The sequence below is a fragment of the Glutamicibacter mishrai genome (genome assembly GCF_012221945.1).
Lineage (GTDB): Bacteria > Actinomycetota > Actinomycetes > Actinomycetales > Micrococcaceae > Glutamicibacter > Glutamicibacter mishrai.
Window position 1 is genome coordinate 1,545,603 of record NZ_CP032549.1, and the last position, 56,903, is coordinate 1,602,505.

At 61.3% G+C, this 56,903-nt stretch carries 54 protein-coding genes and 2 riboswitches (2 of these 56 cut by a window edge); of the genes, 28 read left to right on the plus strand and 26 right to left on the minus strand.

The features are described 5' to 3' along the window. The 7 genes from D3791_RS07325 to D3791_RS07355 all read left to right on the plus strand — a co-directional run. Window positions 1-507, plus strand: the 3' portion of a protein-coding gene (locus D3791_RS07325; protein ID WP_172511770.1) for a TetR/AcrR family transcriptional regulator. Its footprint begins 129 nt before the window's first position; the window shows 507 of its 636 coding nt (coding positions 130-636); the start codon falls outside the window, past its left edge; the stop codon is at window positions 505-507. 3 nt (window positions 508-510) lie between these two features. Next, window positions 511-2,115, plus strand: a complete 1,605-nt coding sequence (locus D3791_RS07330) for a carboxyl transferase domain-containing protein (RefSeq protein ID WP_172511771.1) — start codon at window positions 511-513, stop codon at window positions 2,113-2,115. A 15-nt stretch (window positions 2,116-2,130) separates the two neighbouring features. After that, a complete protein-coding gene (locus D3791_RS07335; RefSeq protein WP_172511772.1) occupies window positions 2,131-4,167 on the plus strand; it encodes an ATP-binding protein in 2,037 nt (678 codons plus the stop codon). Continuing rightward, complete coding sequence (locus D3791_RS07340) at window positions 4,164-4,670, plus strand: MaoC family dehydratase (protein ID WP_022874691.1); 507 nt, start codon at window positions 4,164-4,166, stop codon at window positions 4,668-4,670. Before D3791_RS07335 ends, D3791_RS07340 begins: the two co-directional genes overlap by 4 nt. Beyond that, a complete protein-coding gene (locus D3791_RS07345) occupies window positions 4,663-5,478 on the plus strand; it encodes an HpcH/HpaI aldolase/citrate lyase family protein (RefSeq protein WP_172511773.1) in 816 nt (271 codons plus the stop codon). The genes D3791_RS07340 and D3791_RS07345 overlap by 8 nt, the downstream gene beginning before the upstream one ends. Window positions 5,479-5,535: 57 nt before the next feature. Further along, complete coding sequence (locus D3791_RS07350; RefSeq protein WP_172511774.1) at window positions 5,536-6,855, plus strand: MFS transporter; 1,320 nt, start codon at window positions 5,536-5,538, stop codon at window positions 6,853-6,855. A 146-nt stretch (window positions 6,856-7,001) separates the two neighbouring features. Beyond that, window positions 7,002-7,169: a hypothetical protein gene (locus tag D3791_RS07355; protein ID WP_022874688.1), complete on the plus strand. Its 168-nt coding sequence runs from the start codon at window positions 7,002-7,004 to the stop codon at window positions 7,167-7,169. A gap of 31 nt (window positions 7,170-7,200) precedes the next feature. On the opposite strand, the gene D3791_RS07360 is transcribed toward D3791_RS07355, so the two are convergent. Both D3791_RS07360 and D3791_RS16745 read right to left on the minus strand, forming a co-directional pair. Continuing rightward, window positions 7,201-8,232, minus strand: coding sequence for an ROK family protein (locus tag D3791_RS07360; RefSeq protein WP_172511775.1), 1,032 nt, complete (start codon window positions 8,230-8,232; stop codon window positions 7,201-7,203). A 200-nt stretch (window positions 8,233-8,432) separates the two neighbouring features. After that, window positions 8,433-8,582 (minus strand): hypothetical protein, encoded by a 150-nt coding sequence (locus D3791_RS16745; RefSeq protein WP_246242420.1) that lies wholly within the window; start codon window positions 8,580-8,582, stop codon window positions 8,433-8,435. A 100-nt stretch (window positions 8,583-8,682) separates the two neighbouring features. Here D3791_RS16745 and D3791_RS07365 point away from each other — a divergent pair, with 100 nt between their 5' ends. From D3791_RS07365 to D3791_RS07380, 4 genes are read left to right on the plus strand one after another with little or no spacing between them, the layout of a single operon-like run. Then, window positions 8,683-9,756 carry an ABC transporter substrate-binding protein gene (locus D3791_RS07365; protein ID WP_246242433.1) on the plus strand — a complete coding sequence of 358 codons (1,074 nt, stop codon included), beginning with the start codon at window positions 8,683-8,685 and terminating at the stop codon, window positions 9,754-9,756. Between the two features lie 18 nt (window positions 9,757-9,774). Continuing rightward, a complete protein-coding gene (locus D3791_RS07370) occupies window positions 9,775-10,701 on the plus strand; it encodes a carbohydrate ABC transporter permease (RefSeq protein ID WP_172511776.1) in 927 nt (308 codons plus the stop codon). Then, on the plus strand, window positions 10,698-11,573 hold the full coding sequence (locus tag D3791_RS07375) for a carbohydrate ABC transporter permease (protein ID WP_022874683.1): 876 nt from the start codon (window positions 10,698-10,700) through the stop codon (window positions 11,571-11,573). Before D3791_RS07370 ends, D3791_RS07375 begins: the two co-directional genes overlap by 4 nt. A gap of 57 nt (window positions 11,574-11,630) precedes the next feature. Then, window positions 11,631-13,292: a glycoside hydrolase family 13 protein gene (locus D3791_RS07380; protein ID WP_172511777.1), complete on the plus strand. Its 1,662-nt coding sequence runs from the start codon at window positions 11,631-11,633 to the stop codon at window positions 13,290-13,292. Between the two features lie 78 nt (window positions 13,293-13,370). On the opposite strand, the gene D3791_RS07385 is transcribed toward D3791_RS07380, so the two are convergent. Further along, on the minus strand, window positions 13,371-13,808 hold the full coding sequence (locus D3791_RS07385) for a DUF6069 family protein (RefSeq protein WP_172511778.1): 438 nt from the start codon (window positions 13,806-13,808) through the stop codon (window positions 13,371-13,373). 611 nt (window positions 13,809-14,419) lie between these two features. Here D3791_RS07385 and D3791_RS07390 point away from each other — a divergent pair. Beyond that, window positions 14,420-14,698 carry a hypothetical protein gene (locus tag D3791_RS07390; protein ID WP_152485471.1) on the plus strand — a complete coding sequence of 93 codons (279 nt, stop codon included), beginning with the start codon at window positions 14,420-14,422 and terminating at the stop codon, window positions 14,696-14,698. A gap of 19 nt (window positions 14,699-14,717) precedes the next feature. Continuing rightward, the gene (locus tag D3791_RS07395) at window positions 14,718-15,182 is read left to right on the plus strand and encodes a hypothetical protein (protein ID WP_172511779.1); all 465 of its coding nucleotides are present in this window, start codon (window positions 14,718-14,720) and stop codon (window positions 15,180-15,182) included. Between the two features lie 55 nt (window positions 15,183-15,237). Here D3791_RS07395 and D3791_RS07400 read toward each other — a convergent pair whose 3' ends face one another. The 7 genes from D3791_RS07400 to D3791_RS07430 all read right to left on the minus strand — a co-directional run bounded on the left by D3791_RS07400 (window position 15,238) and on the right by D3791_RS07430 (window position 24,086). After that, entirely contained in the window at window positions 15,238-16,467 is a 1,230-nt protein-coding gene (locus tag D3791_RS07400; protein ID WP_022874678.1) for an acyl-CoA dehydrogenase family protein, read from the minus strand. A 26-nt stretch (window positions 16,468-16,493) separates the two neighbouring features. Continuing rightward, window positions 16,494-17,720 (minus strand): acyl-CoA dehydrogenase family protein, encoded by a 1,227-nt coding sequence (locus D3791_RS07405; RefSeq protein ID WP_172511780.1) that lies wholly within the window; start codon window positions 17,718-17,720, stop codon window positions 16,494-16,496. 51 nt (window positions 17,721-17,771) lie between these two features. Continuing rightward, a riboswitch (SAM riboswitch) is annotated at window positions 17,772-17,862 on the minus strand. 127 nt (window positions 17,863-17,989) lie between these two features. Next, window positions 17,990-19,426, minus strand: coding sequence for an LLM class flavin-dependent oxidoreductase (locus tag D3791_RS07410; RefSeq protein ID WP_172511781.1), 1,437 nt, complete (start codon window positions 19,424-19,426; stop codon window positions 17,990-17,992). Next, the gene (locus D3791_RS07415) at window positions 19,426-20,529 is read right to left on the minus strand and encodes an ABC transporter permease (protein ID WP_172511782.1); all 1,104 of its coding nucleotides are present in this window, start codon (window positions 20,527-20,529) and stop codon (window positions 19,426-19,428) included. The genes D3791_RS07410 and D3791_RS07415 overlap by 1 nt, the downstream gene beginning before the upstream one ends. Beyond that, window positions 20,526-21,527: an ABC transporter permease gene (locus D3791_RS07420; protein WP_022874674.1), complete on the minus strand. Its 1,002-nt coding sequence runs from the start codon at window positions 21,525-21,527 to the stop codon at window positions 20,526-20,528. Before D3791_RS07420 ends, D3791_RS07415 begins: the two co-directional genes overlap by 4 nt. Then, window positions 21,524-23,062: a sugar ABC transporter ATP-binding protein gene (locus tag D3791_RS07425; RefSeq protein WP_172511783.1), complete on the minus strand. Its 1,539-nt coding sequence runs from the start codon at window positions 23,060-23,062 to the stop codon at window positions 21,524-21,526. Before D3791_RS07425 ends, D3791_RS07420 begins: the two co-directional genes overlap by 4 nt. Then, complete coding sequence (locus D3791_RS07430; protein WP_172511784.1) at window positions 23,046-24,086, minus strand: substrate-binding domain-containing protein; 1,041 nt, start codon at window positions 24,084-24,086, stop codon at window positions 23,046-23,048. Before D3791_RS07430 ends, D3791_RS07425 begins: the two co-directional genes overlap by 17 nt. Before the next feature lie 68 nt (window positions 24,087-24,154). Further along, window positions 24,155-24,245, minus strand: a riboswitch (SAM riboswitch). A gap of 268 nt (window positions 24,246-24,513) precedes the next feature. On the opposite strand from D3791_RS07430, the gene D3791_RS07435 reads away from it, so the two are divergent. Next, a complete protein-coding gene (locus D3791_RS07435) occupies window positions 24,514-24,876 on the plus strand; it encodes an SdpI family protein (protein WP_172511785.1) in 363 nt (120 codons plus the stop codon). An 82-nt stretch (window positions 24,877-24,958) separates the two neighbouring features. Here the strand turns inward: D3791_RS07435 and D3791_RS07440 are convergent, their stop codons facing one another. Beyond that, entirely contained in the window at window positions 24,959-26,320 is a 1,362-nt protein-coding gene (locus D3791_RS07440; RefSeq protein WP_172511786.1) for a GntP family permease, read from the minus strand. Window positions 26,321-26,592: 272 nt separating this feature from the next. Here D3791_RS07440 and D3791_RS07445 point away from each other — a divergent pair, with 272 nt between their 5' ends. Continuing rightward, window positions 26,593-26,853, plus strand: coding sequence for a type II toxin-antitoxin system Phd/YefM family antitoxin (locus tag D3791_RS07445; protein WP_061955840.1), 261 nt, complete (start codon window positions 26,593-26,595; stop codon window positions 26,851-26,853). Next, window positions 26,853-27,107, plus strand: a complete 255-nt coding sequence (locus D3791_RS07450; RefSeq protein ID WP_172511787.1) for a Txe/YoeB family addiction module toxin — start codon at window positions 26,853-26,855, stop codon at window positions 27,105-27,107. The genes D3791_RS07445 and D3791_RS07450 overlap by 1 nt, the downstream gene beginning before the upstream one ends. A 23-nt stretch (window positions 27,108-27,130) precedes the next feature. On the opposite strand, the gene D3791_RS07455 is transcribed toward D3791_RS07450, so the two are convergent. Together D3791_RS07455 and D3791_RS07460 are read right to left on the minus strand one after the other, a co-directional pair. Further along, window positions 27,131-28,189 (minus strand): sugar diacid recognition domain-containing protein, encoded by a 1,059-nt coding sequence (locus D3791_RS07455; RefSeq protein WP_172511788.1) that lies wholly within the window; start codon window positions 28,187-28,189, stop codon window positions 27,131-27,133. A gap of 329 nt (window positions 28,190-28,518) precedes the next feature. Continuing rightward, window positions 28,519-29,055, minus strand: a complete 537-nt coding sequence (locus D3791_RS07460) for a hypothetical protein (protein ID WP_172511789.1) — start codon at window positions 29,053-29,055, stop codon at window positions 28,519-28,521. Window positions 29,056-29,213: 158 nt separating this feature from the next. Here D3791_RS07460 and D3791_RS07465 point away from each other — a divergent pair, with 158 nt between their 5' ends. After that, complete coding sequence (locus tag D3791_RS07465) at window positions 29,214-30,056, plus strand: SDR family oxidoreductase (protein ID WP_172511790.1); 843 nt, start codon at window positions 29,214-29,216, stop codon at window positions 30,054-30,056. Here the strand turns inward: D3791_RS07465 and D3791_RS07470 are convergent. Beyond that, on the minus strand, window positions 30,041-31,222 hold the full coding sequence (locus D3791_RS07470; RefSeq protein WP_172511791.1) for a glycerate kinase: 1,182 nt from the start codon (window positions 31,220-31,222) through the stop codon (window positions 30,041-30,043). The genes D3791_RS07465 and D3791_RS07470 overlap by 16 nt on opposite strands. 702 nt (window positions 31,223-31,924) lie before the next feature. Here D3791_RS07470 and D3791_RS07475 point away from each other — a divergent pair. Both D3791_RS07475 and D3791_RS07480 read left to right on the plus strand, forming a co-directional pair. Next, window positions 31,925-32,386 (plus strand): hypothetical protein, encoded by a 462-nt coding sequence (locus tag D3791_RS07475; RefSeq protein WP_172511792.1) that lies wholly within the window; start codon window positions 31,925-31,927, stop codon window positions 32,384-32,386. 172 nt (window positions 32,387-32,558) lie between these two features. Then, a complete protein-coding gene (locus D3791_RS07480) occupies window positions 32,559-34,019 on the plus strand; it encodes a SulP family inorganic anion transporter (RefSeq protein WP_172512930.1) in 1,461 nt (486 codons plus the stop codon). 7 nt (window positions 34,020-34,026) lie between these two features. Here the strand turns inward: D3791_RS07480 and D3791_RS07485 are convergent, their stop codons facing one another. Continuing rightward, on the minus strand, window positions 34,027-34,479 hold the full coding sequence (locus D3791_RS07485) for a GNAT family N-acetyltransferase (protein ID WP_172511793.1): 453 nt from the start codon (window positions 34,477-34,479) through the stop codon (window positions 34,027-34,029). A 59-nt stretch (window positions 34,480-34,538) separates the two neighbouring features. Continuing rightward, window positions 34,539-35,573, minus strand: coding sequence for a GGDEF domain-containing protein (locus D3791_RS07490; protein ID WP_022874660.1), 1,035 nt, complete (start codon window positions 35,571-35,573; stop codon window positions 34,539-34,541). A gap of 85 nt (window positions 35,574-35,658) precedes the next feature. Between D3791_RS07490 and D3791_RS07495 the strand changes: the two genes are divergently transcribed. Beyond that, a complete protein-coding gene (locus tag D3791_RS07495) occupies window positions 35,659-36,354 on the plus strand; it encodes an EAL domain-containing protein (RefSeq protein ID WP_172511794.1) in 696 nt (231 codons plus the stop codon). Here the strand turns inward: D3791_RS07495 and D3791_RS07500 are convergent. The 4 genes from D3791_RS07500 to D3791_RS07515 all read right to left on the minus strand — a co-directional run bounded on the left by D3791_RS07500 (window position 36,316) and on the right by D3791_RS07515 (window position 40,231). Beyond that, window positions 36,316-36,537, minus strand: a complete 222-nt coding sequence (locus D3791_RS07500; RefSeq protein WP_242632511.1) for a hypothetical protein — start codon at window positions 36,535-36,537, stop codon at window positions 36,316-36,318. The two genes, D3791_RS07495 and D3791_RS07500, sit on opposite strands and share 39 nt — an antisense overlap. Continuing rightward, the gene (locus D3791_RS07505) at window positions 36,537-37,973 is read right to left on the minus strand and encodes a glycosyltransferase family 2 protein (RefSeq protein ID WP_246242436.1); all 1,437 of its coding nucleotides are present in this window, start codon (window positions 37,971-37,973) and stop codon (window positions 36,537-36,539) included. Before D3791_RS07505 ends, D3791_RS07500 begins: the two co-directional genes overlap by 1 nt. 202 nt (window positions 37,974-38,175) lie before the next feature. Beyond that, window positions 38,176-39,789 (minus strand): AMP-binding protein, encoded by a 1,614-nt coding sequence (locus D3791_RS07510; RefSeq protein WP_172511795.1) that lies wholly within the window; start codon window positions 39,787-39,789, stop codon window positions 38,176-38,178. A 100-nt stretch (window positions 39,790-39,889) separates the two neighbouring features. After that, complete coding sequence (locus D3791_RS07515) at window positions 39,890-40,231, minus strand: DUF1801 domain-containing protein (RefSeq protein ID WP_022874655.1); 342 nt, start codon at window positions 40,229-40,231, stop codon at window positions 39,890-39,892. Between the two features lie 149 nt (window positions 40,232-40,380). On the opposite strand from D3791_RS07515, the gene D3791_RS07520 reads away from it, so the two are divergent. From D3791_RS07520 to D3791_RS07530, 3 genes are all read left to right on the plus strand, one after another. Then, window positions 40,381-41,964, plus strand: coding sequence for an HNH endonuclease (locus D3791_RS07520; protein WP_172511796.1), 1,584 nt, complete (start codon window positions 40,381-40,383; stop codon window positions 41,962-41,964). Between the two features lie 381 nt (window positions 41,965-42,345). Continuing rightward, entirely contained in the window at window positions 42,346-43,731 is a 1,386-nt protein-coding gene (locus D3791_RS07525; RefSeq protein WP_022874653.1) for an MFS transporter, read from the plus strand. Between the two features lies 1 nt (window position 43,732). Next, window positions 43,733-44,158, plus strand: coding sequence for a DUF1801 domain-containing protein (locus D3791_RS07530; RefSeq protein ID WP_172511797.1), 426 nt, complete (start codon window positions 43,733-43,735; stop codon window positions 44,156-44,158). Between the two features lie 22 nt (window positions 44,159-44,180). Here the strand turns inward: D3791_RS07530 and D3791_RS07535 are convergent, their stop codons facing one another. After that, a complete protein-coding gene (locus D3791_RS07535) occupies window positions 44,181-45,290 on the minus strand; it encodes a hypothetical protein (protein WP_172511798.1) in 1,110 nt (369 codons plus the stop codon). A 147-nt stretch (window positions 45,291-45,437) separates the two neighbouring features. Here D3791_RS07535 and D3791_RS07540 point away from each other — a divergent pair, with 147 nt between their 5' ends. The 4 genes from D3791_RS07540 (at window position 45,438) to D3791_RS07555 (ending at window position 49,630) form a co-directional block, all read left to right on the plus strand. Further along, complete coding sequence (locus D3791_RS07540; RefSeq protein ID WP_172511799.1) at window positions 45,438-46,214, plus strand: electron transfer flavoprotein subunit beta/FixA family protein; 777 nt, start codon at window positions 45,438-45,440, stop codon at window positions 46,212-46,214. Window positions 46,215-46,228: 14 nt separating this feature from the next. After that, complete coding sequence (locus D3791_RS07545) at window positions 46,229-47,212, plus strand: electron transfer flavoprotein subunit alpha/FixB family protein (RefSeq protein ID WP_172511800.1); 984 nt, start codon at window positions 46,229-46,231, stop codon at window positions 47,210-47,212. Further along, on the plus strand, window positions 47,212-48,876 hold the full coding sequence (locus D3791_RS07550; protein WP_172511801.1) for a cytochrome b/b6 domain-containing protein: 1,665 nt from the start codon (window positions 47,212-47,214) through the stop codon (window positions 48,874-48,876). The genes D3791_RS07545 and D3791_RS07550 overlap by 1 nt, the downstream gene beginning before the upstream one ends. A gap of 103 nt (window positions 48,877-48,979) precedes the next feature. Further along, window positions 48,980-49,630 carry a class I SAM-dependent methyltransferase gene (locus tag D3791_RS07555; RefSeq protein WP_172511802.1) on the plus strand — a complete coding sequence of 217 codons (651 nt, stop codon included), beginning with the start codon at window positions 48,980-48,982 and terminating at the stop codon, window positions 49,628-49,630. 64 nt (window positions 49,631-49,694) lie between these two features. Here D3791_RS07555 and D3791_RS07560 read toward each other — a convergent pair whose 3' ends face one another. The 5 genes from D3791_RS07560 to D3791_RS07580 are packed head-to-tail and all read right to left on the minus strand — an operon-like array spanning window position 49,695 to window position 56,132. Next, entirely contained in the window at window positions 49,695-51,179 is a 1,485-nt protein-coding gene (locus D3791_RS07560; protein WP_172511803.1) for a rhamnulokinase, read from the minus strand. Further along, complete coding sequence (locus D3791_RS07565) at window positions 51,176-53,233, minus strand: bifunctional aldolase/short-chain dehydrogenase (RefSeq protein WP_172511804.1); 2,058 nt, start codon at window positions 53,231-53,233, stop codon at window positions 51,176-51,178. The genes D3791_RS07560 and D3791_RS07565 overlap by 4 nt, the downstream gene beginning before the upstream one ends. Window positions 53,234-53,273: 40 nt before the next feature. Then, window positions 53,274-54,581: an MFS transporter gene (locus D3791_RS07570; protein ID WP_216847367.1), complete on the minus strand. Its 1,308-nt coding sequence runs from the start codon at window positions 54,579-54,581 to the stop codon at window positions 53,274-53,276. Beyond that, entirely contained in the window at window positions 54,582-55,754 is a 1,173-nt protein-coding gene (gene rhaI, locus D3791_RS07575; protein WP_022874643.1) for an L-rhamnose isomerase, read from the minus strand. 30 nt (window positions 55,755-55,784) lie between these two features. Next, window positions 55,785-56,132 (minus strand): L-rhamnose mutarotase, encoded by a 348-nt coding sequence (locus D3791_RS07580; RefSeq protein ID WP_022874642.1) that lies wholly within the window; start codon window positions 56,130-56,132, stop codon window positions 55,785-55,787. A 250-nt stretch (window positions 56,133-56,382) separates the two neighbouring features. Between D3791_RS07580 and D3791_RS07585 the strand changes: the two genes are divergently transcribed. Then, window positions 56,383-56,903 carry the 5' portion of a LacI family DNA-binding transcriptional regulator gene (locus tag D3791_RS07585; protein ID WP_172511805.1) on the plus strand. It continues 502 nt past the right edge of the window, so 521 of the gene's 1,023 nt are visible here — the first part of the coding sequence; it begins with the start codon at window positions 56,383-56,385; its stop codon lies off the right edge, out of view.

The following is a 56,903-nucleotide window of genomic DNA, read 5'->3' on the forward strand; positions in this document are numbered from 1 at the left end:
GGCAAGGAAGAACTACTGGTAGGCATCATCAAGAATTGCCTGGACTCCATGATCACCGGCGCCCGCCAGGTCCTGGCCACCAGCACCGACCCCACTAGGCAGCTGGCCCTATTGGTCGCTTTCCACGTCGGGTTCACCGCCACCAACACCAAGACCTCCCGCGTGGCCGAACATGAAATGCGCGCCCTGTCGCCGGCGAACGCGCAACAGATGCAGGTGCTGCGCGATGACTATGAACAGCTCTTCGCCAAGGTGCTGCATGACGGAGCCGAACAAGGCATCTTCAACACCGTGGACCTGGGCATCGCCCGGCTGGCCATCATGGAAATGGGCACCGGCGCCAACCACTGGTACCGCCGCGACGGACGGCTGTCCCTGGCCGAAGTGCAGCTGAATTTTGTCTCCCTGACCATGCGGATGCTCGCCGTCGCCACCGAATCGCCACTGGCCAGCAGCGACCTCCCTACACCAGTGATCGTCGCCAGTGAACCCGAACCGAAGGACTGAAAAGTGAAGACGCTTTCTTCCCGCACGGATCCCGCAGAATTCGAGATCAATGCCAAAGCCAACGCCCCGCTGCTGGCCGAACTGCACCAGCGCCTGGAACGCACGGCCAAGGGCGGGTCGGAGAAATCCCGTGCCCGCCATGTGGAACGAGGCAAGCTGCTGCCTCGCGAACGCGTCGATGCGCTCCTCGATGACGGATCCCCCTTCTTGGAGATCGCGCCATTGGCCGCCGAGGACATGTACGACGGCGCCAGCCCCGGCGCCGGAGTGATCGCCGGCATCGGGTTGGTGCACGGCCGACACGTCCTAGTCATCGCCAATGACGCCACCGTCAAAGGTGGCACCTACTTCCCCATGACGGTCAAAAAGCATCTACGCGCCCAAGAAATCGCCCTCGAAAACCACCTGCCCTGCATCTACCTGGTGGACTCGGGCGGCGCCTTCCTGCCCATGCAAGACGAGGTCTTCCCAGACCGCGATCACTTTGGTCGCATCTTCTACAACCAGGCGCAGCTTTCGGCCCGCAAGATCCCGCAACTGGCAGCGGTGCTCGGCTCCTGCACTGCCGGCGGCGCCTACGTGCCGGCGATGAGCGACGAGACGGTGATTGTGCGCAACCAGGGCACCATCTTCCTCGGCGGCCCGCCGCTGGTGAAGGCCGCCATCGGCGAAATCGTCACGGCCGAAGAACTCGGCGGCGGCGACCTGCACGCCAAGACCTCCGGGGTCGCGGACCACCTGGCCGAGAATGACGAACACGCGCTGATGATCATCCGCGACATCGTCTCCACCCTGCCACCCAATCCCGCCCCCGCTTGGCAGATCGAACAGCAGGTGGCCGAGCCGCTGTATCCGGCCAGCGATCTGGCCGGCATCGTGCCGGTGGATGTGAACGCCCCCTACGATGTGCACGAGGTCATCGCCCGGCTTGTAGATGGCAGCGCCTTCCACGAGTTCAAAGCCGAGTACGGCACCACCTTGGTCACCGGCTTCGCCCATATCCATGGACACCAGGTAGGCATCATCTCCAACAACGGAGTGCTCTTCTCCGAGTCCGCGATGAAGGGCGCCCACTTCATCGAACTCTGCGACCAGCGCGGCATCCCGCTGCTCTTCTTGCAGAACCTTGCCGGATTCATGGTGGGCCGCGACTACGAGGCCGACGGCATCGCCAAACACGGAGCAAAAATGGTCACCGCGGTGGCCACCGCCCGGGTCCCCAAGCTGACCGTGATCATCGGCGGCTCCTTCGGGGCCGGCAACTACTCCATGTGCGGGCGCGCCTACAGCCCGCGCTTCTTGTGGATGTGGCCGAATGCGCGCATTTCGGTCATGGGCGGCAATCAGGCATCCTCCGTGCTGGCCACGGTCAAGCGCGATGGCCTCGAAGCCTCCGGCGAGACCTGGAGCGCCGAGGACGAGGAACGCTTCAAAGCCCCCATTCGCGAACAGTACGAAAGCCAGGGCAACCCGTACTATTCCACCGCCCGCTTGTGGGATGACGGGGTCATCGACCCTGCCGACACCCGCCGGATCCTGGGCCTGGCCCTAGAGGTCTGCGCCCGCACCGAATTGCCAGAGACCAGCTTTGGTCTCTTCCGGATGTAGCCCGAGGAGATCACCATGAACAGCAGACTTTTCGACACCGTCCTTGTCGCCAACCGCGGCGAAATCGCGGTGCGCATCATCCGCACCCTGCGCACGCTGGGCATCACATCGGTGGCGGTCTATTCCGATGCCGATGCAGCGGCTCTGCATGTGTCGCTGGCTGACACCGCGGTGCGCCTTGGCGGCGCGCCAGCTGCCGAAAGCTACCTGGATATCGAAGCGGTGATCAAGGCCTGCAAGGCCAGCGGCGCCCAAGCAGTCCACCCCGGCTACGGATTCCTCTCGGAGAACGTCGACTTCGCCCGCGCTTTGGAGGATGCCGGCATCGTCTTCATCGGCCCGCCGGTGCACTCCATCAATCTCATGGGCGACAAGATCCGCTCCAAGAACCACGTCCAGTCCCACCAGGTGCCTGTGGTTCCCGGCATCGCCGAGCCTGAACTCAGCGATGAACAGCTGCTGGCCGCATCCGCCAGAGTGGGTTTCCCGCTGCTGATCAAGCCTTCGGCAGGTGGCGGCGGCAAGGGCATGTTCGCCGTGGACTCAGCGCAGCAACTGCCCGAAGCGCTGGCCAGTGCCCGGCGCACCGCGCTCAAGGCCTTCGGCGATGACACGCTCTTCCTCGAACGCCTGGTGCGCAACCCGCGGCATATCGAGGTGCAGATCCTGGCCGACGCGCACGGGAACACCGTGCATCTAGGCGAACGCGAATGCTCCCTGCAGCGCCGCCACCAGAAGGTCATCGAAGAGGCCCCGGCCCCGCTCTTCGAGAACCTGGAGCACGGAGCGCAGATCCGTGAGCGGATGGGCGCCGCTGCGGTCGCCGCCGCGCAATCGGTGGGCTACGTCGGCGCGGGCACCGTCGAGTTCCTGGTCAGCGACCAGACCCCCGACGAGTTCTTCTTCATGGAAATGAATACCCGCCTGCAGGTGGAGCACCCCGTCACCGAAGAAGTGGTGCGGGTGCGAGGGCAGAAGCTGGATCTGGTGGATTGGCAGGTGCGCATCGCCGCCGGGCAGCCGCTGGACTTCACCCAGGGTGAGGTGGCCCTGCACGGGCATGCGGTCGAGGCCCGACTGTATGCCGAAGACCCTTCGGCGAACTTCCTGCCTTCCATCGGCACGATCCTTGCGGTGCGGGAACCAGATGGCGTGCGAGTGGATAGCTCGCTGCGCGACGGGCTGGAAATCAGCGCCCACTATGACCCGATGCTGTCCAAGCTCATCGCTTGGGCCCAGGATCGTTCCGCCGCCCTCGCGCGCTTGGACCGGGCCCTGGAGCAGAATGTGGTGCTCGGGGTGCTGACCAATGGCGAGTACCTGCGCCTGTTGCTGGCCGATGAGGATGTAGCCGCCGGAAGGCTGGATACCAACCTCATCGAACGCAAAATGGGCGAGTTCTCCTTCCGCGCCGTTGGCCCGCGTGAACTGGCCCTGGCCGCGCATCTGGAATATCAGAGCCTCCCGGCCAGCATCACTCCCTGGGGCGCGCGAGATGGGTGGCGGGCCGGGCAGCATCGCCCGATCACCCAGCATTTTGATGACGGCCACCAGATCGTTGAGACCACGCTGCTGCCTACCGCCGAGGGCAGCCTCATCACGGTGGCAGGTGAGCAGTTCATCGTGAAAACCGTAGATGCCGGCCTTGAAATCAATGAGGAACGCAGCACCGCGAAGCATGCGCTGGCGGCCGATGGCAGCTGGTGGTTCAGCGATCACGGCTGGAGCGCGGCGGTGCGCAAACTGAGCCGCGAAAATGTCCTGGAGCAAAAGCTCGCTTCCCGGGCCAGCCAGTCAGGGGTCCATTCTCCCGATGTACTCTCCCCGATGCCGGGCACCGTGATTTCGGTGCAGGTCAGCGACGGGCAACAGGTGGTTGCCGGGCAATTATTGGCCATCGTGGAAGCAATGAAAATGGAGCATCAGCTACTGGCACCGGCCGATGGCATCGTGCGCCTGGCAGCGCTGAACCCGGGAGACACCGTCAAGGCCAAGCAGGTCATCGCCACCGTAGAACCATTAGATGTCGAAGCAGAGGAGCAACCGGCATGAGCGGGCAGCGGATTGAACAGCGCGGACTGTATTTTGACGAACTGGTACTCGGTGCCACCTACGCCCACAAGCCCGGGCGCACGCTGAGCGAAGCGGATAATATCGCCTTCACCACCATGACCATGAACAACCAGGGACTGCACCTTGATGCCGCGTGGGCTGCCACCCAGCCCTTCGGCAAGCCGCTGATTAATTCATTGCTGACCCTGAGCACGATGATCGGCCAGTCGGTGGCGCAGCTGACCGAAGGCACCATCATCGGCCAGCTGGGCATCAACGACGTGCGCTTCCCTCATCCGATGTTCCACGGGGACACCCTGTACACCGAAACCGAAATCACCGAGCTGCGCCCCTCCAAGTCACGCCCTGGCCAGGGGCTGGCCTCGATGACGCACACCGGACGGAACCAGCATGGCCAGATCGTTGCCACGGCCACCCGAACCTGCCTGATGTGGACCCAGCAAGCCCATGAGGCATCCAAGAAGGCGGCCGGCGATGAGTGAATTCATGATGGGCCCTGCCATCCTCTTCTGCCCGGGCGACCGGCCCGAGCGCTACGCCAAGGCAGCCAGCCGCGCCGACGCGGTGATCATCGATCTGGAAGATGCCGTTGCCCAAGACAACAAGGACGCCGCTCGACGCGCCCTGCGCGAGAGCGATCTGGACCCGGACCGCACCATCGTGCGCGTCAACCCGGTTGATACCGAGCACTTCGCCCATGATCTCGACGCGCTGAAGAGCACCAGGTACACCACCGTGATGCTGCCCAAGGCGCAATCAGCGGCCGAGCCGGCCCAGCTGGCGGACTATGCAGTGGTGGCCCTGTGCGAAACGGCGGCCGGAGTTGCCAACGCGGCGCAGATTGCGGCCGCCCCCAATGTGCTGGCCTTGATGTGGGGCGCCGAGGATCTGATTGCCTCGCTGGGCGGAACCTCATCGCGCCATGATGATGGCGGTTATCGCCAGGTGGCAAGCTTTGCGCGTTCCCAGGTGCTGATCCATGCGTCCGCGCAGGGCAAGGCCGCCATTGATTCGGTCTACCTGGACATCCCGGACACCCAAGGACTGTTCCTCGAAGCCCAGGATGCCAAAGCCTCCGGATTCGCGGCCAAGGCGTCGATCCATCCCAGCCAGATGCAGATTATTCGCCAGGCCTACGCGCCAACGCCGGCCGAAGTAGCATTGGCCGAACGGATTCTCACCGAGGCCAAAACCCATCCGGGCGTTTTCTCTCTGGACGGGAAAATGGTGGATGAGCCCCTGCTCCGCCAAGCTCGGGCGACCCTTGCCAGCGCCGCGAGGCTGGGCTGAGCGTCGCAGGCTGTCATCAACTAGGCTCCTGACCTGCACCCGGGTGATGCTTAGTTCATGAGCGACCTGCCACCCTCCACAGCATCTGAAGAGTCGAGCCGTCCACCTCGACTGCATCGCGCGTGGCTTGTCGCGCTCGTCACCACCCTGGCATTGGTGGCTGCCGCTGCGTTCCGTTCCACCACCGGCGCGTTTTTCGAGCCCCTGGAGTCGGAATTCGGCTGGCAACGTTCACAGCTATCCACCGCGGTGACCATCAATCTGGTGGTCTACGGATTAGCGGCCCCATTTGCAGCAACTCTGCTTGAACGGTATTCGATGCGCAAGGTCGCCATGGCCGCGCTGGCCCTGGTAGCCGCCGGCGCCGGGCTCTCGGTATTCATTAACCACTACTGGCAATTGTGGCTGCTCTGGGGACTGCTGGTCGGATTAGGCACCGGAGCCATGGCCTTGGTTTTCGGCTCCGTGGTGGCCAACCGCTGGTTCAGCCAACGCCGAGGACTGGTGATGGGGTTGTTCTCCGGAGCCAACGCGGCCGGCCAGCTGATTTTCCTGCCGTCCATCGTGGCCATTATCGAGAATGCTTCATGGCGTATTGCTGCCCTGGTAGTCACTGCCTTCGCACTCTTGATCATTCCGCTGTTGCGGTGGCCCTTCGCCAATACGCCTGCCGAGGTGGGCCTGCTCCCCTATGGCGCAACCGAGCCGGCGGCTGAGGTGCCCAAGCCCGAGGGCTCCATGGCGGCGGCAACCCTGCGCGTGCTGTTCTCCTCGGCTCGTTACCCGGCGTTTTGGGTGCTGGCCATGACTTTTTGGATCTGCGGCTGGTCCACCAACGGGTTGGTCCAAACCCACTTCATCCCGGCAGCGCACGATCACGGCATGCCCGCCACCACGGCTTCGGGCCTGCTGGCACTGATCGGCATTTTCGATATTCTCGGCACGGTGTTCTCTGGCTGGCTCACCGACCGTGTGCGCCCTTGGCTGCTGCTGGCCGTCTACTACTTCCTGCGTGGACTGTCATTGCTGTTCCTGCACACACTCATGGGTCCGAGCGTCCAGCCGATGCTCTGGATTTTCATCATCTTCTACGGCCTGGATTGGGTGGCCACAGTTCCACCCACCGTGGCACTGTGTCGCCAGTACTTTGGACCGGTCAAGGCGACCGTGGTCTTCGGCTGGGTTTTCGCCTTCCACATGGTTGGCGCCGGCGCGGGGTCCCTCACTGCGGGCTTGTCCCGCGAAAGCACCGGAAGCTATTTAACTGCGTGGATCACCGCTGCGGTGCTGTGCTTTGCCGCGGCGGCCAGCTTGTTGCTGATGCCGCGCATGCGCCAGGCAGTCCAGCCACCGGTAATCGAGCCGATCCCTTCTTAGGGCAAATTCCAAAGGCACCTCGGTGCCTGGTCGTGCATAACTTATGGGAGTAAAACATGTCAGGAAGAACCAAGCCAGGATTCGATACGTTGGTATGCTTTTGGTGCTCGATAATCCTGTGGCTTGCAGGGATTCTGACCCTCACTATGGGGACCTTGTTCAACATCAATGGAGCCATGGGCGTCAATATCTTGGGATTAACGATTGTCCAGATGATCGGGATCGGGTGCTTTGCTGGAGCCGCAATTTTTGGCGTGGTCGTAGTCCACAAGGTCATCGCCATGCTGATCTATCTGGTCCATCACCAGCGCTAATCGCTCATCCGGCAGCGCATTCTTCGGCCTTCTAGAATGGCGCTGCACTTCGTACGAGCTGCACTCCAAGATCCACAGCTCCGCGCATCGCGACTTCAGCGCCCAGAGTCGAAGCCGTCAGTTGAACGCAGGTCAGTTCAGGCTCCTGAGCGAGTTCGCGTTGGGCGATCACAACCACCGGTTCCAGTATTTCTGCCATCGCGCCTGAAAGAACTACACGTTCCAAGCCGAGAAAACCCGAAATGACTGCACTGATCCTGGCCAGCCGGTCACCCAGCGACTCCAGGATTTCCTGAGCTAATCGATCATGCCCAACCGCTGCTTGGAAGACGTCTTCCGCGCGCAACGCATCCGCCGCCAATTCCGCCAAGCTGCTTTTGGCCCCTTGCGACAAAGCCGTTTTAGCCTGCTCGCGTGCGAGATATCCAAGGCCATGAGCGTTTCCCACACCGGCGACATGCGAAAGGAATCGCATTTCTCCAGCCAAGCCCTTGTCGCCGCGCAGCAAGTGGTTATCTACCACTACGCCCGCGCCGATACGCTCACCAACCATCAGCGAGGCGAACGAACCAACGGTGCCATCTTCCATTTCGGCAATGGCCGCCAGGTTCGCGTCATTTTCAACCCTCAGCAGGTAGGTGTATTCGCCGAGGACGGCTTTCCAGTCTGGGTTCATATTGACCCAAAAGCCATTGTCATCATCTGGCGACATTCCATCGGCATCGACGGGCGCGGGAACACCAATCACGATGGCTGCAAGCTTTCGGATTTTGAATTCCGCCAACACGTCCGTCAGCAGTTTTTCGGTGACGCGCACTCGATGTTCGCCTGTCGCAAGCGGGTCTACCTTGGCTTCGCAATGTGATTTTTGTGTCCCTCGTACATCGCTGAGTGTCAAGCTGATGCGGTGTTGCCCTGCGTCAATTCCCACAATGAATCGATGAGCCAGGTTCAGTTCATAGCGCAGCGCCGGACGCCCCTTGGAGTAGGCACCGGCAGCTCTGGTGTCCTTTGCTTCGACAAGCCAGCCGGATTCCACCAGTTCTTTCGCCTGGTTGAGCACCGTCGCGCGAGTCAGTCCAGTTAGGGAAATGAGTTCGCTAGCGGTCACCGCTTCGCGCCCCCACGCGGCATCCAGCACACGTTGGGTATTCAGCCTCCGCAGTGCTGTAGCACTGTCCAAGGACCCGGGTTCCGGCGCTTCAATATTTTTCACTGAACTCACGTTCAAAGTATAGACGCGACTTTATTGAGATGCTAAATTTACTTCGGATATAAAGTGACCCACTTCACTTCATCACTGGAGATGCACATGAATTTTGGATCAGAAGCCTTGTCGAGGCCCTTGAAACGGCGGTCTTTCATCGCCTCGATGCTGGCAACCGGAACACTGACTTTGACCAGCTGCGGCACGGATGATCCCCGAGCCAGCATTCGGTTCAACCAGTCCAAGCCAGAAGTGGTCCCCTACTTTCGAGACTTGCTGAGTCAGTTCAATTCCTCTCAGAGAACAGTGAACGCGACTCATGAAGTGACTGCGGGATTGTCGGCAGCCTTTGCACGCAACGATCCACCAGATTTGGGATGCCTGAATTACAACTTCGAAATGGCGCGATTCCAAGAGCGCGGAGCGCTTTCAGATCTGTCAGACCTACCTCAGCAGAAGATGAACGCGCCCTTTATCAAGCAGTTGCTGGATCTCTACCCGGATTACCCCGGCAGAACATCGGTGCTACCGTACTCCATGATGGGTGCATCTGTCCTGTATAACAAAGACATTTTCGAAAAGCACAGTCTCTCCATCCCGACTCGATATTCAGAATTGCTGGATCTGTGCGGTGAGCTGTCCGACTTGGGCATCACACCGATCTACTCCACATTCAAAGATGCTTGGACAGTTTCGCAGGGCTTGGCTGACTACTGCGTGGGCGGGGCCATTGAAATCAACCAGCACTTTGCCGACCTGCGCGAACTCGGCTCCGACTTCACACCTGACTCCGCCGTCACTTTCTCGAAAGCATTCACTGATCCACTACTCAGAATGCAGGAACTGGCAAAATTCTCCAACAAGGACGCAGCCAATCGCGGCTACGGAGATGGCAACCTTGCCTTCGCCAATGGTCAGGCAGCCATGTACCTCCAAGGTCCCTGGGCCCTGCCCGAAATCGCCAAAACGAACCCTGATGCAAACATCGGCACTTTTCCACTTCCGATGACCGAAGACCCTGAAGACCTGAAAATCAGGGTCAATCTAGATCTGGCGCTATGGATCCCCGAACAATCCGACCACAAGGCTGAAGCACGTGAACTGCTCGCCTTCCTCTGCCAACCCGAACTTCAAGACGCCTACAACGAATCAGCCCTCGGTTTTGGGGTTCGTTCAGATTCGCCACCGACCAAGGACCCGCGCCTGAAACAGATGCAGCCATACATCGATAACGGACGCATCTATCAAGGAGTTTCGACAGCGATTCCTCGAACCATCCCCTTCGAGAACTACATGCAAGGGCTGGTAACAGGTGGCAGCGTAGAGCAAACCCTAGCAACCCTAGACGCGGACTGGGCCCGGCTAGCCCAACGCAGTTAGCCAGCCCAGGAGATCATCATGACATTAACCTCACCAGCAAAACCTCGTAGCGATAGCAAGCGTCCACTGCCGACCCCACCTGCAAAACGACGCAGATTCGAGGCTACCTACCTTGGCTTCCTCGTCCCGGCTTTGATTTGCTTCACGATCGCCATTACAGTTCCCGCGGCCATGGGCATTTTCTTCAGCTTCACAGACTCCGTTGGGTTTGGAGATTACAACCTCATCGGTTTAGCCAATTACGCGGCTTTGTTCACCGATCCTGCGATTATTGGCGCCTACAGCTTCACGATCGGTTTCGCGTTAGTCACTGTGCTTCTGACGAATGCCCTGGCATTCTTGCTGGCAGTTGGACTTACCGCCCAAATCCGTGCCAGGGTCGCTTTGCGAACCATTTTTGTGATGCCAATGGTGATTTCAGGAATCGTGATCGCGTATGTTTTCAATTTCCTGTTTTCGAACACCTTGCCCACTGTAGGCGAGTATTTCGGTATCGAATTCCTGAAATCATCGCTGCTGTCCAACCCGGATCTCGCATGGCTGTCGATCGTCATCGTCAGCGCCTGGCAGGCGATCCCCTCCGCAATGCTCATCTATATTGCAGGGCTCATGGCGATCCCCTACGACTTGTACGAAGCCTCATCCCTCGACGGAGCCAGCGCCCTTGGACAACTCGTCCACGTCACCCTGCCGCTGATGATTGGCTACATCGGGATCAACATAATCATCGGTTTCAAGAACTTCTTGGGCGCCTACGATGTCATTGTCGGCTTGACCAACGGCGGCCCCGGAGTGAAAACCCGTTCAATAGCCATGACGATCTTCACCGGCTTTGAACGTGGCGACTATGCGTATCAGATGGCCAATGCGACAGTCTTCTTCATTATTTCGCTGATCATCGCGCTCTTGCAGCTGCGCCTAACGAACAGGGGACAAGTAAAATGAGCCTCACTTTACAACAACGACTCAACAAACGATCCCGCTCACGCGTCGGACGTGAACGTACCAATTGGTGGGCCACTGGCCTATTGGGCATATGTGCGCTGGCAGTTTTGGTTCCCCTGTTCGTTACCGTTTCGATGGCATTCAAATCCGCCAAGCAGGCTGTGGACGGCAAAGCGTTCTCACTTCCAAACCCCCTCTCGATCGAAGGGTTCACCGAAGCCTGGGAACTGGTCAATTTTCCGAGGGCATTCACCATCTCGCTCTTGATCACTCTCGTAGCAGTCGTCGGAGCGGTGCTCGTTGCGTCGATGGCTTCCTATGCAATCCACCGGAACTGGGGCAAGCGGTTCTACCGCTTTAGCTTCTACTACCTCTTGGGAGCCATGTTCCTACCGTTCCCGGTCCTGGCACTGTCCCAGGTCAAACTCACCGGACTCTTCGGCCTGGATAATCCTGCAGGCGTCGCCATCCTCCATGTCATGTTCGGCTTGTCGTTCAATGTCCTGCTATTCACTTCTTTCCTACGAGGCCTACCCGGCGAATTGGAAGAAAGCGCTCGCATCGATGGGGCAAGCAACTGGACCACATATTGGAGAATCATTTTCCCGCTCTTGGCACCAATGAGCGCCACTGTAGCGATCTTCGCGTTCCTCGGGTCATGGAACGACTTCATGATGCCGTCACTGATTATCGCGGAGCAGGCAGATCAGACTCTCCCTGTGGTACAGCAGCTGTTCCAAACCCAATTTTCGAATAACTACCATGTCTCCTTCGCCTCCTATCTGATGGCGATGGCGCCCAGCGTCGTGGCCTATCTCTTCACCCAACGCTGGGTGATGTCGGGATTGACTCAAGGTGCCGTCAAATCCTGATCCCATCACTCCGCTCGACTTGCCCACCCTCAAAAACACACCGTTGAAAGGAACACCATGACTCTTCAAGACACTACCCCCGACACCCTGAAATCCGAGGATGCGTCCTGGTGGCGCCAGGCCGCGGTCTACCAGATCTACCCGCGCAGCTTTGCCGACTCCAATGCCGACGGGCTAGGCGATTTGCAAGGTATCGCTTCACGAGTCGAATACCTCAAGGCTCTGGGTGTCGATGCGGTCTGGTTGTCGCCGTTCTACCCATCGGCCCTAGCCGACGGTGGATACGATGTTGATGACTACCGCAATGTAGACCCGCGATTAGGCACTCTAGAAGACTTCGACAAGATGACTACAAAGCTGCATCAGGCAGGTATCAAAGTCATCGTTGACATCGTCCCCAACCACTCTTCAAATCTCCATGAATGGTTCCAAGCCGCGCTGGCAGCACCCAAGGGCTCAGCGGAACGCGAGCGCTATATCTTCCGGGACGGATCAGGCGCCAACGGAGAACTGCCTCCCTCAGACTGGGAGTCGATCTTCGGCGGACCGGCATGGGAAGCAGTCGGTGACGGCCAGTGGTACCTTCATCTCTTCGCCAAGGAACAGCCCGATTTCAATTGGGCCAACAGCGAGGTCCGCGAGGATTTCCTCAAGACGTTGCGATTCTGGTCCGACCGAGGAGTCGATGGCTTCCGTGTGGACGTGGCCCATGCCTTGGCTAAGGACATTCCACTGACCGGCCTGCCTACCAAAGCGGAACTGGATGCCCACCCATGGGACGGCTCGCACCCAATCTGGGACCGCGATGAAGTGCATGAAATTTACGCTCAATGGCGTGAAGTCTTTAACGAATACGATCCACCACGCATCGCGGTAGCCGAAGCATGGACCAATTCAGATCGTCGGCCTGCCTACGCTCGTTCCACTGGACTGGGCCAGGCATTCAACTTCGACTTGTTGCAAGCAGATTTTGACGCAGCAGCCTTCAGGAAGATCATCTCTTTCAACCTCGAGCAGGCGAAGATCGCGGGCTCGTCAACCACCTGGGTCTACTCCAATCACGATGTTGTACGCCACGCCACCCGCTATGCACTCCCCTTGGCGGGAGATCCCGATGCGGCGAAGAAGTGGCTGCTGCACGGCGCAGATCCGTCGGTGCTGAATGAGGAACTTGGCCTTCAGCGTGCGCGGGCCGCGACACTGTTGGAGTTGGCATTGCCCGGATGCGCGTACCTGTATCAGGGCGAAGAACTAGGGTTGCCAGAAGTCAGCGAGATCGCCGACGACCAGCGACAAGACCCTGCCTTCTTCAAGAACAAGGGCGTCGAGGTGGGCCGCGACGGTTGCCGCGTTCCGATCCCGTGGACGACAGACGGGCCGTCTTTTGGCTTCGGCGAAGCAGAACCCCACCTGCCGCAGCCTGAGGATTTTGGATCCCTGAGTGTTGCAGCACAGGAAGGGAACGAGGAGTCGACGTTGGAGCTCTATCGCCAGGCACTGGCTCTTCGCAAGGAACTGCAAAGCGAAGAATCACTCGAATGGCTGGATTCTGCCGAGGGCATGCTTGCCTTTTCCCGACCAAATGGCTGGATCAGCGTCACCAACTTCAGCGCTGAACCACAGCTACTTCCCGAGGGCACATTGCTGCTGTCCAGCGCGCCATTGGATGATGCCGGTCGGCTGCCGGCAGCCACAACGGCATGGTTGCGCGGCAATTAGCCTGAGATAGCAAAAAAGCTTCGTCACCGCTGATCTTTCGCGATCCGCGGTGACGAAGTTTTTTCTTTGCCCGCCGCTTTAGGCGACAACAACATCCTTGGAAGGAACGTGCAGTTTCTTGTTGCCGTAGTGAACGGCGAAGAACCAGGCCACACCGGTGACAACGTGGATAACGCTCAGGGTCACGCCGGTTGCCACATCGGATGCGGTCATGATTGGGGAAATCATCGATACAACAGCGATGATCAGGCCGATCCACTGAGCGACCTTGACGAAGCCCTTCTTAGCACGGCCGATCAGGAAGACAACCAAGCCCAGCACCAGCAGTGGCAGCCAGGTGAACTGAAGGATGTTGTCGAAGCCGACAACCTTTTCAGGGTTGGAGCCGACCCTCATCGAAGCGCCCGAGGCGATGCCGATGAAGAAGATGATGACGTTGAGGTAGCCGGCGCCCAGTGCGGCGATGACGACCTGAATGAAATTGAATGGGCTATTTGGTTGTCCCTGAGCAGTCATGGTGTTCCTCAAAATTGTTGAAAGTCCTCAACAATTCTAATTTCGCACCCCAGTGCCTTGGCTCTCATCATCGCGTGAGATCCGCGACACTTAGCGTAGCTATCTATCGAGGTGAGCCTAGGCAGCCTGGCACCCGGCGAAAACTCCCGGTTCAATTAGGCGAAACCGGAGTAGAATGGAGATGGAGTTTACTTCCACTTATGTACCTCTCTAGAGGTTTCCTCCTTCCGGCGTAGAGCTCTTGTGCTGTCCCTGGATTTCCAGGACGGCGTTCAGATTAACGCAGCAGTGTTGAACCGGAAAACATTCTTCTGGGCGGCTGGCATTATCAGCCTTATCCCTCTCAAGCTACTGATCCGCGGATTCTTGCCCGAACACCTTCGCCGCTTTTGCACCGCGGACAGTAAAGCCTGCTTAACTGGCACCTGTTTTTCCACGTTGCACACGCTGTCTCCCGTAGCTGAATATCGGTGGCTGACGTCTCGCCACCGTGACATGGCATCCACAGCAATTCACTCAGCCTGCGACTCTCGCAGCAATAACGGCCAAGATGCATTGGAGACCCGGTCATGGACAAGCCCATCAGTTGCCCAAGGTGTTACCGAAACACCTTGGTCGAAACCGAAACCCGTCGATATATCGATGAACAAAACCAGCTCAAGAGATGGGACAACGAAGGCGGCCACGATGCAGGACTACGGCAAGACACCCAAATGACCATGCGCGAGGTGGTCTGGACTTGCACTTCCTGTGGCTGGAACAAGGTCGCTTATAGCTCCCAAGAGCCGATTCTCGGGCCCGAACGACGCATTGAAAAGTTCATCCAAGCCAAACAACGGCCGCTTTCCACACCCACGCAGCAGACACAAGAGACCGGCCGACACTCGTAAACGCTGAAAGGCATCAATCATGAACTCCATAACAAGGCCAACCAACGCCGAACGAGAATCACTGAGACTAGGGACGGTGCTGCTGGACAGCCTTCCAAGCAATTTGCTCACCGACCAGGCACCAGAAAAATATCTGGTTGCCGTGGTCTTTAATCGACGCGCTGAGCCCGAGGAAGTCGACTTCCTCACCGGCACCGGGGTCAGCGATCGCTTGCGCTCTGCCGGATATCCCGATGTTGAACTGAATGTGGTCAACCGGAGACTGGAAATTTCCAATACAACCCTCGAAGAACTCCGCGATGGCCTATCTGTGGCCATCGCGCAGGAACTATCTGGTGTTGAACAGGAATTCGAACGTGAACGTGTCGCTCGGAACGCGCAATTCCGAAAAGACGTCGATGCGGAAACCAAGCGTGCTGAGGCAGTTCAATTGCTGGCCCAATCCATCACTTTTGATCCTGCCAGAGTTGAAACACTGATCTAAAGACCGCAGGCCCAGCATCCTCCAAAGAATGCTGGGCCTGCAGAATGCGCAGTGGTTACTTCGAGGCTCCGATGGCCCACACGCGCGGCAGTTCGGTGCCGTTGACCGCAAGGTCGCCAATCAAGCGCGCCTTGAACACCCACGGGTTGTGATTGCCAGCGGTACGGGCATTGCGCCAGTGCCGGTCCAGGTTCTTCGAAACACTGGTGGCCGAAGCCGCCAACGCATCAAAGGCGTGGGTAATGGCGTTGAGCACCAATGGGGTGAGCACTACCTGCGCCTGGGCGCTGGCCAGCTCGGCGGCATCGTTGGCTGCTTCGTCTTCTTCCGCCGAAATCTCCCCAGCTTGCAGAGCCAGCGCAGTTTCATAGGCGCCTTCAAGGGCCTGCGACACACGCTCAACGGTTCCGGCCGCCGCAAAAGCCGCCGCCGAAACCTCGCCAATCACCTGCAGCAACTGCGGATCTTCGGCAGCTACATTGGCCGCCGCGTGGCTGAAGGTCCGCTTGCGGGCCTTCAGCTCTGCAGCGAAGTCGCGTTCGGCAGCCTTGGCCGAACCAGCCAGAACTGCCAGCAGCACCTGCTGATAAAACGCGGTCTGGTACTTGAAGCGGGTATCGAAGTCGATCAAGTCCTCTTCGGCCACAATCGCATCGGTGAACGTCGAGGTGCCGGTGCCGGTGGTGCGCTGGCCGAAGCCGTCCCAGTCATCGGCCAGTTCCACGCCAGGCTGGTGGCGGTTGACCGCGGCGATCACGCGCTTGCCGGTATCGGTGCGCTCTGCGTAGGTATCCAGCCAGTCGGCAAAGATGGAACCGGTGGAGTAGTACTTGGTGCCGTTGATCCGGAACCCGCCCTCGCCATCCGGGGTGACCTTGGTGATCACGTCGCCGACCTTCACCGTTCCGACCTCGGTCCAGGAGTTGCCCACCAGCTCGCCGTCCACGAAGCGCGCCAGCCACTTATCCCGACCCGCTCCAGGGGCAGCGATCAGCCGGTCTTCGACAAAGGCGAAGTGGGCGCGCAAAGCCTGGGCGATATTCGAGTCGGCCGCTGCCAAGTCCACGAAGAGCTCAAAGAGCTCCGGCAAGGTAGCGCCCGCGCCGCCGTGGGAAACAGGCACGCGAACCGCGCCGAAACCGGCTGCGGCAAGGTCGGCGATCTGCTGGTAGGGCAGTTCGCCGCTGCGGTCGCGTTCGGCAGCGCCCGCGGCGATCTGTTCAAAGAGCGGCGCGAAGCGGGCTTTGAGCTTGCTCAGCCGATTTCCGGTAGTCAATACAGTCATCTCAGGATCCTGTCCGTAGAAAGTTCTTAGGTGTAAAGCGATAGCGGCTGGGATTCCCCGCGCAGGAAGTAGGCGCCGACTTCGATCTTCTTGTAGTCCACCGGGTCATGCAGGGAGTGGGTGCGCACATTGCGCCAGAACAGATCCAGGCCCACCGAATTGGCGGTGGAGGATGATCCGGTCACTTCGAAAATCCGGTTGGCCACCTCGACCCCAACCTCGGTGGAGACCACTTTGGCTTCTGCGATGTCCACGGCGAGCGCCGCGCGCTCGGGCTGGGTGACATCCCCGCTCTTGGCCAGCAGCGAATCAAATTTGCGGCCGAGCTTCTCGGTCAACGCCGCCACAGCTGCGGTGCGTGCCTTGAGCTCGCCCACGGTGCGCTGGAAGATCAGATCCTGCGAGTAGGTCTCGGCCTGCGAGAACAGCCAGGCGTTCTTGCGGCCAAGCAGAATCTGCTTGCCACGGGCCAAGGCGCCCTGGGCAATGCCCAGATAGAAGTTGGCAAACGCCAGCTGGATGCCCGGGGTCAACAGGGTCGATACTGGTTCTTCGGTGACCTCGCCGAGCAGATCCTGCGCGTCAATACGCACGTTGTGGTACTTCAGAGAGTTCGACGCGCTCAGTCGCTGGCCAAGGTAGTCCCAGTCATCGACGATTTCCAGGCCTTCACGGTCACGTGGAATGACAAAGGCCAGGACCTGGCCTTGGCGTTCACCCTCGGTGACTTCGGCATTGATCACAATCACTTCGCCCACGCCGGAGCCCGTGGAGAAACGCTTGGCGCCGTTGAGCCGGAATCCATCGCCCTCCGGAACCAGGGTCAGCGTCGGGTCGACCGGGTTGACCGAGTCGCCCCAGAGCCAGCCGCCCTCCACGGTGCGCTGCCACCATTCGGCTTGGGTTTCCGGTGCGCCGTAAAAAGCGATGCCCGACTGGTTCACGTAGTGGTAGGCCAGCAGCTGGGAAATAGAGCCATCGGCTGCAGCCAGAATGCGGACCACTTCAAAAGCGGTTTCCCAGTGGGCTCCTGCTCCCCCGAATTGCGCTGGAACCAGCAGGTTCAGCAGGCCTGCCTCGCGAAGCAGCTGGACTTCGGCGAAAGGCTGCGCATTTTTGCGGTCGCGTTCCAGGGCGTCGGCGGCCAGCTGGTCGGCGACTTTCCGGGCTGTCTCGCGCCATTGGGCGAGTTCGGCTTCATCGGCGGTGCCGGTGTATGGTACACGCGGCAGCTGGGTGCTCAGTACGGTCATCTTCGTTCTCCTCATGTTCATGGATTCCGAAGGATGCAGAAAGATTCTGCGAATCCATCGAACCTGGCGTTAGCACTCTCTGCAGGAAGCAGACTTGCTGCGGCGTCGCGGAGCCAGGTCTCTCAGCCGCTCTGGATGGTTTGTCCTACCAGTGAAACATCGAGGCTCACCAGTTGGTAGGCACGACGTCATAGGGCGGAACATCGTCATGGATCGTCATTTTTGCGGCCCTCAAAGCCGCGAAAAACGCCGTCACATTTCCTCATATGTCACTGCGCGCCCAGTACCGCTTCCGGGGTTTGGCTTGCCTTCGTATCGGCCGCCGAGGCCTTGCCCGCATAAGCTCCGCGGTAGGCAGCTGCCGGGTGGTGTTCAGCCACCCTCGTGGTGCCAGGCTCGGTCAGATATTCGCGCAGGGTATTGCCTTCGTACCTTGCCCAGGTCCGCCCGCGCTTGCGCAGCTCCGGGACCACCAGATCGGTGAACTGCTCGAAGGAACCGGGAGTGATGGCATAGGCCAGGTTGATCCCGTCCAGCCCGGACTCATCAACCCAGCGCTCGATTTCATCGGCCACGGTTTCCGCTGAGCCAACGAGCACCGGCCCGATGCCGCCCACTTTGAGGTAGTCGGCAATGGTGTTCGGGGTCCACTTCTGCTGAGGGTTCGCGGTAGTGAAAATCGACACCGCGGAGCGGGCCGCATTGGTTTCCAGGTACTGCAGTTCCTCATCCGGCGCGTACTGGCTCAGGTCCAAGCCCGACCAGCCGCCGTAGAAGGTCATGGCGCCCTCGCGTGAAGCGTAGGACTGGTATTCACGGTAGAGCTTCTCGGCTTGGGCATCGGAGTCGGCCACCACGGTAGTCATCAGCGCGTAGATCTTGGCCGCATCCCGGGGCCTGCCGACCAGTTCGAATTCATCGCGGATCGCGTCGGTCTGTCGACGGGTGACCGCGGTGTTGATCGAGTTCAGGAAGATGCCTTCTGCGTGCTGGGCGCCGAAGCGCCGGCCGCGGGAGGAGGCACCGGCTTGGAAGATCGCCGGGGTGCGCTGGATGGAGGGCTCAGAGAGGTGGATGCCGGGCACGTCGAAGTACTCGCCGTGGTGGTTGATCGGGTGCACCTTGGAAGGGTCGGTGTAGACACCGCGTTCGCGGTCCTTGAGCACCGCGCCTTCCTCCCAGGATCCTTCCCAGAGCTTGTAAACCACGTCCATGAATTCATCGGCGATGTCATAGCGGGCATCGTGATCCAGCTGCCGGGTCATGCCCAGGTTGCGGGCCGCCGACTCCAGGTAGCTGGTCACCACATTCCATCCGATGCGCCCGCGGGTGAGGTGATCCAGCGAGGAGAACTTCCGGGCCAACGCGTAGGGCTGTTCGTAGGTCAGCGCGCTGGTCACCGCGAAGCCGAGATTTTTCGTGGCCGCGGCCATGGCGGAAACCTGCATGAACGGATCATTCAGCGGCACCTGGTCGGCGTCGAGCAGCGCTGGCCCGCTGGAGTTCTGGTACACGTCATAGATGCCCAGCACATCGGCGAGGAACAAAGCGTCGAATCCACCGCGCTCCAGGGTCTTGGCCAGATCAACCCAGTATTCAAGGGTGTTGTACTCATCGGCCCTATTCTGCGGATGCCGCCAGAGCCCCGGGCTTTGATGGCTGACGCAGGTCATGTCAAAGGCGTTCAGGTGGATGCGCTTGCTCATTAGTTGCTTCTTCCCTTTGCGGTGGTGGTCAGTGCTTGGCGCTTTGCCGTGCGCAGTAGCGCGAAAATGCCGGTTGCCGATTGGCCCTTGGACTGCCCGAGCACCACGGCGGCGAGCAGGATCGCCAGCAGCACCAGGCCGCGAGCCAGGTCCTGCCAGAAGAAGGACAGGCCGATCAGGTTCAGCCCGTTATCCAGCAGGCCGAAGATCACCACGCCGATCAGCGTTCCGCCCACGGACACCCGTCCGTAGCGGCTGATGGTTGCCCCGATGAAGACCGCTCCGATGGCATCCATCAGGTAGGCCTGGCCGCTGCCCGGAACATAGCCGTTGGAGCGTGCGGCCAGCACCACTCCGGCGAATCCGGCGATGACCGCGCACAGCAGGTACGCGCTGGCAATCAGCGTATTGATCCGCAGGCCCGAGATCTTCGCCGCGCTGGGCTGTTCGCCGGCCATGGTCAGCTTGCGCCCATAACGGGTGATGCCAAGAAGCAGAGCCACTACCACGGCAATGGATACCGCGTTGATGATGGCGGCATCGATGTCCAGGAAGTAGCCGCGCCCGATCACGGCAAAACCATCGGGCACCAGTGGCGCTGAAAGGTAGATCGGCGCGCCGCCGCTGGTCAGCAGCTGCTGCACGCTGGTGCCGACAAACCAGACACTCAAGGTGGCCAGAAAGGCAGGGATCCGCAGAACCACGATCAACAGCGCATTCACCAGCCCCACGACCAGGGCGAAAAGCAATCCACCGGCCACAGCCACCCACGCACGATACCCGTCGTGGATCAGCCAGGCGCTGGCCAAGGCACCCAAGTCGAGGGCCACGCCAATCGACAGGTCAATGCCGCCGGCCCGCACCACCAGGGTCAGGCCAATGGCAACCAACGCCAGGAGCGCTACCTGCCCCAGGATTCCCACGAGGTTTCCCGCCGTGAAGAACACCGGGCTGAGCACCGAGAACACCATGAGGATCAGGGCCAGGGTTCCAGGAGCCACCAACCGCGATGCCTGGAAGGAGCCGCGCTTTTTGGCGCTTCCGGTGGTTGGGGATTCAGGGGTCGGCGCCGAGGGCGCGGCAAGAGTTTGAGCGGTACTCATCGGTTCTTCCTTCCGCGCAGGGTCACGCTGGCCAGAACCAGCAAGATCAGCAGGCCCTTGGCTGCGCCCACCCACTGGCTGGCAACGCCGAGCAGGGTCAGCCCGTTATCCAGGGCGGCGACGAACACTGCGGCCAGTACGGTGCCGACAACGCTGACCAGTCGCCGGCGGGAGAAGATCATGGACATATAGGCCACCAGGATGATGTCCAGCAGGATCTGCGTTCCGATGCCGGGAACCGCAGCCGAGAGCCTTGCCACCAAGAGCGTCCCAGCCAGGCCCGCCAAGGCCGAACTGAGCACATAGCTGGCCAGCCGGTATTTGCGGGGATCCAGCCCGGCCACCTGGGCGGCGGTAGGGTTCTGGCCGACAGCATAGGAATTCACACCCCAGCTGGTCTTGCCATAAACCCACCAGCCGGCGGCCCCGATGATGATCAGCAGCCAGGCCGCCAGCGGGATCCCGAGGAAAACACTGCCCCGGGCAGCCTCGAAGAAGCCGCCGGACACGGCGATCTTCAGGTTCTGACTGAAGACCAGTTCCAGCGAAGCGGCCACGCCCATGGTGGCCAAGGTTGCCAGCAGCGGGCGCAGGCCCAGGGTCACCGAGATCCCGTTGATCACGCCGATCGCGGTAGCCACCAGCACTCCGTAGAGCACCGCAAGCAACCCCGGAGTGCCGGTGGCGGCAGCCAGCGCGGTCACGGTGCCGGAGAGTCCTGCCACCGCGCCGGTGGACAGGTCGATGCCGCCGTTCAGGACATCATCGCCGCCAGCGATGATCACGATCGCGAGGCCCACCCCGGCAATGCCGAAGACCGAAGCCTGGGTCAAGATGGTGGCGATATTCGATGCCGTCAGGAAAAATGGCGAGCCGAAAACGAAGAGCAGCAGTACCGCGGTGATGCCGGCATAGCCGATCCAGGCGGCCAGGCTCGGCTTCTTGCCGCGTGCGCTGCGCGCCGGTGCGTCGTTGACGGTGGCAATGGCGGTGCTCATGCGTTCACCTCTTCTCGTGGTGTTCCGGTTCCTTGGCCGCTGGAGGCCAATTGCAAGATTCGTTCGGTGGTCACTTCGGCGGAGGACAGCTCGGCGATGATCCGGCCCCGATAGAGGACCAGCACTCGATCGGCCAGCCCCGCTACTTCTTCCAGATCAACGCTGACCATCAATGCGGCCGCGCCGTCGTCGACCAGCTGGTTGATCTGCGCGTAGATATGCGCACGGCTTCCCACGTCCACACCCGAGGTGGGCTGGTCCAGCACCAGCACATCGGATCCCTTGGCCAGCCAGCGGGCCAGGACGGCTTTCTGCTGGTTGCCGCCGGAGAGGCCCGAAGCCACGGCTTCGGGATCAGCCGGGCGGATGTCCAGGCGCTGCACCAGTTCGCTGGCTGCCGCGCGCTCCTTGCGCGCGTCGAGCAGTCCCAGCCGGCGGCCGAGTTTGCGCAGGCTCGCGGCAGCGATATTCTCGCGCACGGTATTGCGCAGGAAGATGCCATCCTGATGCCGGTTCGAGGGGACGTAGGCGCCGGCGCGGGCGGCGAAGTCCGCGGCGGATTTCACCGGGTGGCCATGCAATAGCGCGGTTCCGGCGTGTGGTTGGTTCCCGGTCACCGCATCGGCGAGCACCTCGATCCCCGATCCCACCAGGCCGGTCACAGCCACGATTTCCCCGGGCGCCACCGAAAGATTGATGTCGCTCAGCTTCCCGGCGACCGACAGGTTCGAGAGCTCAAGGGCAGGCTCCCCCTGCTGTGCGGGTGCCTCGCGCTTCTGATGCGAGAACTCGTTGACCTGGTTTCCCAGCATCAGGCCAATGACATCCTCGATGCTGTCACCGGCGGCAAAACTGGCGTCGCCGGCATTCTTGCCATTGCGCAGCACGGTAATCCGGTCGGTAATCTGCTGCAGTTCCTGCAGATAGTGGGAGATGAAGATGATGCCCACTGAGCGATCACGCAGATGCCGGATCGTATCGAAGAGCTGTTCAACCTCATCATTGGCCAGCGGCGCGGTCGGCTCATCGAGGATCAGCACCTTGGGCTCTGCCAGCACGGCGCGGGCTATCTGGATCAGCTGCTGCTGGGCAACGCTCAGCTCGTCAACGAAGGCCGAGGCATCCAGCTCTTGGCCGGTGGTGCGCAGGATGTCGGCTCGGGCCGACTCTTGCACGGTGCGCTCATGGCGCCAGAGCCCGCGGCTCTTGCTCGTGCCCAGATACAGCTGCTCGGCTACGGTCAGGCGTCCGGCCAGATGGCGGTCCTGGTGGATTACCTCGATGCCTAGAGCTTCCGCGTCCGCGGGGCGGCGGATCTGCACCGCGTTGCCAGCCAGTTCGATCTGGCCGGTATCCAGGGTGTACAGGCCGGTGAGGATCTTGATCAGCGTGGACTTGCCGGCACCGTTTTCGCCGACTAAGCCCAGGACTTCGCCGGCCCGGAGCTGCAGGTGGACATCGTCGAGCACCTTCACGGCTCCGAAGGATTTGTTGATCCCGGCCATGCTCAGCAATGCATTAGATGCCGTTGTCATTGCGCACCTGATTCACGTTGTCCTTGTCGACAAAAATCGGCTCAGCATAGCTGGTGCTCGGAACCTTGTCGGTTTGCCCATCGAGGAACAGGGCGATGTTGGTGGCCGAGGTAGCCGCAATCTGCTTGGTGGGCTGGGCGACAGTGAACTGGTAGGAGCTCTGCGGGTCCGCGATCAGATCCAAGGCTCCGGGTTCCGCGTCGACGCCATAGAGCTTGATGTCATTATCGGTGGGGTCGATGGCCTGCGCCGCTCCGATCAGCGGCATGTCCCAGCACGACCAGATCGCGTCGACTTCGCCCTCGGGCAGCCTGCGCAGCTGATCCTGGATCTGGTTCTTGGCATCCTCGATGGTGCCCTCGTACTTGTCCTGGAGTTCAGGGGTGATCTTCTCGATATTCGGGTAGTCTTCGAGCACCAGGTTCAGGCTGTTGTAGCGAATTCGGCACGGCGTCACGCCGGGGAAGCCATTGAAGACCAGGATCTTGCCCTTGCCGTGCAGGTCTTCTGCCATGGTGCGGGCCAGCGTGGTGCCGACATTCCAGTTGTCGCTGGTGACGTTGTTCTTCGAGTATTCGCTCTGGAAGTCGATGGTGAACAGCGGGATCCCGGTGGCGTCCACCTTGGCCAGGGCAGGTGTGAGCGTCTGCGCATCACCCAGGATCACCACGATGGCGTCCGGCGACTGGGTAATCAGGTTTTCCACGTCGGAAACGTGCTTCTCATCCTTGGCTTCGGCCTGGGTAGCGACGACCTCGCCGCCGAGTTCCTTGATGCGTTCCTGGATCTGCTGGTAGACCACACGCGAGTAGTCGTGCAGGATATCCTTGGCCGCGATGCCGACCTTTTTGCCTTCAAGCGTAGGAACGTTCTCGAGCTTCTGCTCGGCTTGCGGGTTGCTGCTTTGCGCCGCGACCGGAGCGACTTCCGGGCGGGGTTCCTTCAACGAGCAACCCGCGAGCAGCGTGGTTGCCGCCAGGGCAACAACCATAAGCTTCAGGATGTTCGGGCGAGTGCGAGTCATGCCGTCCCTCTCTTAGACAGATAGAACCGAGGGATCCCGAACAGAAGTCCTTGCTTCTCGACCCGGGAGCTCCATCGAACCTGGCTTTAGCACTATCTGCAGGATGCAGACTTGCTGCGGCGTCGCGGAGCCAGGTCTCTCAGCCGCTCTGGATGGGTGTCATTCGAGTCAAACATCGATCCGCCAAGGTGGCTATTACAGCGTCATGGGAGGGAACACTGCGTCAGATCTCTTCACAAATCCGGGGTTTTCGACGGCTTGAAGCCCATTGGACGCTTGAAAAGCGCGTCATATGTCCGCATATTACGTTCTCTGGTTCGCAGTGTTCCTGTTGTTTGAACCGGATAAGTCCCGTATGGCTTGGGTCTAGAAAAATATCAAAATCATATAGACTGAATCTAAAGACACTAATCGATAGGACACGCGCGTGGACCTAACCAGCACATTGAGCCTGATGTTCGGGTTGCTAGTACTCACACTCACCGCGGGCATACTGGCTCGCATGGGAGCCCAAGGGCGCATACCGCGCAACAACAGCGTTGGCGTGAAGACCCGTCACACCCTGGCCAGCGATGAAGCCTGGCTGGCAGCGCACCGTGAAGCTGCGCCAATCCTTCAGATCTTTGGCATAACTGGCTGGCTGTTTTTGATCGCCTCGGCAATCTTCTGTTTCATGCAGAATTTCACCGTAGCTTTTACCGTAACCGCTATCGGCTTTGCCCTAGGCGTCACCATGATGCTGGTTGCCGCTTCCAAGGGGAACAAGGTCGCCAAAGAGCTCTCCGCTTGAACGCCAGTTAAAGAGAACACCGCGCCATCAATGAAGCGTTCGTTGATGGCGCGGCGCTGATAAGAATTGCCCGACAGGCCCCCTAGAGCAGGACCGCCCCGAGGATCCAGACGGTGGCAAACGCCGCAGTACCCTGGATCGCCGTGGCAACACTGAGGGTCTTGTACGCGGTGATCACCGGAATCCGGCTGAGCTGCGAGACCACCCAGAAGTATGAGTCGTTCGCATGCGAAACAACCATCGCACCGGCGCCGACCGCCAACACGCTCAGCACCATTCCCAGCTCGGAATCCAGCCCCAGCGATCCAAGCATCGGAGCAACCAGCGCGGAGGTGGTCACCATCGACACCGTGGACGAGCCCTGCGCCGACTTCAACGCGGCGGCAATCAAGAATGGCACGGCCAGCCCCAGGCCCAGGCCGCTCAAGGAACCTGAGAGGAATTCGGTCAGCTTGGAGGAGGCCAGCACGGCGCCGAAGGCCGCCCCAGCGCCGGTGATCAGCAGGATCGGTGCGGCGGTACGCACTGCCTCGTTCATCTGGTCATTGAAGTCGGAGAGCTTCTTGTCCCCGCTCAGCAGCGGCGTGGCCGAGAGCAGGCCGAAGATCAGTGCGATCACCGGGGTGCCGATGAACGACAGGACCTCAACCAGCGTGCCCTCGCCCAGAGGCTGTGATGGCAATTTGGCGATGGACGCGGCACAGATCAAAACCAGCGGCACCAGGATCGGCAGGAACGCCAAGACCGGATGCGGCAATTTGCCGAAGCTTGCACGCAGCTGCTCGTAGTCCAGGTCGGCCAGATCGTTCTCGTCGTCCGAAGCCATCGGCGTCCACTGGGACTTGTTGAACCTGCTGGCGTAGGCCAGGCCGGCCAGCGCGGAGATGGCAGCGACCGGCAGGCCCACGGCGATGATCAGCCCGAGGTTATCGGCGATGCCGATGCTCTCGGCGGCGGCCAGCGGCCCGGGAGTCGGAGGAACCATGGTGTGGGTGGCGTACAGGCCGGTCATCAGCGCCACCGAGGTCGCCAGCGCCGATACCCCGGTGCGCAGCGTGATGGCCTTGCGCAGCGAGTTGAGCACCACGTAGCCCGAGTCGCAGAAGACCGGAATGGAGACGATGTAGCCGATGATCGTCAACGTCAGATTCGGGAATCTGGTGCCCAGCACCTTGATCAGCGCGTCGGCCATCGAAATGGCGGCGCCCGAACGTTCCAGGATGATGCCGATCATCGTCCCGAAAAGGATCACCAGGCCGATATTGCCCATGGTGTTGCCGAACGCCGTGGTGACGGTGCTGGCCACTTCGGCCAAGGGGATCTTGTAGGCGAATGCGGCAAGTATGGCGGCGCCGATCAGCGCGAGGAAGGGGCTGATTTTCCAGCGCGCTGTCACCAGCACAATGGCGATCACGAGGATCAACAGAACAATTAGCTCGTACACGGTTGGTTGGCTCCTTTGCCACGGTCTGCGGTGTACTCTCCGGCAAAACGGCTCAAGCTTTGGTGGTTCGGAGAGTTTGCAATGAGCCAATACTAGGAAAGCGGCAAAAGATAACCTATGGGCATGCGCCCAGAATTCCTAGGGCGCAATACGTGAAATGTGTGCGTGGAGACTAAGGCTGCGCCCTCGAAGGCAACAAGCAGCAGCTCTACCAATTTGCAGGTTGGTACCGTAAACTTGTACCACTAAATGCTTTGAACTCAGGAGACATCATGTCGATCAGCGCCAGCGAGGCTCGCAAAACACTGTTCCCGCTCATCGAACGAGTTAATAACGATCAAGAGGCCATCGAGATCGTATCCCGCAAAGGCAACGCCGTGCTCATGCCCGCTGACGAATACGCTGCATGGCGTGAAACGGCATACCTTTTCCGCTCCCCGGCAAATGCTCGTCGACTACTGGATTCCTACGAGCGCGTTCGAAACGGAGCGCGAATCGAACATGATTTGGACCGCTCTGACAGTGACGACTAATGCGCCTAAGCTGGGACGAGTCCGCATGGGAGGACTACAAGTATTGGCAACAAACAGATCGCAAGATAATCAAGCGAATCAACACATTGATAGAAGCCTGCCTGCGCGATCCCTTCAACGGCATCGGGAAGCCCGAACAGCTGAAATATGGCGCCCAGGGGTCATGGTCCAGGCGTATTACCGATGAGCATCGCCTGGTTTACCTCGTAGAGGAAGATGAAGTGATAATTCTTCAAGCCCGTTATCACTACTAAGCCTTCACGCTCAAGAACTTTGGTTAAAAGATCCTCAGTTCATCCAGCGCGATCCGCGCATACACTGCATGCTGCAATCGCAGCGATTCTGCGGACTGGCGAATATCAACGCCCGTCACCTGGCCGATCCGCTCCAGCCTCTGCACCAGCGTATTGCGGTGGATATGCAAGGATTCCGCGGCCTCGGACATGGAGGAAGCGGCGGCAACCACCAATAGGGTTCTGGCCTGTTCCTGGTTCAGCACCTGCGCCAGGGAAGCCACATACTCCAGGCTACGCACCGGAGTGCGCGCCACGGCCACGGCAATATCCTGGTTCCAGATCGCCTGCTGCCCGCGCTGGGGAAGCAATGCAGGGCGAGCCGCCAAAGTCCGCATCGCTTCTGCCTGCGCCAACAGCTCGCCCGCATCCTTGGCGGCTAGCCCAATCAGATAACGGTCATGAGCGTTGAAGTAATTCGCCGAGGTTTCGTCGGCCTTGGCCAGTCGCCAATGGGCGCCAAACAGCCCCACCCACGAGGTGCGAGTCCCGTCGAGCGCTGGCTGTTCCAGCAACGGGTCCTGTTCGCTTCGCGGCAGCCACAGCTCAAGTTGCAAGGGCGCACGCAAACCGTGCGCGTCCAGGGTCCGATCGATCACGTCTGCCGCCACATGTCCGGCGAGCAGGGCCGAAATGATATCCCTGGCCTCGGCGGCCCGGCGAGCGCTGCGCGAGTGCTCGCGTTCCTGGGCGAGGAGCAACTGCACGGTCAGCGCGATCAGGTCAGCCAATGGTTCAACCTCATGCGGTGCGCCGGTCACGCCAACTGCTCCGCACAACCGCTCGTTGAGCATCAGCGGCAGGTTCACCCCGGGCTGGGTTCCTGCGGTTTCATCGGCCTGGGCAACCCGGATGATCTCATTGCGCCGGATGGCTTCGACGCTGCCTTCATGCAGGGTGCCGATGCGCGCGGCATCACTGGAAGCGATGATGATCCCATGGGCGTTCATGATGTTCACATGGCGATCGATCGTCGGCGCAATGGTGTCGACGACCTTCTGCGCCAATGCGCTGGACAGCCGGGGGTGCTCCATTTCGCTCATGGAATCATCCTAGCTGGCATGCTCATTTACGAGATGAATCGGCAACGGCACGCCCTAGCGGATGCCCGAGAGTCCTTCACCTTGCGATTCATCAATGCTAGGCTCGCCCCAGTCAAGAATCGCGATGAAAGGTTCACCATGAGTTCGGCGATCAGTTACTTAACGGGAGGCTTTCTGGTCTCCTTGCTCGTAACGCTCAACATGACATGGAACCAGCGTTTGCCCGGCCTAGTGGGCCCGGTCCTGATCGTGGTGTGCCTCGCGGGGCTCGTCGCATGCCGGCTCTACACCGCTCGAATCCAGCCCCACTGGCACGATCCCCACGAAGCCTAGGAAGCGTCGCGCTCCTGCTGAACTGACTTGACCGTGCTGTTGGCATCGGGCGCAAACGCATACAACTTGTCATCGGCAACGTGGACCCAGAATCGGCCACATAAATCCGTGGTCTGGTTTTCGGCACCCTCAGGCCACCAATCGGCTTCAAGGGTTCGGGTGGCGGAGATTTCATTCGCTTCAAAATCCTTGGTGCGCGAATCCGAAGCGTAGGCCTTCTTGAGTTCGGCTTCGCTCGGATGTCCTGTGCTCTTGATCGGGACGCATTGTTCGCCAGGCACTTCGCCGGAGTAGTCCATCACGAAAATGCGCTCCATGCCCGTATTGCGTTGCACGAGTTTCACATCTCTTCCGCCCTTGGGCACCCAGGTTGGCAACAATTCGCCGGACACCGCTTCTTCAGAGGTCTTCGCTGTTTTTTCGGTGGATTCATCGTACTTGTCCACTAACAAGTCCGAAACGGAACAACCGGAGAGCACAAGGGACAAGGGAGCTGCCATCAACGCGGCGGCTACATACTTTTTCTTCATCATGATTCCATCGTAGAAATCGGCCGCCACTTGGCACATCGTCTTCTTGTCGCAAGTCCGCCGTCTCCAGTTCATCCCCACGGTGGAGCAGCCGGGAGCTTTTCTCCACCCATACCACCTAAGCTGGCCGTAACAACCGATCCGCCCGGGAGCCAGAAGCCATGGACACTACACCGCACATTGCCGTCACCGGCTCCACCGGGGCGCTCGGCTCGCTGGTGGCCAAGAACCTGGCCGACCGCTCTATCGCCCAACGCCTCCTGGTACGCGACACAGCCCGGGCTCCCCAGCTGCCCTTGGCCACGGCCAGCGCTTTCGACTATGCCGATCGCGCCGCCAGCATCAAAGCGCTGGAAGGCATCGAAGTGCTGTTCATGGTTTCGGCCCCGGAGAGCGATCACCGGTTGGACCTGCATGCCACCTTCATCGACGCCGCAGTGGCCGCCGGAGTGCAGCACATCGTCTACACCTCCTTCACCGCCGCGGCCCCCGATGCGGAATTCACCCTGGCACGCGAACACTACGCCACCGAGGAATACCTGCGGTCTTCGGGCCTGCGCTTCACCGCCTTGCGCGACAGCTTCTACCAGGATTTCCTGCCCGACCTGGTCGGCGAAGACGGGGTGATCCGAGGCCCGGCCGGAACCGGGCACTTCGCCCCGGTAACCCGCGCGGACGTCGCACGCACCGCGGCCACCGTATTGGCCTCGGCCTCCGAACATGCCAGCGCCACTTATGAGCTGACCGGCCCGCAGTCGTTGAGCATGGCGGATGTGGCCCGGATGCTGGGCGCCGAGCGCGGCCAAGCCGTCGCCTTCCACGATGAAACCATCGATGAGGCCTACGCTTCGCGCGCAAGCTACGGGGCACCGCAGTGGCAGCTTGATGCCTGGGTCAGCACCTATACGGCCATCGCCAGCAACGCCATGGCCAAGGTGAGCGACCATATCGAGATCATCACCGGCAGCGCGCCGATGTCCTTCCAGGACTATTTGCGCAAATAGGTCCGGGCCACGCTGAACGCCGTGCGCTCAACCAACGCGAGCGCATCGGCCGAAAGCTGCGCCAGGCTCGCCGGTCCGGGGGCGATGGAGTACGCGGCCAGGATCCCTGCCTGCTCCAGCTGCTCATCGCCCAGATCCACCGATCCGGCCACCACGATCACATCCGTTGCCTCGCCGGCGGCTTGGAGCACCCCGCACACCACCTTGCCGTTCAGCGACTGGCTATCGAGCCGGCCCTCGCCGGTGATCACCAGATCCGCCGCACCCAGGATCCGATGGGCGTCGAGCACTTCGGCAACCAGTTCCCATCCGGGGGTCAGTTCCACCGAGAAGTAGGAGGCCAGGCACACGGCCAAACCGCCGGCAGCTCCCATGCCCGATTGCCCGCGCAGCGCCCGGCCGGTGTCGGCTTCAAGCACATCGGCCAGCCGTGCCAGCCCGCGATCAAGCACCTGTACATCTTCATCGGTGGCGCCCTTCTGCGGCCCAAAAATCGCGGCTGCGCCCTGCTCACCGAGCAGTGGATTGGTCACGTCGCAAGCGATCTGCCACTGCACCCCGGCAGCCCGGGGATCCAGTCCGGAGACGTCAATCCGTGCCAGCTGCTGCAGTGCGCCACCACCAGGAGGCAGCTGCCGCCCCTGTCCATCGAGGAACTTCGCGCCGAGCGCGGTCAATAATCCGGTGCCTCCGTCGGTGGTGGCCGATCCGCCCAGGCACAGGATGATCTGCTGCACCCCGAGCTCCAGGGCGCGGGACACCAGAGGCCCCAGGCCGGAAGTCGTGGCTTCCAATGGCCTGCGCGGCACGTCACTGACCTGCGGCAGCCCGGCGGCCTCGGCGGCTTCCACCACGGCAATCTTGTGGTCTTTGCTCAACCCCAGCCGGGAGGCCACCGGCCGACCCAGTGCGTCGGTGGTGTCTACCGTGATCGCTTCGGTCTCCCACGCATCGATCAGCGCTTCCAGGGTTCCCTCGCCGCCATCGGCAAAGGGCACTGCAGTGATCTCGACCTGGCGCTTGCGGCTGGCCGCTGCCTTGGCCACCCCTTGGGCGAGGGCGGTCGCCACCTCGCTGGCGCGGGCGCTGCCTTTGAAGGAATCAGGAACGATCGCTACCTGCATCACGTCATTGGCTGCTGGCGCCGGATTCTGCTGGGAAGTCATAGTCCCCAGCTTAGGGAGCTTCCCGGTACGAAACTATGGGCCGGCGCCTGTATTTGCCCGTGGCGCTACCGCGCACTTATGTGCACCGTGCCCAGTCATGAGAAACGCGAAGCCCAGCCAAAGGATCGGCACAGAAAGCGCCGCTAATGTTGAAAACACCTCATTGAAGGTGCGAGTGATGATCGTAAAGGTTCCCGTCGGATATTGCCCGGCGGGAACCTTTTTTAACCCCATTCCCAAATGCATGGCCTACGCGCAGTGCCTGCTTATTGCATGCACAGGCACCGCCCCTAGAGTTATAAGTACCTCATGAAGGTGCGAGTGATGACGAAGAACTGGCCCTGTCGGTCTTGCGACAGGGCCAGTTCTTTGCCCTTAAACGCTGGCCCGGGTCATGGCCCCGGGCAGCGGGCAACACCCGAAGCCAATGCGCAGACCATGCTTATTTGGCACACAGAGTGCGCCCCTATAGTTATAAGTACCTCATTGAAGGTGCGAGTGATGATCGAGAAATCCCGGCGAAGCATTTCGCCGGGATTTCGATTTTAATCGGCCGACTGTTATCTAGGCAGATATCCAGGCAGGCGAGATCTGGTTCTAACCCAGCCCCTCTCTGGGCCATGGGCCCTGAATCGGAACAATTGTCTACAATTGCAAGACTTACTGTTCTGATGCCTATGCTCCTGCGCGGAAGGGAGTTCCATGCCGTCTCTAAGCAGTATTCTGGCGAGAATCAAGATTCGCCTTGGATCGAAACATTCAGAAGAACTGATGGTTTACGTCGTCTATGGCAAACAACCCAGCCCGTTTCCAGATCTCGACTACATAGAGCCAATAATTGCGATCGTGGCCAGTGAGCTTGAGTGCTTTGCGATTCAGGAAAAGCACCCGGAAATTCAGGTCAGCTGGGAAGCCCGAAAGGTGCAGAACACTGAAGGCATAGAGATGACGGCAGGCAGTAGCCTGTTCCTCACCCACACAACCTTATTGCCGTATGACGAGGATGACGACGGGAATCCAATCTTCGGGATCATGGACTCTCCGCGGCCCTCGGCACTTTATCGCAGTCGAGACACCGCTGAACGAGAAGCACCGGATGAAAACCTGCACAAAGTCGCCCTCGGTGAAATAAACCTTCGCGGCGTCGGAGAGCTTTTGGAATAGCAGCCAAGCATGAAGAGGGGAACCACGCCGGACAGAGCCCGTATCTGATGTGCAACTCCGAGCCCAATCGGGCACCGGTGCGATAACGTAGATAGGTCCCCGCACCAATTCCTCTCGGGGCACTTGTTTGAATGGAGTCCCGGTGAGCACCGCGATCGCAGAACTGACCCCGATGCAACGCCAATCGGTGTGGCGCACCCTCAAATCCCCTCGGCTGCTCAAAACCGAGCTGCTCGCCGGTCTGGTCGTTTCTCTGGCGCTGATCCCCGAGGTCATCGCGTTCACCGTGATCGCCGGGGTCGATCCGCGTGTGGGCATCTTCGCCTCCTTCACCATGTCCGTGGTCATCGCTTTCGCCGGCGGGCGCCCGGCCATGATCTCCGCAGCCGCTGGAGCCGTGGCCCTGGTAGTCGCCCCGCTGGTCCGCACCTATGGGGTGGAATACCTCTTCGCCACGGTGATCCTCGCCGGAGTGATCCAAGTGACTCTAGCCTTGCTGGGCGTGGCCAAGCTGCTGCGTTTCATCCCGCGGCAGGTGATGATCGGCTTCGTCAATGGCTTGGCGATCTCGATTTTCTGGGCGCAAATGCCCGAACTGCGCAATGTGCCGTGGCAGGTCTACCCGCTGGTGGTATTGGGCGTGGCGATCGTCTGCTTCTTCCCGAAGATCACCAAGGCGGTGCCGGCGCCGCTGATCGCCATCGTGGTGCTCACCGCGATCACCGTCTTCGCAAAAATCGTGGTGCCAACCGTGGGCGACAAGGGCGAGCTGCCCGATTCCCTGCCGCTGCTGCATCTGCCGGGCGTGCCGCTGAACGCCGAAACCTTCAAGATCATCGCACCCTACGCGATCGCCGTGGCCTTTGTGGGCCTGCTCGAATCCCTGCTCACCGCCAAGCTGGTGGATGACATCACCGATACCCCGTCGAGCAAGACCCGCGAGTCCTGGGCGCAGGGCACCGCCAATATCATCACCGGGTTCTTCGGCGGGATCTGCGGTTGCGCGATGATCGGCCAGACCATGGTGGGAGTGAAGGTCTCCGGCGGACGCACCCGAATCTCCACCGCCTTCGCCGGCATCTTCATGCTGCTGCTGGCGGTGCTGCTGGGCGACGTGGTGGCGCAGATCCCGATGGCCGCGCTGGTCGCGGTGATGATCGTGGTTTCGGCGACCACCTTCGACTGGCATTCGATCCGCCCGAGCACACTGAAGATGATGCCCAAGAGCGAAACCTTTGTCATGGCCATCACCGTGGTGCTCACCGTGGCCACCCATAACCTGGCCATTGGCGTGGGCGTGGGCATCCTGGCGGCGATGGTGCTTTTCGCCAACCGGGTGGCCCACATGGTCACCGTCACCCGCACGGTGGATGGCGAACAGGCGCTGTATGCGGTCAATGGCGAGCTGTTCTTCGCCTCCTCCAATGACCTGTATACCCAGTTCCGCTACGCCGAGGACCCGCAGCGGATCGTGATTGATCTCAGCGCCTCGCATCTGTGGGATGCTTCGACCATCGCATCGGTGGATTCGATCCGCTGCAAGTACCAGAACTACGGCAAAACCGTGGAAATCCGCGGGCTGAACGAGGCCAGCCAGAAAATGCAGGAGCGCCTGGGCGGGAAGCTGAACTAGCCGGCCGCTAGCCGATGGCCCGCCGGTAGTACACGCTGTTATCATCCAATTGGTAGTCTCCAAAAGGCGGGCACTGAGTGAAGCCGGCGGCCTCGTACATGGCCCGGGCGGCGGTGAAGTACCCGTGCGTCCCGGTTTCCAGGCATAGGAGCGAGAAACCTCGTTGCACGGCGGTATTGATCAGCTCATCGAGCAACCGCCGTCCGATGCCGCGTCCACGAAACTCCGGGGAAACACGCATGCTTTTCAGTTCTGCCACCTGCCCGCCCAAGTCTTTGAACGCTCCCATGCCGATCACCGTTTCACCAACGCAGACTTGAAACATCGAGACGCCTTCATCGGCCAACGCACTGCTGGCCATGGCATGTCGGCTTTCTTCGGGCGCGGTAGGCGCCATATCGGCCAAATGCTCCCGCACCATGCGCTGCATCGATTCGGCGAACGGATCGGCCTCGATCATCCTGATATCCATGGCTCCAGCGTGCCACGGTTTTATTTCACTCCGATGTCGCCCGGGTTTCAGCCTTCGCGCGCGGCCCGATCGCGTTTCGAGGCATACATGTCTCGATCCGCACGCAGGATCATCGTGCTCAAGTTGTCGTCCTTGCGCGCCTGCGCAACCCCAAAGCTCCATGCCTGCGACGACGAGCCCTGCACGCGAGCCATCAGGAGCTGCGCCTGGGTGCGTGTGGTGTTGGGGAACAGGATCACGAACTCATCGCCGCCCAGGCGAGCCACCAGGTCGTTTCGGCGCGTGGACGCCTCAAGATGCGCCACCAGGGCTTTCAGGGCCCGGTCGCCCGCCTCATGGCCGCCTTCATCATTGATCGCCTTGAACTTGTCCATGTCCAGCAGGGCCGCCGCCAGCGGCCGGCGGGAGCGCTGGAAGGAAGCCAGCAAGAGCTCCCCGCGCAGCTGCAGCCCCCGTCGATTGACCGCCCCGGTGAGTTCGTCGACCTCGGATTGGTAGTGGAAGCGGGCTTTCACATAGCTGCCGATCACGGAGGCGCCGATGGTCAGCAGCAGCAGGCTGAGCACATTGAGCCGTCCGCTGTGCAGCGCCATGCCTGACTGCGGCCCGTAGAAGTAGGCCAGGTACAGGGTCCCAGCCAGCACCGGGTAGATGGTCCCCCGCACCAGCCTGGGGCCGAAGAGCCAGGCCAGATACAGGGTGATCAACGGGAACTCCTGGAGCCGGAAGGCGATTTGCTCGAAATCCGAGGAGAGTCCCACGAAGTAGCCGAAGGCGACAAGTTCGGTCAGCGCCCCGAGGTAGCCGATCCACAGCGGGAAGCGGTCCAGCTTGATGTAGATCAGCAAGAGCACCAGGATCGCCCCGGCAAAGCGGACATAGCCCAGGTACTCCCTGACCACCGACTCGAAGTCGTAGGTCAAGTTGATCAGGTAGAAGAGTATGAAGAAGCAGGCGATAAACCCGGTTACCGCTACTTCCGGGCGCTTGATGGCCCGAACCCTGGGCGGCAGCAGCCGGTACCACCAGCCGACGGCCGCCCGGGCCCGCCGGTCCTTTTTCCCCCGAAACCGCGTATCCATATCCAGTCCATTGTAAGATTTTCACTAGCCAACCGCGCAACACTGCAACGGCAAAGTCCTTCAATTTCGGCCTGATCGGCGCATCATGAAATTCGTATTCCAGCCACTCATCGACTTGCAGCGCCATGCCCTCGCGGGCTTCGAAGCGCTGGCCAGGTTCCGCGATGGCCGCACTGCCCAGGCGCATTTCGATGAAGCCCGCCTTGCAGGCAGCCTAGTTGACCTCGAACTGCGCGCCCTGGAGCGAATCATTGACGCCAGCCAGGTCATCCCCGATGGCCTGCTGCTCACCATGAACGCTTCAGGGCCGGCCATCGATGCTTTCGCCCAGCAGCACCCGCAGCTGGATCCCCGACTGTCCTGGGGCCTGGAACTGCATGAGCTCTCCTCACCGGAGCTGTGCGGCAGGGCCCGGATCAGCGCCGATGAGCTCGGCTGCCTCTTGCTGGTTGACGATGCCGGAATCGGCTATGCAACCCGCGAACGCATCACCATGCTCAAGCCTCATATCGTGAAGCTGGACCGGTCACTGTTCATCCGCTACCAGTCATCGGCCGCAGCGCACGAGCACGTCGACATCCTGCTCGCTGCCGCCCGTGGCATCGGGGCCAAGACCCTGGTCGAAGGCGTGGAAACCGCGCATCATCTGGCCCTGGCCCGGGATCTGGGCTTCGACTATGCCCAGGGCTTCTACTTCAGCCCCGGCCTCGACACACAGCAGCTTCCTGAAGCGATGGCCGGGCTACGGCAACGCCTCGGGATCGATACTCCGGGTTTCTGAACGCCGTTCGCGGCCCCGCGTGCTCTTCAGGCGGATCACCGGCAGCAGCTTCACCAGTCCGAGCACCAGGTACAGCACGGTGTTGATCGCGACAAATGAGGCCAGCACCGCGAACCAGTCGCTGAGCAGCACGCTCTCGGGCAGGATGATCCCGCGCGGCACGTGCACCAGAAGTTCCACCATCAGCCCAATTCCTTCCGTGCAGCACCTGCGTGCTCGACATGCTTCCAATCCGCGCTGCGGGCGAAGGCGATATCCGCCACGCCCTTGAGGAAGGCCAGATCCAGAAACGCGTCGTAGACGAGCTCCGGGATGACCAGGGCCGCGACGATCCGCGCGCGCCATCCGCCATGCCAGACGGTGACGATGCGTTCCACCGCGAAGAGCGCCCCGAGCAGCATCCAGAACGGGAACCACACCCAGGTGTCCATGGAAACCAGCATGATGAGCATCAGCGCGAAGTAGCTGAACAGGGCAATCACCCCGTAGCCGATGCCGATCTGCTGCGCCCAGTAGCGCGAGGTCTGCGCGCTCACCCCGTAGGCGCCCAGGTTCTCCAGCGCACCGCGCTGCCAGCGCAGGCGCTGGGCCCAGAGCATCTTCCAGCTGGGCATCAGCTCGGTGACGACCGTGCAGCTCTTCGGCGAGGTGGTCAGCGCGCCGAGGGTCTTCAGCGCAATGGTCAGCTCATTGTCCTCGGTCAGCGCGGCGGTGTCATAGACTTCGCCCGGGTTGCCCGGCAGCGTGGTGCCGCGGGCCGCGGCCACTGTGCGCAGGGCCGCGGCGCGGAAGATCGAGGCGGTGCCGGTGAGCACGAAGACCCGGCCATTGCGGCGCTCGATCTCGCGCTGGTAGCGGGTGTATTCGTTGCGCTGGAACTGGCCGAGCAGCCCATGTCCCTCTTCGCCGTGGAAGAGACCGCCCACCGCCATCAGCGCGCGGTCCCAGGTGAACCGGTCCTTGGCGGTTTCCAGGAATCCGGCGCCGATCTGCGAATCCGCATCCATCACCATGACGCAGTCGTTATCGCCCATCGCCGGCAAAATGGCCTGCAGCGCCTGGTTCAGCGCCCCGCCCTTCTTGTGCTTGTTCTCCACCGATTCGAAGACCTCGACACCGTGCTCGCGCGCCACCTCAACGGTGGCATCGGTGCAATTGTCGGCCACCACGATGATCCGCGACGGCCTGAAGCTCTGCTCCTCGAGGGCCTTGAGCGTAAAGGGCAGGGAAGCTTCCTCGTTGTGCGCAGGAATCAGCACCGTCACGGTGACTTCGCCTGCGTGGACACCGCGGGTGCGAGCCATCACGGCTTTCGGCGCCAGCGGTCGGCTCGATTTCTGTATTGGCGTCCGGCGATAGCGCCAGGTGACAAAGCGCTCTCCCAGGACCACTAGGAGCACCAGGAGCACTGCTACAGTAACCGCGAAAACCAGAATGGACAGATCAGGCAGCTCGGTGCTGTAGAACGTGGTCCAGAGCGCGCCGATCCGCAGCTCCACTGGATTCCACATCGACACCGGCTTGCCGCTGAGGCTGATGGACCACAACAGCAGCGCGGCCGCGGCCACGACAATCAGGACGACAGCGATGCCCACCCATCGGCTGAAATGCTTTTGCACGTACGCGCTCCGTTCACTTTACGGGGTTAACGTGCGGCACCGCACGGGCGGGTTCCCCCAGAGACGAGCCTCCGGGGATTTAGGCCAAGAAAGTTATTTAGCCAAGCTAGCATCTTGCCCGCACTCAGGGAAGCATGTCGAGATGCAAATCACCCCAGCAAAAGCACCGCTTTTCCTCGGCGCAGGATGGACAGAGCACACCCTAGAGCTGCAACAATTTCGCGGCATCTTCACGCAGCTGGTTCTTGCGGATCTTCCCGGTCACCGTGGTCGGGAAATCCTCCAGGATCTGCACATAGGCCGGGATCTTGAAATGCGCCAGCTGCCCGCTGCAGTACTCGTGCACGGCCTCGATGGATAGCGGATCGCGTCCGGCCTTCATGCGCAGGCAGGCGCAGACCGCCTCGCCGTACTTCTCGTCGGGCACGCCGACCACCTGAACATCCTCGACATCCGGGTGCTGGTAGAGGAATTCCTCGATCTCGGCCGGGTAGATGTTCTCGCCGCCGCGGATGATCATGTCCTTGATCCGGCCCACGATGGTGCAGTAGCCGTCCTCGCGCATCACCGCCAGGTCGCCGGTGTGCATCCAGCCCTCGTCGTCGATGGCGGCCCGGGTTTTCTCTTCGTCGTTCCAGTAGCCGAGCATCACCGAGTAGCCGCGGGTACAGTATTCGCCGGTTTCCCCGCGTTCCAGCGTTTCGCCGGTGAGCGGATCGACCACTTTGATCTCCACATGCGGGTGCACCCGGCCGATGGTGGCGGTGCGGCGTTCGAAATCGTCGTCGCTGCGGGTCTGGCAGGAGACCGGGCTGGTTTCGGTCATGCCGTAGGCGATGGATACCGCGCTCATACCCATATCTTCCACGCAGCGGCGCATCACTTTTACTGGACAGATGGACCCGGCCATAATTCCGGTGCGCAGCTTTGAGAGGTCGAAGTCATTAAAGTTGGGCAGGTTTTGCATGGCGATAAACATGGTCGGCACCCCATATAAGCCCGTGCACTTCTCCTGTTCGACCACAGACAAGGTGGTTTCTGCATCAAATCCTGGTGCCGGAATCACGATAGTCGCCCCGCGAGAGGTGCAACCCAGATTGCCCATCACCATGCCGAAGCAGTGATAAAACGGCACCGGAACACATAACCGGTCATGCTCGTCCAGATCGATCATCCCGGTGACCTGGTAGCCGTTGTTCAGGATGTTGCGGTGGCTGAGCATCGCACCCTTGGGATACCCGGTGGTTCCCGAGGTGTACTGGATATTGATCGGGTCTTCGGGTTTGGTGGCCGCCAGCCGGGCGGCCAGTTGCTCGTCGGATATCGTAACGCCCTGATCGAGCAACTGCTGCCAATCATGGGTATCTAGGTATACCACCCGCTCAAGGCTCGGGGTATCGGCACGAGTTTGCTCCACCATGACGCGGTAGTTGCTGGTCTTAAACTCGGTGGCTGCCACCAGCATCCGCAGCCCGCTGTGGTTCACCGCGTAGGCGTACTCATGGGTGCGGTAGGCCGGGTTCACATTGACCAGGATGACGCCGATCTTCGCCGTCGCATACTGGGTGAAAACCCATTCGGCGCAGTTCGGCGCCCAGATCCCCACGCGGTCCCCGGGCTGCAGGCCGGCGGCGATCATGCCCTTGGCCAACTGGTTGACCTGCTCATCGAGTTGCTGCCAGCTCCAGCGCCGTTGCGTGCTGACTTCTACCAGGGCTTCGGCAGTTCCCAAGCGAGCTGCCGTTCTTTCGAAGTTGACTCCGATCGTCTCTTCCAGCAGCTCCGGTTCGCTCTCGCCCTTGGCATAAGCCTTCATCAACAAGCCCCTCAACTCGGTTCAAATAGTGCCCTGCATCACATTCAAACAATAGTCCGGGGTGATCACCCTGCCAACCCTGGCCTCGCAGCGTGCCAGATCAGCCCGCGGCTTTGGACACCAGCGCGCGGATCTTGCCTTCGGTTGCCTCGTCCAGCGCGGTGATCGTCCACGCCACCGGGTGCATCAGTTCACCCTGATCGAACGCCGGGTTCACCACTTCGCCGAAGCCGAAAACCAGGAAGTTCTTATCTGGCTTGATGTAGCAAACGTCCTGGCCGTCCTTGACGTAGAACGCGAGACCCCAGCGCACCACCGGTTCCAAGGACGGCGCGCTCTCGCTGATAATCTCGTGCAGCCGCAGCGCGATTTCCTTGTAAGGTGCCGGGGCACCGGCCAATTTGTTGCGGACTGCCTCATCGCCCTTTTTGCTAAAAATCATGGTCGACTCCTCTTTGAATATAGACGGTTTTACCGTGGTCAATTTGTGACTTTTCTGCCCTGTTCTAACAATCAAATAACCTACCCGATCGGCCCCCAAAACCTGTGGATAACCAGTCAAACTGTCCGTATTCCGCGGGAAAATTAAGCATGAGAAATAACTACTTTGCACCCGATGACGATGACGAACATCGCCTCCCGCTGGATCCGCCGGGTACCCGCGGCGAATCCCAATCCGACTCGTTCTTCACGGACCATCTGGAGCACCAGATGCTCTTCGGCCCAATGAAGAAACTCACCGACGAGCTATTCAACGCTGGCCCGCTCAAGGACCCCGGCGAGGGGCTTCGCCGCCTGGAGACGATCCAGAAGTTGAATAGCATGCTTGAGGCAGCCACCTCGGTCATCATGGCCGACAGTGTTGAACTAGTTGCCCAGGCCTTCGCTGAGGAGGACGTCGCCAAGCCCTATCTCGAATCTGATCAGGAGCGGCGTGAACGCCTCAGCGCCAACTACTACGCCGTGGACCGCGCTAGCGACCAAGTCATCACTTCGAACTTCGTTGCCGAAGCGGCGATCGCCCTTCGCATGACGACTCAAAAAGCTCGTGCCCGGATGTTCACGGCCAAGGGTTTGCGCCATGCTTGCCCGCAGACCCTGCAGGCACTGGCCGCTGGGCAGATCACTACCTCTGCGGCACGTGCCATAGTGAAGAACTCGCAGGATCTTTCGACGGAGCAGATCGAGCTGATGGAGCACCAGCTATTGCCGATTGCCGCAACATCATCCGATGACACAGTCAGCCAGCGGGCCCGCCGGTTCCACGATCGATCAAATCCTGAAGCTGCTACGGCTCGCCATGAAAAGGCCGCCGACTCGAGGAAAGTCACCAGTTGGAACCGCCCTGACGGGATGGCTTCACTCAACTTGACCGCCCCTGCTATCAACGTGCGTTCCATCATGAACACCTTGGACTACGAGGTCTCCCAGCATAAGGATCCGCAGGACACTCGTACCAAAGCCCAGCTCATGTCAGACATTCTCTGCGACGCATTGATCAACGGCTGGCCGACCACCAATGGCACCCCGCTCAAGCCCCGAGTCGTCGTGACCATCCCGGCGTTGCAGATGCTGGCTAATCCAAAGTGCTCCATGGCTGATCTTGAAGGCTACGGCCCGATCCCCATGGGCTTGGCCATGCAGCTGGCCAAGGATGCGCCTTCCATCATCCCTATGCTCACCGATCCATTTAGTGGTGCCGTGATGGATGTGGGGCGCAAGCGCTACAAAGCGCCGCGTGTGCTCAAGGAATTCCTTCGGGCACGCGATCAACATTGCTGCTACCCAGGATGCCGACGCACCGCCGATACTTCCGAGGTGGACCACGTTGACGGATGGGAGACCGGCGGGCACACCGACAGGGAGAACACCGAACTGCTGTGCAAGCAGCATCAGATGTTCAAGCATGCGCTTGGCTGGAGGGTCACCAACCGCCCCGATGGCTCGAAGTGCTGGCGCACTCCCCACGGACTGAATTCGCTGGTGATCCCGGGCAGTGTTGAGAACGTCGAACTCTTCGAGCACATTCACAATCGCTGCCCCGAGCGCAAAGTTGCTTCACCAGCAGACCTTCGGCGAATCTTGGCGAAGCCCCATCTTGGCGATGGCGACTTCAACTTCAGGATTCATAAGCCAGTGGCTGATTCTGCCGGCCAGGACCCGGCCCCTAGCTGAGGCCATCTTCCCCCGGGATCTTGCGTGACGGATTTTTTCCGTCACTGCGCACGAACCAGAACACCAATACCCCAACAAATCCACGACGGCGAGAAAACCGGCAACGTCGGGTAGCGGCAGTGCGCGCCTTGCAGCGCCGTGCTTCCGAGAACCATGACAGCATAAGCGTGAAGCCTCTGCGTGAAGGAATTTTTCCGTCACGTCATCGGGAGTAGGCGACCCGCAAGATCGTGACGGCATCAGCCAGAGGGCTTCCTGAACGAAGGAAAAAATCCGTCAGCCATGAGCGTCGCCCTGACGATTATTGACAGCTATCGTTCAAATTGCAGTCACGGTATTCTGGTGAAACCATCACCGGCACCAGATCAAGCAGGTCGCCCCATGAGTGAAGAGCACGTCGAAAATACCGCGGCACCGGACACCGAGGGCCCCGCGGCACCGGCCCACGGTCAGCGCAGCTTCTTGCATATCCTGATCAATACCGCGGTCGCGAACTTCACCACCAGCTTCCTGTGGTTCGCGCTGACCTTCTGGGTGTATCTAGAAACCGAAAACGTGATGGCCACCGGCATCATCGGCGGCGCCTTCATGCTGTTGATCGCGGTGTTCTCCATGGTCTTCGGAACCATCGTGGATAACCATCGCAAGAAGCCGGTGTTCGTGTTTTCCGCGATGATCACCGCCACCACCTTCAGCCTCGCCGGGCTGATCTACCTGTGGCTTCCTACCGAAGACATCCTGGACGTTGGCGGCTGGCAGTTCTGGCTTTTCTGCCTGGTTATCCTCTTCGGCTCCATCGTTGAACAGATGCGCGGAATCGCCCTGTCCACCACGGTGACGCTGCTGATCCCGGTCGAACGCCACGCCAACGCCAACGGGCTGGTGGGCACGGTGCAGGGCATCGCGTTCATCATCACCAGCGTGTTCAGCGGCCTGGCCATCGGCTGGCTGGGGATGGGCTGGACCCTGGCGATTTCCATCGTGATGGTGGTGCTGACCATGTTGCATCTGCTGCAGATCAGCATCCCGGAAGACGAACCGGTGAAAGAGGAAGGCCGCACCAAGACCAGCGACCTGCGCCTGGGATTCAGCACCGTGATGGCCATCCCCGGGTTGTTCGCGCTGATCATCTTCTCGATGTTCAATAACTTCATCGGCGGCACCTATATGGCGCTGATGGATCCCTACGGGCTGACCATCATGTCGGTGCAGGCCTGGGGCCTGACCTTCGGGCTGGCATCGACCGGGTTCATCATCGGCGGCCTGGCGATCGCAAAATTCGGATTGGGCAGCAATCCGATCCGCACCATGCTCTGGCTGGTGGCGGCCATGGGACTGCTCGGCGCGATCTTCACCATCCGCGAATGGACATGGCTGTATATCCTGGGCATCTGGCTGTACATGATGCTGATCCCGGCGGTGGAGGCTTCGGAACAGACCGTCATCCAGAAGGTGGTGCCTTTCCGGCGCCAGGGCAGGGTCTTCGGCTTCGCGCAAATGATGGAGGCCTCCGCGGCTCCGATCACGGCGTTCCTGATTGCGCCGATCGCCCAGTACTGGATCATCCCCTATATGCGCAGCGAGCAGGGAGGCGAACAGCTCGGCTGGCTGCTGGGCGCCGGACAGGCCCGCGGCATCGCACTGATTTTCCTGGCGGGCGGGCTGATCATGATTGTGGTGGCACTGTTGTCCATGGGCACCAAGCAGTACCGCAAGCTTTCCGCGATTTTCCAGACAGAGAACCCGACCACCGCTTTGGAGCAATAACTTGGCAGCAACCCAGAAGACCCTTCCCACCGACGTTGACGTCCATGAATTCATCGCTGCCGCGACCCCGGCAAAGCGCCGGATTGACGGTGAAGCGCTGGAACGGATTTTCAGCGAAGCCACCGGGGAAAAGCCGGTGATGTGGGGACCGAGCATCGTGGGCTACGGGACCTACACCTATGTGTCGCCCAGCAACCCCAAAAACACCGGCATCTGGCCCAAAACCGGCTTCTCGCCGCGCAAGGCCCAGCTGTCGATCTACGGGTTGAAGGACCTTCCCGAAGGCGCGGCGCTGTTGCCGCAGCTGGGCAAGTACACCGAGGGTGCCGGCTGCGTCTATGTGAAGAAGCTCGAGGACATTGATCTTGAAGTGCTCAAGAAATTGATCGCCATCGCCGCTGCCCGCCCGGATGAAACCGCGGGTTAAAGCCGACGATGGCGACCAGTGCCTATTCGGCTTCTTCGAAGAAGGTCTCGACCTCGGTGATGCCTGCGGAAATGACCGGCACCAGGCGTTCGTCGATGCTGTACGTGTCGCCATCCTTGGCCAGCAGCCCGTAGCCGACCAGCGAATCCATAGCTGCCTGTGCTTCGGGGAGGACCGCGTCGTAGTTCTTCGGGCCGACATTGCGGCGCAGGCCTTCAAGGTCGCCGTCGCGTCCGGTGGAGGCGGTGACCAGCAGGTTGCGCAGCACCAGGTAGTGGGCCTCATCGCGCAGGGTGACGTCGAATGCGGGGTTCAGGTGCGCCTGGACGCAGCCGACAGCCATCTCGAAGAGGATCTGCGCGCTGGCGGCCTGGTCGCCATCCACCAGCAGGTCGTAGGATTCCTCGTCCAGGGTCATCATCGGCCCGTCGAAGTCCACTACGGACAGACGCGCGGCGCCCCAGATGTAGGTGAAGACCAGTGGCGCGGGGGCGTCGGCATCGAGGGCCTTGGGGTCCAGTCCCAGCGCGGTGAGCACCCGGGCGCGTGCTTTGCTGCCGACTTCGCTGTCATCAGACATGTCCACGCCGTCACCCAGGGCCAAGGCGAAGGCCTTGACCTTGTTGAACAGTTCGGTCTCGCGCAGCAGTTCGCAGATTTCCGCGTCGCCCTCGGCGAAGCCATCCAGGGTGTCTTCGAGCATTTCGCGCAGCGCTTCGAAGTCCTCGGCCTCGCCTTCCCACAGATCGCGCTCTTCGAGGAAGTTGAGGTAGTCCAGCCAGGAGACGAAGATCGGTTCTGGCGCCAACGAGTCCGGAAGGCCCATCAGGTGCTCGGCCAATGATTCGCCGAAGAGGTCGAGGTCGATATCGCGCAGGTTGGAGCTGCTGGCCTTCTGCGCGTATTCGGCGCCCACCGCGCCGATGGCGAAGAGCTGCGCATTCGCTGCGGTGGCGGCGTCTTCTGGCGAGAAAGCAGGGACGGTGGCCGATACCCAAGCGGTGTAGTCTTCGCGCAGCGAGTCGACGTATTGCTCCACCTGGATGCGGTAGACGCTGCGGCCGCGCTGGGCGGCTTTGGCAGGATTTCCTGCGCCGGAGTTCTTCTTGCTTTGACGCTTTTTGCTGGCCATGAGCGTTCCTTTGAGTGATCGATCGTGCTCTTAGCATCAAGCCTACGGTGTCCGGGGAATATCCATTGACCTATCGGTGGGAATCGGACAAGATGAGCAACAGAGGAACTTGGAAGTCCTAGCACCTGCGGTACGAGGGAGAACCGAATGAAGATCGCCGTTTTAATCAAGGAGGTCCCGGATACCGGGGCCGATCGGGCGCTGAACCAGCAGACCGGTTTGGCTGATCGCGCCGCATCCGAAGCGGTGCTTGATGAAATCGGCGAGCGCACGCTTGAAGTGGCGCTCAAGATCCTGGACGCGGATCCAGACACCCGGATCACGGTGCTGAGCATGGGCCCGGATTCCATCCAGGCCACCCTGCGCAAGGCCCTGGCCATGGGCGCCGCCGACGCCGTGCAGATCAGCGACGATGCGCTGATCGGCGCCGACCTGGTCCTCACCGCCGAAGTCCTGGCAGCCGCATTGCGCCGCGAGCAATACGACCTGGTCCTGGCCGGGAACATGTCCACCGACGGTTCGGCGGGCATGCTGCCGGTGATGCTGGCCGAGCTGCTCTCCCTGCCCGCAGCCACCTCGCTGTCCGAGATCTCCATCGCCGACGGAGTGCTGCGCGGCACCCGTGAGCTGGAGGGTGCCACTGCGCAGATCAGCACCCCGCTGCCAGCCATCGCTTCGATCACCGAGGCCCTGCCCGATGCGCGCTTCCCGAACTTCAAGGGCATCATGGCCGCGAAGAAGAAACCGATCGAGATCCTCTCGCTGGCGGATCTCGGCGTTGACGCCCTGCCGGCGGATACCGCCCGCTCGATCATGCTCACCGTGGCCCAGAAGCCGCCGCGCGAGGCGGGCACGATCATGAATGATGATGGCCAGGCCGGTGCCGCGCTGGTCGATTTCCTGGCGAAGAACAACCTGGTGTGAACGGAAAGATGACCATGACAGCATTTGCCGCAGATTCCATCCTTGTCTTCCTCGAAACCACGGCCGCTGGCGAATTGGCGAAAAACAGTGCCGAACTGCTCGGAGCCGCCGCCGGTGTCGGCACCCCGGTAGCCCTGGTTGCCGCACCCGGTGAACATCTTGAAGCCTTCGCAGCCCAGGCAGCGCAGGCCGGTGCATCGGCGGTACTCAGCGCTGTTGTCGAGTCCGCGATCCTCACCGGGCAGCTGGCCGACGCGCTGCAGCAAGCCTATGATCTTGTGCAGCCGCACGCCGTGCTGCTAGCCCATAGCCTGACCTCACGCGAGGTGGCCGCCCGCTTCGCCGTGCGCAACAAGCTCGCCCTGAGCGTAGACGCTCTGGGGGTCCAGCGTGATGAGCAGGGAGTCATTGCCAGCCATTCGATCTACGGCGGGGCCTTCTCGACCACCAGCGCTCCGACCTTTGGCGCGCCAGTGATCACGGTGCGGGTGGGCAGCATCGAAGCCCGCGCCCAGGGGCAGGAACCGGCAGTCACCGCTCTTGAGCTGGCTGGAGGCACGACCCCTGACATCCAGGTGCTTGATCTTAAGAAGGCGGAGTCCAATTCGGCTCGCCCCGAGTTGCGCACGGCCACAAAGGTGGTTTCGGGCGGACGTGGGCTGGGCAGCACCGAGCAATTCGACTTGGTGTACCAGCTGGCCGATGCCTTGGGCGCCGGCGTGGGCGCTTCGCGCGCCGCGGTGGATGCCGGGTTCATCGAACACGCAGCCCAGGTCGGGCAGACCGGCGTGGCCGTGTCCCCACAGCTCTATGTCGCCCTGGGCATCTCCGGAGCGATCCAGCACAAGGCGGGAATGCAGACGGCCAAGACCATTGTTGCCATCAACAAGGATGGTGATGCGCCGATCTTCGAGATTGCTGATTTCGGCATTGTCGGCGATGTCTTCAAGGTGGTCCCCCAGGTGATTTCCGCGCTGGAAGCACGCAAGGCCCAGTAATGACGAGTCCAGCATCCAAGAGCCTGCGGCAGGGCATGCCCCGGATTCCCGGAGGCGAACCATGGCCGCCGGCCAGCGCACAGAGGGTGGAACCTCAGACACCTGTTGCTGCTGAACCGGCCGAGGTTATCGAGGCACCGGGGACAGTCGCGGCTTCGGTTCCGACGCCAGCAGCGGCCCCAGAACCAGCTGCAGCGACACCGGCACGAGCACTGCGCCAGGGCCTGCCCCGGGTAGCGGGCGGGGATCCTTGGCCGCCGACAGATGCACCAACGAATGCTGCAGCCGTCGACGAACCCCGGACTGCGCCTCATCACGTGCCGGCACCCGAGCCAGCACAGGAACCTGCCGTCGCAGTGGCATCTGAACCTGTCCCAACAACCGAGCCTGCGCCTGCCGCCGCTTCGATCGAAGCCAACAGTGATTCGCCGGCGGTTCGACAGGGACTGCCGCGGGTGGCTGACGGCGGCCCCTGGCCACCGAGCAGTTTTGTCGCCGCACCGGAGGCCATTCCAGTCCCGGCCGAAAAAGCCGAGCCGGCCCCAGCAGCTGTTGCAGCAGAGCCTGTTGCCGTAGAGCCAGTCGTCGCTGCACCAGTTGTCGAGCCTGCTATCGCAAGTGCGCCGGCTCCCGCGCCGGAAGCCGCACCCACCCGGGCATCGACACAGCCACCTGCTTCGACGCCAGCGCCTGAACCAGCGCCGACGCCAAAAGCCGCTCCGTCAAAGCCGGCCGCAACCGAGCCGAAGCGCCATGGCCCGTTGACCACGAAACAGTGGGTGCTCGCCGGCGTCCTTGGCGCGTTCTGCGCACTGGGCATGGCCACGGCGGTGGTCCTGGTCGCCCGGGGAATCGCCAGCATCGATTCGGTGGGAGCCTTCATCCAGCGCTACCCCGGCGAATACCACCTGCCTGAGTCGGCGCCGGTGGGTGTACCTGCGTGGCTAGCGTGGAACCACTTCTTCAACTTCTTCCTGATGGTCCTGATCATCCGATCCGGATTACTCGTTCGGCATCAGAAGAAACCGCCAGCCTACTGGTCCTCCAAGCGAAGCCCCAAGGTCAGCATCAACCTCTGGCTGCATCAGAGCCTTGACCTGCTGTGGATTATCAACGGCCTGGTGTTCATCATCGTGCTCTTCGCTTCGGGGCACTGGATGAGAATCGTTCCGACGTCTTGGGAAGTGTTCCCGAATGCGATTTCGGCGGCCCTGCAATACCTGACGCTGGATTGGCCTACGGAAAACGGCTGGGTGAACTACAACTCGCTGCAACAGCTGGCGTACTTCACCACCGTTTTCATCGCCGCTCCTTTGGCGGTGATCACCGGTTTCCGTTTGAGCGCATTCTGGCCGAAGAATCCGGCACTGGCCAAGAACTACCCGATCGAACTGGCACGTGCCGTGCACTTCCCGACCATGATCTACTTCGTCCTGTTCATCGTGGTCCACGTGATCCTGGTGTTCTCCACCGGGGCTTTGCGCAATCTGAACCATATGTACGCGGCCCAGGGTTCCACCGATCCCACACAGTACGCGGATAACTGGACGGGGCTGTTGTTCTTTGCTTTGTCGCTGCTGGTGATCGCCGGGGCATGGTTCGCTTGCAGGCCCATGGTCCTCTCCTCGATCGCAGGCCTCTTCGGAAAGGTCAGCTCCCGCTAGGCAGACCAGAAATTGCCTCTAACGCAAAACGCCTCGCGTGAGGAGCTAGCGGCCCGTTATGGTGATTTCAGAGCATCCGTCAGGCAACCGAGGGACTAAAACCATGCACCATCACCACAGCGCCGAAGAGCTAGACGGCGTAGCTTTCTGGGAAAGCCATTACGGGCAATCCGAGCGCGTCTGGTCCGGAAAGGTCAACCAGGTCATCGAGAACTTGGTATCGCCGCTGCGCCCGGGGACTTCCCTGGACATCGGCTGCGGTGAAGGCGGCGACGTCCTGTGGCTGGCAACGCACGGATGGAAGGCCACCGGCTTGGACATCTCGCCCACGGCAATCAGCCGCGCCCGGGAGGAGGCCAAGAAACACGATATCGCCGAAGCCGATGCCCAATTTGTCGCCTCCGACCTCGGCCAATGGGACACGGGCCAAGCCTTCGATCTGGTGACCCTGAGCTTCTTCCAAGCGCCTTTCGAGTTCCCACGCGCTGATTTCCTGCGCAAGGCCGCAAGCTTCGTCGCCCCGGGCGGGCACCTGCTGGCCCTGTCTCATGCGGCTCGCCCTTCATGGGCGCCGCCGGTGGATCACGAACTTCCGGCATTCCCCACCCCGCAGGAAGAACTCGACGCGTTGTCGCTGGATCCGGGTGAGTGGGATATCTTGCAAGCCGAGGTCGTGGAGCGCAGCATCATCTCTCCGACTGGCCAACCAGCAGTGATGGAAGATTCAGTGGTCTTTATCCAGCGCAAGGCCTGAAATGAAGTGATCCCCCAGCCTGCGCAGCTGGAGGATCACTGAAGGCATAGATTCCCACACGGATCTATGCCGGCTTGAGCACGCCCACCGGTTGATAGTTGCGCAAAACCACAGACCGGCGAACCACCGCACGCAGGTCATCGACTTGATCGGCACCCTGCGGCAAGGACCGCAATTGCACCAGCACATTGCCCAAGGCGGTGCACTCGACCGGGCCGGCAACAACCGGCACCCGGGCAAGATCAGCGGTTCGCTGGCACAACAGCTCTCCTTGGGATCCGCCGCCGACAATATGGATATCCTCAAGGTCGAATCCGCCCAGCCGCGCCGCTTCATGGGCCTGGGCGGCGAAGCTCGCAGCCAGGGACTCGATGACAATGCGAATCAGCTCGGCACGGCTTTCCGGTGCGGTCCCTCCAGCCTTGCTGATCGCTTCGCTGATGCGAACTGGCATCCGTCCCGGTGCGAGGAACTCCTCGTCTTGCGGATCAATCAAGACCAGGGGAACGGGCAGCCTCGCGGCTTGCGCCAGCAGATCGGCCAGCTGGACCTCCGGTTCTGAGGCCTGCGCAGCTTGCTGGTTCCAGTAGCTCACCGATTCGCTGAGCAAGAAGGTTCCCGTGACGTTCTTGAGGACCCGGACCGATCCATCAAGGCCGAGTTCGTTGGTGAATCCCGCCGCTTGAGCCTGCTCGGTCAGCACCGGCTCAGCCAACTCCACTCCGACCAGTCCCCAGGTTCCGCAGGAGATGTACGCGGAGTTCTTGCCCGCCAACGGTGTCGCAGCTACAGCACTGGCCGTGTCATGGGAGGCGACCGCCACCACTTGCACCGAATTCGAAGCACCGAATTCCCGGGCCAGTTCCGGCAGCAAGGAGCCAACGCTGTCACCAGGGTGGATGATCGGCGCCAGCTTGCCAGCCACTCCGAGCTGCCCCACCAATTCCTCATCCCACGTTCCGGAACGCTGGTTGAGCAGGCCAGTGGTGGAAGCATTGGTCCACTCGCACCGCGCTTGCCCGGTCAGCAGCCAGTTGATGTAGTCGGGCACCAGCAACAGCTGGTCGGCCTCGCCGAGTCGCTGCTCCTGCTTCTCGGCCTGCAACTGGTAGATGGTGTTAAAGGCCAGGAACTGCAGGCCGTTGCGCTCGAAGAGCTCAGCTCGGCTGAACTTCGCCTCCAGATCCGGGACCGCCAGTTCATTGCGCGGATCACGGTAGTGCCGCACCTGCCCCAGACGCTGCCCTTCCTTGAGCAGCGCGTAGTCCACCGCCCAAGAATCGACTCCGATGCTGGCGATGTCCGGGCGCAGCTCAAAGGCCATTTGCAGCCCCTGGCGGATCTGCGACCACAGCTCATCGATGTCCCAGGCCAAGGCCTGCGCTGATGCCCTGGAGTCGAATTCGACCAGTGGCACCGGCCCGTTGGCGAAGCGGTGGACGAGGGTCAGTTCAACCTTGCCGTCCACCAGCTCGCCAATCATGACGCGGCCGCTGGTAGCCCCCAGATCGATGGCGGCAACCGGGTGCTGGCCTTGGTTGCGGCTCATCGCAGGAACGCTGCAGCAACACCAGAATCCACTGGAATGTGCAACCCTGTGGTGCGGGATAATTCGGGTCCGGTCAGTACATATACCGCGTCGGCAATATTTTCCGGAATGACTTCGCGCTTCAGGATCGTGCGGTTGGCATAGAACTGGCCGAGGTCTTCTTCAGCCACCCCGTAGGTCGCGGCGCGGTTGGCACCCCACCCGGAGGCAAAGATGCCGGACCCGCGGACAACGCCATCGGGATTGATGCCATTAACCCGGACACCGTGCTCGCCCAGCTCAACTGCCAGCAAGCGCACCTGGTGGGCCTGGTCCGCCTTGGTGGCCGAGTAGGCAATGTTGTTGGGGCCAGCGAACACCGAGTTCTTGGAAGAGATGTAGATGATGTCGCCTCCCAGCTTCTGCTCGATCAGCACCTTGGCCGCGGCCTTGGAGACGAGGAACGAGCCCTTGGCCATCACATCATGCTGCAGATCCCAGTCGGCTTCGGTGGTTTCCAGCAGCGATTTCGAGAGGGACAGTCCGGCATTATTCACCACCAGATCCAGTCCGCCAAAGGCCAGGACCGCATCGTCGATGGCAGCTTGCACGGCCTGGGCGTCAGCCACGTTGGCGGCCACGCCTACAGCCACATCCGCGTCGCCCAATTCTGCGGCGGCATCCTGCGCCTTGGCCAGGTCCAGGTCGGCGATCACCACGCAGGCTCCCTCGGCAGCAAGCCTCTTGGCCACGGCCTTGCCGATGCCCGAAGCGGCTCCGGTGACCAACGCGATGCGTCCGGCGTGGGACTTCGGCTTCGGCATGCGCTGCAGCTTGGCTTCCTCCAGCGCCCAGTATTCGATCCGGAACTTTTCCGCATCTGAAATCGGGGTGTAGGTCGACAGCGCTTCAGCGCCGCGCATGACGTTGATGGCGTTGAGGTAGAACTCGCCAGCCACCCTCGCGGTCTGCTTGTTCGCGCCGTAGGAGAACATGCCCACGCCGGGAACTAGGACGATCAACGGGTCTGCTCCGCGCATCGCCGGGGAGTTCTCATCCTTGTGGCTCTCATAGTAGCGCTGGTAGTCCTCGCGGTATTCGGCATGCAGTTCCTGAAGCCGGGCGAGCTGCTCGTCGATGCTGGCGGTGCCTGGCAGATCCAGGACCATCGGCTTGACCTTGGTCCGCAGGAAATGGTCCGGGCAGCTGGTGCCCAGCGCGGCCAGCGGCGCCAGCTTTCGCCGGGAGAGGAAGTCCAATACCCGCTCGTCGTCGCTGAAGTGGCCGACCATCGGCTTGTCATTGCTGGCCAGTGAACGGATGGTTGGCGCCAGGGCGGCGGCACGAGCGCGGCGCTCTGGCTCCGGAAGTGCTTCGAAGCCGGGACGCACTGGACCGAAGGGCTCGGGGGCACCGTGTTCCTGGATGTAGGCGGCGGCGGTGTCGATGATCCACAGGGAGTTGGCTTCGGACTCTTCGCTCGTATCGCCCCAGGCGGTGATTCCATGTCCGCCGAGGATGCAGCCCACCGCTTGAGGGTTCTCTTCCTTGATCCGGGCAATATCCAGCCCGAGCTGGAAGCCCGGTCGGCGCCAATCGACCCAGGCAACCTTGCCGCCGAAGATCTTGGCCGTCAGTTCCTGCCCGTCCTTGGCGGTGGCGATGGCGATGCCGGAGTCCGGGTGCAGGTGGTCCACGTGGTTGGCGTTGACCAGGCCATGCATGGCGGTGTCGATGGATGGGGCCGCGCCGCCCTTGCCGTGCAGGCAGTAGTCGAAGGCGGCGACCATTTCATCTTCCCGGTCCACGCCCGGGTAGACGTCCACCAGTGCCCGCATGCGATCCAGGCGCAGTGTGGACAGGCCCTGTTCGGTGAGCGTTCCCAGATCGCCGCCGGATCCCTTGACCCACAGCAGCTCGATGTTCTCCCCGGTCACCGGATCGATGGTGGTGCCCTTGGCCGAGGTATTGCCGCCGGCGTAGTTGGTGTTCTTCTTGTCCTGGCCCAGCCGGTTGGAGCGCTCGATGAGCGCGGCCGCCGCGCTGGTGGTGGCAGGTGCGATGCTTTGAGTCATGATTCTCTCAGGTGTTCCTCGTCGTGTTCAGCGCCGGCGCTTAAGCGTCGACCTTGTTGGGGGCGACCAGCTTGCCGTAGCGCGCTACTTCAATTTCTTCCAGGGACTTGCCACGGGTTTCCGGGGCCCAGATCGTTCCGATCAGCAGGGCTGCGGCGAGCAGTCCCAGGATCAGCAGGCCCAGCTTTTCCAGTCCCATGCTGGTGAGCAGCACCGGGAAGACCAGGGACAGCAGGCCGACCATCACGCGGGCGAGCATGAACAGCATGCCCTGGGCACTGGCACGGTACTTGGTGGCGAACAGCTCCGCGGTCCACAGCCCGTAAAAGGCCTGAGCGCCGATACCGGCTGAGATGCCCCAGGCCACCGCGTAGAACAGCAGCGAGAAGGCGCCTGGCGGGGCGAAGATCAGCACGGCCCATGCCACGATGCCCAGCAGGGCGCCGGTGAAGTACAGCCAGCGGCGGGAGACGCGGTCGCCGTATTTCATGAAGCCGAAGTAGGTGGCAGCGGCGGTCAGCACCCAGACCAGGACCTGGAGCAGGTTCTGCTGCGTGGCCGACTCGACTCCGGCGGCTTCGTAAACGCGCGGCTGGAAGATGCCGGCCTGGCCGGCCACGGTATTCCATAGCCCGTAGACGCCGATCAGGAACAGCAGTGCCGACCAGTTCTTTCGTTCGGCCAGCAGGCCGCGGATCCCGGAGAAGAAGGACAGCTTGGTGCCATTGGCCAGCTCGGTGGCCCGCTGCTCTTTCCAGCGGGTGGATTCGGGCAGGCCGCGGCGTACCCACCAGGTCACCGCGGCAACGATGAACAGGTGCAAGAAGATCAGCCGGGACCCGGTCACGCCAAGAGGCGCGACCATGATCGCCAGGGCGAAACCCACGGCCGGGCCGAAGGACCAGGCCAGCTGCGCTGTGCCCACGTGGGCGGCGCGCGATTCCTCTGGCGCTTCCTCGGCGATATAGGTCCAGGATGCCGGGACGCCGGCGCCCACGGCGATGCCCATGAGCACCACGCCCACCACCAGCAAAACGGTGTTGAAGGTGAAGGTGATCAGCAGGGCGCCGAGCATGAAGACCATCAGGTCATAGGTGTAGATGAACTTGCGGCCCAGGCGGTCGCAGAGCGGGCCGCCGATCATGGCGCCGAGCGCCGCGCCAAAGGCATTGGCGGAGACCGCGGCGATCACGCCGACCAGACCGTCATCAAACCCGAAAGCCGACTGCCAGAGGCTCAAGCTGGTGGCCAGGGCGATAATGGCGCCGGCCTCGATGTAGTTGCTCATCGCGACGGCGATGGTGGCTTTCCAGCCGGTGATGCCGCGCTTCGTTGCTGCGGTACCCATTTATGCTCCCCATCCTGCTTGGACCCCGCCGACACGTTCGGCTTCGATGCGGTTCTGGTAGTCCGATGCGCGGAAGGCCTGCATCGGGTCTGCTGGCAGGCCGCGTTCGGCGCGCCAGGCTTCGAGTTCCGAACGGATATCGGTGTAGAAGGCGTTCATGAAGATCTCGTTGGCGGCCAAGACATCGCCGGAAATCTGCGCTTCGGTCAGCGCCACCCGGTCGATCAGCAGGGCGCGGGCAGTCATTTCCTGGACGTTGAGCACGCTGCGGATCTGGCCCTGGATCTTGTTCTCCACATTGTGGCACTGGTCCAGCATGAAGGAAATGGTGCTCGACTCTTCCAGCCCGCCACCGCGGATCACCTCGGCCATGATGCGGAAGAGCTGATAAGGATCGGCTGATCCGACGATCAGGTCATCGTCGGCGTAGAAGCGCGAGTTGAAGTCGAAGGAGCCCAGCTTGCCCAGCCGCAGCAGTTGCATGACGATGAACTCGATATTGGTGCCCGGCGCGTGGTGCCCGGTATCCAGGCAGACCATGGCGCGCTCGCCCAGGGCGGCGACCTGGGCGTAGGAAGTGCCCCAGTCCGGAACGTCGGTGTGGTAGAAAGCGGGCTCGAAGAACTTGTACTCCAGCACCAGGCGCTGCTCGCCGGTCAGCCGCGCGTAGATTTCCGCCAGCGAGTCCGCCAGGCGGTCCTGGCGGCCGCGCATATCGGCCTGGCCCGGGTAGTTGGAGCCTTCAGCCAGCCAGATCTTCAAATCCTGGCTGCCGGTGGCGTCCATGACGTCGATGCATTCGAGGTGGTGGTCGATGGCCTTGCGGCGGATCTTGGGATCCTCGTGGGTCAGTGCGCCGAACTTGTAGTCGTCATCCTGGAAGGTGTTCGAGTTGATGGTTCCCAGACGCACACCCAGGTTTTCGGCGTGGGTGCGCAGCTCGGCGAAGTCTTCGACTTTGTCCCAGGGAATGTGCAACGCGACCGATGGGGCAAGGCCGGTCAGGCGGTGCACCTCGGCGGCGTCGGCGATCTTTTCAAAGGGGTCCCGCGGAGTGCCTGCGGTGGAGTACACCTTAAAGCGGGTGCCGGAGTTGCCGTAGGCCCAGGACGGGACCTCGATGGCCAACCGGTTGAGGGTTTCTCGGTTTTCGGGGCTCAACGTTGCGCCCATGAACCTCTCCTTTTCTGCGAATGCGGTGAATTAGTTCTTTGCTGCTGGCAGGTGGGCCAGTTGGTCTTCGAGATTGAATACTTCGCCAAGGCGCTGTGCCTGCTGGTCGGCGCGCCCGTCGAGGCTGACGAAGAATTCAGACATCTGTTCTTCCCACAAGGCTGTGCGCGGGTCGGCGTCCAGGGCTGTTTGGGCTGCTTCATCGTCGTCGGTTTCGTAGTAGCCGATCAGCAGGCCGTCGCCGCGAAGGAAGAGCGAGTAGTTCCGGCGCCCGGCATCCTTGATGGCTTGGAGCATCTGGGGCCACACGTGCCGATGGTGTTCGATGTATTCATCCATGAGTTCCGGGAGGACCTGTAGCTGGAAGCAAACTCGCACTGGTTTTCCTTATCTGCGCCAAACGTCGTTGTCGGTGTTACCGCAGGCTCTTCATTTTTTGAATAAAATGAATCGTTTCAATCATGCGGTTTATTGAGTGTAAGACACTTCACTCCTGAAGTTCAAGCTAGATTGGCCGACTTTGCCGAAAACTTTTGAAACCTTTCAAAACTCATGTGCATTGAGTTGTTTTTTGCAGCCCGGGATATACTCGCAAGACAAGCAACCCCGATCAGAACAGGAATCCTCTGTGGCCGTCAGCGTTAAGGAAGTCGCCGCCGAAGCCGGAGTTTCCGTGGGCACCGTATCCAACGTGCTCAACCGCCCCGAGGTTGTTTCCGAACGAACCGTCGCCAAGGTCACCGCAGCCATCGAAAAGCTCGGCTTTGTCCGCAACGACGCCGCCCGGCAATTGCGCGCAGGACACAGCCGGAACTTCGGGCTCGTCGTACTCGATGCACGCAACCCCTTCTTCATGGACGTCACCCAAGGCGCGCAGCACCGCGCCCTGGAAAATGGCTACACCGTGCTCATGGGTGCCAGCGACAACTCGCTGACTACCGAACAGCAGCTCTTGGATCTCTTCGAGGAGCAGCGAGTCGCCGGCGTGCTCATTTCCCCCATGCACAGCGACTTCAGCCGCCTCTGGAAAATCCGCGAAGCCGGCACCCCGGTGGTCTTGGTCGACCGCGGCAGCGGGGATCGCAGCTTCTCCTCGGTCTCGGTCAACGACGTTGAAGGCGGACGCATCGCCGTGCAGCACCTGGTGGA

Excerpts from the sequence above, each read along its gene's own strand:
- D3791_RS07335 (WP_172511772.1), top strand. The coding sequence starts at position 2,131 with ATGAACAGCAGACTTTTCGACACCGTCCTTGTCGCCAACCGCGGCGAA.
- D3791_RS07340 (WP_022874691.1), top strand. The coding sequence starts at position 4,164 with ATGAGCGGGCAGCGGATTGAACAGCGCGGACTGTATTTTGACGAACTG.
- D3791_RS07345 (WP_172511773.1), top strand. The coding sequence starts at position 4,663 with ATGAGTGAATTCATGATGGGCCCTGCCATCCTCTTCTGCCCGGGCGAC.
- D3791_RS07350 (WP_172511774.1), top strand. The coding sequence starts at position 5,536 with ATGAGCGACCTGCCACCCTCCACAGCATCTGAAGAGTCGAGCCGTCCA.
- D3791_RS07355 (WP_022874688.1), top strand. The coding sequence starts at position 7,002 with ATGGGGACCTTGTTCAACATCAATGGAGCCATGGGCGTCAATATCTTG.
- D3791_RS07370 (WP_172511776.1), top strand. The coding sequence starts at position 9,775 with ATGACATTAACCTCACCAGCAAAACCTCGTAGCGATAGCAAGCGTCCA.
- D3791_RS07375 (WP_022874683.1), top strand. The coding sequence starts at position 10,698 with ATGAGCCTCACTTTACAACAACGACTCAACAAACGATCCCGCTCACGC.
- D3791_RS07380 (WP_172511777.1), top strand. The coding sequence starts at position 11,631 with ATGACTCTTCAAGACACTACCCCCGACACCCTGAAATCCGAGGATGCG.
- D3791_RS07385 (WP_172511778.1), bottom strand. The coding sequence starts at position 13,808 with ATGACTGCTCAGGGACAACCAAATAGCCCATTCAATTTCATTCAGGTC.
- D3791_RS07395 (WP_172511779.1), top strand. The coding sequence starts at position 14,718 with ATGAACTCCATAACAAGGCCAACCAACGCCGAACGAGAATCACTGAGA.
- D3791_RS07400 (WP_022874678.1), bottom strand. The coding sequence starts at position 16,467 with ATGACTGTATTGACTACCGGAAATCGGCTGAGCAAGCTCAAAGCCCGC.
- D3791_RS07405 (WP_172511780.1), bottom strand. The coding sequence starts at position 17,720 with ATGACCGTACTGAGCACCCAGCTGCCGCGTGTACCATACACCGGCACC.
- D3791_RS07410 (WP_172511781.1), bottom strand. The coding sequence starts at position 19,426 with ATGAGCAAGCGCATCCACCTGAACGCCTTTGACATGACCTGCGTCAGC.
- D3791_RS07415 (WP_172511782.1), bottom strand. The coding sequence starts at position 20,529 with ATGAGTACCGCTCAAACTCTTGCCGCGCCCTCGGCGCCGACCCCTGAA.
- D3791_RS07420 (WP_022874674.1), bottom strand. The coding sequence starts at position 21,527 with ATGAGCACCGCCATTGCCACCGTCAACGACGCACCGGCGCGCAGCGCA.
- D3791_RS07425 (WP_172511783.1), bottom strand. The coding sequence starts at position 23,062 with ATGACAACGGCATCTAATGCATTGCTGAGCATGGCCGGGATCAACAAA.
- D3791_RS07430 (WP_172511784.1), bottom strand. The coding sequence starts at position 24,086 with ATGACTCGCACTCGCCCGAACATCCTGAAGCTTATGGTTGTTGCCCTG.
- D3791_RS07445 (WP_061955840.1), top strand. The coding sequence starts at position 26,593 with ATGTCGATCAGCGCCAGCGAGGCTCGCAAAACACTGTTCCCGCTCATC.
- D3791_RS07450 (WP_172511787.1), top strand. The coding sequence starts at position 26,853 with ATGCGCCTAAGCTGGGACGAGTCCGCATGGGAGGACTACAAGTATTGG.
- D3791_RS07455 (WP_172511788.1), bottom strand. The coding sequence starts at position 28,189 with ATGAGCGAAATGGAGCACCCCCGGCTGTCCAGCGCATTGGCGCAGAAG.
- D3791_RS07460 (WP_172511789.1), bottom strand. The coding sequence starts at position 29,055 with ATGATGAAGAAAAAGTATGTAGCCGCCGCGTTGATGGCAGCTCCCTTG.
- D3791_RS07465 (WP_172511790.1), top strand. The coding sequence starts at position 29,214 with ATGGACACTACACCGCACATTGCCGTCACCGGCTCCACCGGGGCGCTC.
- D3791_RS07470 (WP_172511791.1), bottom strand. The coding sequence starts at position 31,222 with ATGACTTCCCAGCAGAATCCGGCGCCAGCAGCCAATGACGTGATGCAG.
- D3791_RS07475 (WP_172511792.1), top strand. The coding sequence starts at position 31,925 with ATGCCGTCTCTAAGCAGTATTCTGGCGAGAATCAAGATTCGCCTTGGA.
- D3791_RS07480 (WP_172512930.1), top strand. The coding sequence starts at position 32,559 with ATGCAACGCCAATCGGTGTGGCGCACCCTCAAATCCCCTCGGCTGCTC.
- D3791_RS07485 (WP_172511793.1), bottom strand. The coding sequence starts at position 34,479 with ATGATCGAGGCCGATCCGTTCGCCGAATCGATGCAGCGCATGGTGCGG.
- D3791_RS07490 (WP_022874660.1), bottom strand. The coding sequence starts at position 35,573 with ATGGATACGCGGTTTCGGGGGAAAAAGGACCGGCGGGCCCGGGCGGCC.
- D3791_RS07495 (WP_172511794.1), top strand. The coding sequence starts at position 35,659 with ATGAAATTCGTATTCCAGCCACTCATCGACTTGCAGCGCCATGCCCTC.
- D3791_RS07500 (WP_242632511.1), bottom strand. The coding sequence starts at position 36,537 with ATGGTGGAACTTCTGGTGCACGTGCCGCGCGGGATCATCCTGCCCGAG.
- D3791_RS07510 (WP_172511795.1), bottom strand. The coding sequence starts at position 39,789 with ATGAAGGCTTATGCCAAGGGCGAGAGCGAACCGGAGCTGCTGGAAGAG.
- D3791_RS07515 (WP_022874655.1), bottom strand. The coding sequence starts at position 40,231 with ATGATTTTTAGCAAAAAGGGCGATGAGGCAGTCCGCAACAAATTGGCC.
- D3791_RS07520 (WP_172511796.1), top strand. The coding sequence starts at position 40,381 with ATGAGAAATAACTACTTTGCACCCGATGACGATGACGAACATCGCCTC.
- D3791_RS07525 (WP_022874653.1), top strand. The coding sequence starts at position 42,346 with ATGAGTGAAGAGCACGTCGAAAATACCGCGGCACCGGACACCGAGGGC.
- D3791_RS07535 (WP_172511798.1), bottom strand. The coding sequence starts at position 45,290 with ATGGCCAGCAAAAAGCGTCAAAGCAAGAAGAACTCCGGCGCAGGAAAT.
- D3791_RS07540 (WP_172511799.1), top strand. The coding sequence starts at position 45,438 with ATGAAGATCGCCGTTTTAATCAAGGAGGTCCCGGATACCGGGGCCGAT.
- D3791_RS07545 (WP_172511800.1), top strand. The coding sequence starts at position 46,229 with ATGACAGCATTTGCCGCAGATTCCATCCTTGTCTTCCTCGAAACCACG.
- D3791_RS07550 (WP_172511801.1), top strand. The coding sequence starts at position 47,212 with ATGACGAGTCCAGCATCCAAGAGCCTGCGGCAGGGCATGCCCCGGATT.
- D3791_RS07555 (WP_172511802.1), top strand. The coding sequence starts at position 48,980 with ATGCACCATCACCACAGCGCCGAAGAGCTAGACGGCGTAGCTTTCTGG.
- D3791_RS07560 (WP_172511803.1), bottom strand. The coding sequence starts at position 51,179 with ATGAGCCGCAACCAAGGCCAGCACCCGGTTGCCGCCATCGATCTGGGG.
- D3791_RS07565 (WP_172511804.1), bottom strand. The coding sequence starts at position 53,233 with ATGACTCAAAGCATCGCACCTGCCACCACCAGCGCGGCGGCCGCGCTC.
- D3791_RS07570 (WP_216847367.1), bottom strand. The coding sequence starts at position 54,581 with ATGGGTACCGCAGCAACGAAGCGCGGCATCACCGGCTGGAAAGCCACC.
- rhaI (WP_022874643.1), bottom strand. The coding sequence starts at position 55,754 with ATGGGCGCAACGTTGAGCCCCGAAAACCGAGAAACCCTCAACCGGTTG.